Here is a 56,898-nt window from a genome sequence, read left to right on the forward strand (position 1 = left end):
GCCGGCGACGCTCGGCGGGCGCGCGGTGCTCACCGCCGGCGATCAGTGACAGGTCGTCCACCCTGACCGAGAGCTGGGTGGTGGCGTGCAGACCGTAGCGCCGGGCCTGGTCGTCGAGGAGGTCGAGGAGGGTGCGGCCGGCGCGCCTGGCGGTGGCGGCGATGCCGGCGACCGTGAGGGCGGCGCCGATGCCGTCCTTGTCGTGGACCGGCAGACCGGAGTCGGAGCCGACGCTGTAGCCGATCGCCTCCTCGTAGCCGAAGACCAGCCCGGGGCCCGCCTTGATGATCCACTTGAAGCCGGTGAGCGTCTCGCCGTAGCGAACGCCGTGCGCGCGGGCGATCTTGCCGAGCAGGGTGGACGACACGATCGTGGTGGCCACCATGCGGTCGCCGGACGTGTGCGTGATCACGTGCTCGGCGAGCAGGCCGCCCACCTCGTCGCCGGTCAGCATGCGCCAGGAGCCGTCGCCCAGCGGTACGGCCACCGCGCACCGGTCGGCGTCGGGGTCGTTGGCGATGACGAGGTCGGCCCCGGACTTGGTGGCGAGGGCGATGGCGAGGTCCATCGCGCCCGGCTCCTCCGGGTTCGGGAAGGGCACCGTGGGGAAGTCGGGGTCGGGCTCGCGCTGCTCCTCGACCGACATCGGGCTCTCGAACCCGGCCGCGAGGAACGCGCCGGTCAGGGTCGCCCCGCCCACGCCGTGCAGCGGCGTGTAGGCCACCCGCAGCGCGCGGGCGTCGCCGAGCGGCAGCGCGGTGACCGCGTCGAGGTAGTCGTCGATGATGCCGTCGCTCAGCTCGGTCAGCGTGCCGGGGCCGTTGAGCGGCAGTTCGTCGACGCGCCCGACGGCGTCGATGGCGGCCGAGATCTCGCGGTCGACCGGCGGCACGATCTGGGAGCCGTCGCCCCAGTAGACCTTGTAGCCGTTGTCGCGGGGCGGGTTGTGGCTGGCCGTCACCGTGACCCCCGCGTCGGCGCCGAGGTGGCGGACGGCGAAGGCCAGCACGGGCGTCGGCAGCGGGCCCGGCAGCAGCGAGGCGTGCAACCCCGCCCCGGTCAGCACCGCGGCGGTGTCGCGGGCGAACACGTCGGACTTGTGCCTGGCGTCGTAGCCGATGACGACGTGCTTGCCCGGGCCGAGGACGGCGGCCAGCCCGGCGGCGGCCCGCATGACGGTGACCCGGTTCATCCGGTTCGGCCCGGCTCCCAGCTCGCCGCGCAGACCCGCCGTGCCGAACTCGAGCCTGCTGCCGAAGCGCTCGCCCAGCGCCTCCAGGTCACCTCGGTCCAGCAGGTCGGAGAGCTCGGCCCGGGTCTCGGGGTCGGGGTCCTGGACGAGCCACTGCCTGGCCCGCCGGACGAGGTCGCCGCTCACAGCCGATCGACGATCTTGGCCAGCAGGACGCCCATCCGGGCGGCCGTGGCCCGGCCGACCTCCAGGACCTCCTCGTGGTTGAGCGGCTCGCTCGCCAGGCCCGCCCCCGGGTTGGTGACCAGCGAGATGCCGAGCACGTCCAGGCCGGCCTCGCGGGCCGCGATCGCCTCCAGCACGGTGGACATGCCGATCAGGTCGGCGCCCAGCGTGCGCAGCATGCGGATCTCGGCGGGAGTCTCGTAGGTGGGGCCGCGGAAGGCGGCGTAGACACCCTCGGCGATCTCCGGGTCGACCTCGCGCACGAGCGCGCGCAGCCGCCGCGAGTAGACCTCCGTGAGGTCGAGGAACGTGGTGCCGGTGATCGGGTTGGCGCCCGTCATGTTGATGTGGTCGCTGATCAGCACCGGGTCGCCGACGTTCTGCGTCTCGGGACGCAGCCCGCCCGCCGCGTTGGTCAGCACGACCGTGCCGACCCCCGCCGCCGCGGCCGTGCGCACCCCGTGGACGACCGACTCGACGTCGCGGCCCTCGTAGAGGTGGCTGCGGCCGAGGAAGGCGAGGGCCGACCGCCCGGCTTCGGTGCGGACGACCCTGATCTTGCCGCCGTGCCCCGCGACGGCGGGGGCCGCGAAGCCGGGCAGGTCGGTGAAGGGGATCTCGGCCACGGTCGCGCCGAGCGCGTCGGCCGCCGGGACCCAGCCGGACCCCATGACGAGGGCCACGTCGAAGGAGTCGAGACCCGTGGCGGCCTTCAGCGCCGCGGCGGCCGTACCGGCGAGGGAGTAGGCGTCGTTTGTCACCTTCAGTAGTTTAGGAGCAGCCTGTCGAGCACTCGCACCCCGAACTGCAGCGCCTCCACCGGCACCCGCTCGTCCACGCCGTGGAACATCGACGCGAAGTCCATGTCGGCGGGCAGCCGCAGCGGCACGAACCCGAACCCGCGCACGCCCAGGTCGGCGAAGAACGTCTTGTTGTCCGTGCCGCCCGACATGCAGTACGGCACCGCCCGCGCGGTCGGGTCCTCGGCCTTCAGCGCCGCGATCATCGACTCGACCAGGGCGCCGTCGAACGTGGTCTCCAGCGCGATGTCGTGGTGCACGAACTCGCGGCGCACGTTCGGGCCGAGCAGCGAGTCGATGGTCTTGAAGAAATCGTCCTCGAAGCCGGGCAGGAAGCGCCCGTCGACCACGGCGGTGGCCTGGCCGGGGATGACGTTCGCCTTGTATCCGGCGCCGAGCTGGGTCGGGTTGGCGGTGTGGCTCAGCGTCGCGCCGACGAAGCGGACGAGCGGCCCGATCTTGTCGAGGATCGGCGTGGGGTCCGTCTCGTCGAAGGGCACGCCGAAGGCGTCGGCGACCTCGGTGAGGAAGCGGCGCACCGTCGGGGTGAGCGTGATGGGCCACTCGTGCGCACCGATCCTGGCCACGGCCTTGGCCACCTCGGTGATTGCGTTGTCGGAGTTGAGCATCGAGCCGTGCCCCGCCGTGCCGTCGGCGATCAGCTTCATCCAGCCGAGGCCCTTCTGCGCGGTCTCGATCAGGTAGAGCCGCAGCGACGGGTCCACCTCCAGCGAGTAGCCGCCCACCTCGCTGATCGCCTCGGTGACGCCCTCGAACAGCTCGGGGTGGTGCTCGGTGAGGTACTTGGCGCCGTACACGCCGCCCGCCTCCTCATCGGCCACCCAGGCGAAGACCAGGTCCCGGCGCGGCTTGCGGCCTTCCTGCTTGAGCTGGCGCAGGACGGCCAGCATCATCGCGTCCATGTCCTTCATGTCCACCGCGCCGCGGCCCCAGATGTAGCCGTCGCGCACCTCGCCCGCGAACGGGTCGACCGACCAGTCGGCGGCGTTGGCGGGGACCACGTCCAGGTGGCCGTGGACGAGCAGTGCGGGCAGCGACGGGTCGGCACCCTCGACGCGGGTGACCACGTTGCCGCGTCCGGGGGCGCTCTCCACGTAGGTGGACTCGACGCCGACCTCGGCGAGCCTGGCCATGACCACCTCGGCGGCGGCGCGCTCGCCGGGGCCGGAGCCGTCCCCGTAGTTGCTGCTGTCGGCGCGGATCAGCTCCGCGCAGAGCTCGGCGACTTCCTTCTCTGCTGGTGTCATGGGGTCTTCTCCAAGGTGAGCAGGCCGGACTTGTGGAGGTGGCCGCGCTTGTAGGCGCGGGTGATGAGGGTGACGTCCATGTCGGTGACCTCGTCGAGGGGGCCGACGACGCCGGTCAGGAAGCGGTAGAGGGCGGCCTCGTGGGCGACCGCCACCTGGACGATCACCGAGTGGGTGCCGGTGGTGGCTGCGCAGTACCGGACGTTCGGGTGCGCTGCCAGCGTCTGGCCGACCATGTCGAGGCCGTGCGGGCGCACCTTGAGCCAGAGCTTGGCCTCCACCTCCAGGCCGAGCAGCGCGGGCTCGACCTCCGCCCGCAGCAGCAGGAGCCGCCGGTCGAGCAGCGAGGCGACCCGCTTGCGCGCGGTCGGGACGGAGACGTCCAGCCGTTCGGCGATCGTGGTGAAGGCGATGCGCCCGTCGGCGGCCAGCAGTTCGGCGATCTCCCGCTCCAGCGGTGACAGGCCGTCCTCGTCGGGGAGGCAGTTACGGACGGGAGCCGGGCGCAGCCCGGCCACCTCCTGGTCGGTGAGGTAGGGGGCGTGCCACTCGGCGACGGTCATGAACGTGTGCAGGACGACCTGGGTGCGCGTCTGCAACACCCCGTCGATCTCGGTGATCTGCGTGGTCAGGATGTCGTGCAGGCGGTCCCTGGACGGGGAGACCAGCTCGCAGCCGAGGTCGGCGGCGCCGGTCAGCGAGTAGACCGAGCGCGTGTCGGGCCGGTCGGACAGCGCCTCGGCGACCTGCCGGGACGTGCCGGGCCGGACCTGGACGTGCAGGTGGACGGGCCGCCCGTGACCGGAGCGCAGGTCGTCGTAGATCGCGGTGACGCGGAGCACGCCCTCGGCGATCAGTCGTTGCAACCGGCGTGCCACCGTGCGTTCATGCTCGCCGACGGCCCTGCCGATCTCGCCCCACGCCGCCCGGGGGTTGACCTGAAGGGCAGCGACGAGGCGCCGGTCAAGAACATCCACGTGAGGCCGTTTCTGTGTCGGGTTTGTAAATATATATCCAGACATTTGACTGTTTCGGACGTCCGCATGCACAGTAGGCCATCACAGCACTCGCCAGCAAAGGAGCCACGCGTGGCGACCCCTCCCCTTGCTCAATCGCCGATCGGCATCCCCAGAAGTCGCGTCCGTCAGCTCATGGCGGCCAGCATCGGCAACGTCGTCGAGTGGTTCGACTGGTATACCTACTCGTTCCTCACCGTTTACTTCTCCCCGCAGGTCTTCCCCAAGACCGACAACCCGCTCGTCCCGGTGCTCAGCGCGTTCGCGATCTTCGCCGTGGGCTTCTTCATGCGCCCGTTGGGCGGCCTGCTGGTCGGCGCGTTCGCCGACAGGTACGGCCGCAAGGCCGCGATGACGTTCACCATCGTCCTGATGGGCGGCGGCTCACTGCTGCTCGCGGTCACCCCGACCTACACGGCCGCCGGCGTCCTCGCGCCGATCGTCCTCACCCTGGCCAGGCTGATCCAGGGCCTGTCGGTCGGCGGCGAGTTCGCCGCCGCCACCACGTTCCTGGTCGAGTCCGCGCCTCCCGGCCGGCGCGGCCTGTTCTCGAGCTTCCAGTACGTGAGCACCACGATCGGCCAGCTCCTCGCCTCCGGCCTGGCCGCGCTGCTGGCCTCGTCGCTGGCCGAAGGGGACATGGACAGCTACGGCTGGCGCATCCCGTTCGTGGTCGGCGCGGTGATCAGCCTGGTCGGCCTGTGGATCCGCAAGGGTGCCGAGGAGACCAGCACCGTCGCCGAAGAGATCAAGAAGGGCGAGGTCGAGCGCCCCCGCATGTTCGAGTTCCTGGTCCGCTACCCGACCAAGGCCGCGCTCATCGTCGGCATCACGGTGGCGGGCACGGTCGCGTACTACACGTGGACCACGTTCCTGCCGACCTATGCGCAGCAGAACGTCAACTTCGACAAGGCCGACTCGCTCACCGTGAGCACGATCGCGCTGGTGTTCTTCATGATCCTGCAGCCGCTGCTCGGCATGCTGTCGGACAAGATCGGCCGCAGGCCGATGCTGATCACCTTCGGCCTGGCCTTCACCCTCCTGCCGGTGCCGCTGCTCGGCATGCTGACGAACTCGTTCGCGAGCCTGCTGCTCATCCAGTGCGTGGGCATGGTCTTCCTCGGCTGCTTCACGGCGATCTCGGCCGCGGTCAACTCCGAGCTCTTCCCGACCAGGGTGCGGGCCTCCGGAGCCGGGTTCCCGTACTCGCTGACCGTCGCGATCTTCGGTGGCACCGCGCCGCTGATCGGCACGGCGCTGAAGGACGCCGGCAACTCCGGGCTCTTCCCGTGGTACATGTCGGCGCTCGCGCTGATCTCCACGCTGGTCTACGTCTTCGCCCTGAAGGAGACCAAGGACCAGCCGCTCAGCTAGTCGCCGAGCGACTTGCAGGGGCGCCCCCGCAACTCCTTGACGTAGTCGTCGGGGGCGCCCGCCCGCTCCGCGGCGTCGGCCAGGATGCCCAGGTAACGGGCGGACGGCAGGCCGCCCTCGTAGCCGTCGAGCACGTAGAACCAGGCCACGACCTCGCCCTCGAGCGTCTGCACCCGCAGCCGCACCTTGTGGTGCATGCCGCGTGCCGCGCCCTCCCACTGGTCGAGGGAGTTCTCGTCCCACTCGGGGACGTCGTAGAGGACGACGAAGACGTGCTCGTCGGGATCTTCGACGATGGTGGAGAGAGCGCCCTCCCACCCGATGTCCTCGCCCCCGAACGTCAGGCGCCAGCCCTGCAGCCAGCCCACCCCGCGCATCGGAGAGTGAGGGGCGCGCATCGCCATCTGCTCAGGGTCCATGTTGCTGCCGTAGGCGGCGTAGACAGGCACAGCAGACAAGACTAGCGCGAGGGGGGGCGCCCCGTTCGTAGGCGACTCGGCCGATGCGGGAGAATAGGACACGTGACTAGGATCGTGATCATCGGTGGCGGGCCAGGCGGGTACGAAGCAGCACTCGTGGCCGCGCAACTAGGCGCAGAGGTCACGCTGGTGGAGCAGGACGGCCCGGGTGGCGCGTGCGTGCTCACCGACTGCGTGCCGTCCAAGACTCTGATCGCGACCTCCGTCCGCAAGCAGGCCCTGCTCGACGCGCCCTCGCTCGGCGTCGCCTTCTCCGGCGGCCCCGACGGCGACATCGGCGTGGCCAGCGTCGACCTGCCGCTGGTCAACAAGCGCGTCAAGGAGCTGGCGCAGGCCCAGTCGGCCGACATCGCCACCAGGGTCGCCGCAGAGGGCGTCGAGATCGTCAAGGCGCGCGGGCGGCTCGTCGACCCGCAGGTGGTCAGGGCCGGCGACCGCACCATCAGGGCCGATGTGGTGCTCGTCGCCACCGGGGCCACCCCGCGCGTGCTGCCGGGCGCGGAGCCCGACGGCGAGCGCATCCTGAACTGGCGCCAGCTCTACGACCTCGACGAGCTGCCCGAACACCTGATCGTGGTCGGCTCGGGCGTGACGGGCGCGGAGTTCGCGGGCGCCTACCGCTCCCTGGGAGCCGAGGTCACCCTCGTCTCCAGCCGCGACCGGATGATGCCCAACGAGGACGCAGACGGCGCCGAAGTGCTGGAAGAGGTCTACCGGCGGCGCGGCATGAACGTCATGGGCCGCTCGCGCGCCGCCTCCGTCAAGCGCACCGCCGACGGCGTGGTGGTCACCCTCGAGGACGGCCGCACCGCCGAAGGCTCCCACGCGCTGATGACGGTCGGCATGGTGCCCAACACCGGCGGCATCGGCCTGGAGGAGGCCGGGGTTCAGCTCGACAGGAACGGCTTCATCAAGGTCGACAAGGTCTCGCGCACGTCCGCGCCCGGCGTCTACGCCGCCGGCGACTGCACCGGCGTGCTCATGCTCGCCTCCGTCGCCGCCATGCAGGGCCGCATCGCCGTCTGGCACGCGCTCGGCGAGGCGGTCCAGCCGCTGCGGCTGGCGACGGTCGCCTCCAACATCTTCACCGACCCCGAGATCGCCGCCGTCGGCGTGGCGCAGCGCTCGATCGAGGCCGGCGAGATCGAGGCCAACGTGGTCAAGCTGCCGCTGGCCACCAACGCCCGCGCCAAGATGCAGGGCTTCAACGACGGCTTCGTCAAGCTGTTCTGCCGCCCGCACACCGGCATCGTGCTGGGCGGGGTCGTGGTGGCGCCGCGGGCCTCCGAGCTGATCCTGGCCGTCTCCGTGGCGGTGCAGCAGCGGCTCACTGTAGACCAGCTCGCCCACACGTTCGCGGTGTACCCGTCGCTCTCCGGCTCCATCACCGAGGCCGCCCGCCGCCTCATGCAGCCCGAGGCGTCCATCGGCATCTGAGAGGCTTCCTGCCTGGGGCCTTACGTCAGGTTCTGTCCGCAGGCAGTGAGCAGGGACGCCAGGTGTTGCACCTCCTCGAGGCGCCGCCTGCCGAGATGGCAGGCTCGTCGATCACCAATCGACCGATGTGCCGTCCTCGGCCCACGCCTCGCGCGAGACGATCTTTCCACGGTCGTAAATCAACTCTTCCCCAAGCTGGCCGTTCTCGTGCCAGGTGCGCCACGGACCGTGCCGGCGGCCGTACTCGTGCTCGCGCTCCGACTCGGCCTGGCCGCCGTGATAAAAAGCACGCGAAACTCCGTGCGGAATCCCCTTGAAGAAGTTCTGCTCCGTCATCACGTCGCCATCGGCGTAGAACTCCCACGCCGTTCCCGTATACGGCGCTCCATGATAAAGAACTCGCTGGTTCTCGTCGTATTCGAGTTCATCCATCGTGATGCGCATGAATCCCTCGGCATCAAATGTACGGAGGCGTGAAGTTCGGCACCGTCACGCCGTCGTGCGGATAGCGGGAATAGTATTCGACCGGATTAGGGACATCGTACAAGAAGTGCGTGCAGTTCGCGCAGCACGGGGCCCGTTCGAGATCGTCGACCACCCTGATCCAGCGGTTGTCGAAGTAGAACTCCTGCAGTGTGGCAGGGGTGACGGTCTCACCCCGGGCGGTGCGGTCGAAAAGTGCTTTGTTCACCGCGGTGACCTCGGCATGGGTTCCCGGCTCGGAAAAGTGCGGGAACGCGCCGGGCGGGTAATCCGGCCCGTGGTCGAACGGGCCGACCTCTCTGGACCAGTTCGTCAGTCCGTCGAAGCGCTCGCGGAGCAGGGGATGCAGGTCGTCGGGAACCGCGATCATGTCGTTGACGCCCTCGTACAGCTTTCCGGTCCTCCGGTCCATGAGAACGGAGAGAACCGGACCGGCTTTCTGGTCCGAGAAGGCGAGGTCGGTCTGTTCCTGCCGACGCGTACGGTACTCCAGCCCGCGGCTGCGGGTCAGATCGCCGACGAAGTCGTGCACCGACCTGCCGTTGACCCGCACGATGAGTCCGTCGGCCCCGCGCTCCAGACGTAACTCCTCCGGTCTGGGCAGGGGCATGTGCCGCTCGAGTGGCGCTGCGGGCAGGCGGTCCCGTGTCGGCTTCCCGGAGGTGCCGGCGCCGGACTTGGCGCCTGCCCTCTCGGCGTTCTTCGGCGGCCGTGCGCCGAAGAGGCGACGCAGGCGTGCCTGGACGCCTCTGACCAGTGATTTGCCGAAGAACCGTTCGAGCTCGCGGCGGAAGACGGCCACCGCGCGCTGGGCGATCAGGCGCAGGCCGATGACGAACGTCCGTGCCCGCACGACAGCCATACCGCTGGTGACGACGGCCGCCATGGCGGCCCACAGAAGTGCGGCGGCCACATAGGTGGCCACGATGACGAGCAGTATCTTGAGCGCCTGGACGAGCACCGCGGCGAGAGAGTGACTCGCGGCGAGGACGGACAGGATTATGGCGAGACTGGGCAGGTGCGCGAGATCCGTCTCGTCGTCAAGGTAGTCGGCAAGGAAGGCGAGGAGCGCCTCGACGCCGTCTCCGGCGTTGTCCAGACCGATGGACCCGACGGTGCCGACCAGGGCCGGAACGACGTCGGTGATGAGCTCGCCGGCACAGCGCCAGCACGCGGCGGCGTACTCCTTGAGCCCGTCCTCGTTCTCGGTGGGCCATGGCACGCCCAGCAGGACGAAGGCCTCTTCCAGCTTCGCGGGGAGCATCATCGCCACGAGGGCACCCCCGTCCGTGGCTCACGGAACCCGATCGTCACGCCTTCCCGTGTCACGTTGAAGGTGGACTTCTTAGGACCTGCCGGCGTCCAGCGCCTGGATGGTGGCCGTGCTGGCCTGCTCTGCGGCGTCCGTCCGATCGGTCATCACCCGCAGGCTCGTGCCGGCCTTGTCGAGGTTGTCGTGAAGATGGCGGCACGCCCCGCCGACCGTCTCGTTGATCTGGTCCATCGCCATGCCGATGACACCGATTCCCCACGCCGACCGTCCGCTGCCCGCGATGGTGTTCATCAGCGCATCCGTGTACTGCCCGAACAGGTCGACGGATTCCTGGACGCGCCGCGCGGCACCGGTCATCGACGTCCGGTCGGCCTTCAGCACGTCCGCCACGATTTACCACCCATTCAGCGCAACTTCATGATCGGCGGCTCCACGCTATCACCCGGTATGACGCCAATAGCGGCGTTCTTGAATTCGGTGCCATGACGTCCCAGCACGACGCTCCAGGACACGGGTGGCGGGCTCCTGCGGACGCGCGATCGGGGGCGGCCCTGACGACGAAGGGCGCGCCCCCCCGGGAAGGGGAGCGCGCCCGATCGGCCTGGCTGCTGGTTACCAGTCGCCGCCGCCGAAGTCGCCACCACCGAAGTCCCCGCCGCCGAAGTCGCCCCCGCCGCCGAAGCCGCCGAAGTCGCCTCCACCGCCGAAGTCGCCGCCGCCGCCGGCGTCGGCGTAACCCTCGGCGTAGCCGGCGCCGTAGCCGCCGAAGCCGAAGCCGCCGCCACCGAGCATGCTGCCCATCAGGGTGCCGATGAACATGCCGGTCATGATGTCGCCGAAGCCGCCGTAGTAGCCGTAGGCGTACGGCTGGTAGGCCGGGCCTGCGTCGTAGTACGGGCGGCGCTGCCCGTCGACCATGACCTCGCGCATCTGCGGGTCGAAGCCGCGCTCCACGGCCTCGGCGTCGGCCGCGCAGGCGGGCACGTCGCGCACCGCGCCACCGGGCGGGGCCCAGCGCACGTCACGCACCGACGGGCCGTGCTGCGGGTTGAAGAAGCAGGGCGCGCGCCGCTCGGGGACCGGCTGCTTGTTGACCTTGGCCTTCACCACGGCCAGCGCGTAACGGCCGTCCTCGAGGGTCTGGGTGACGTCGCGGACCTGCTCGGCCCGCTGCACCGCGGCGAGCTGCGTCTTGGCCTTCTCGTAGGAGTCGAGAGCCTGCTGCCACTCGTTGATGTGCTGGCCGCCCTGGCCGGCGAGCTGGACGTCGGTGTCGAGCGCGGTGATCTCCTCGCCGAGCTTGGTGACGTCCTCCTCGACGGTCTGCTTGACCGCCGCGAGGTCCTTGGCGTCCTGGATGGCCTGCTTCTTCTTCTTGTTCTTGGTGTACAGGAACAGGCCGCCACCGCCGACCAGCACGACCGCGCCGATGCCGGCCAGCACGCCGAGGCCGGTGCTGCCGCCCCCGCCCACAGGGCCGGAGTCGAGCGCGGCGCGGGTCTTGCCGGACGAGGCCAGGTTGACCCGCTCGATGAAGTCCTCCATGCCGGCGACGATGTCGTCGTTGGCGCTCACGGCCCGCTTGGCGAGCTGGTCGGTCAGACCGGACTGGCCGAAGTTGGACGCGGCGAACAGCGTCTTGCCGTTGAGCACCGCCACGGTGACCCGGCCGCCGCCCTTGGCCTGGACGGTTGCTCTGCCAAGGGAGTCGACATAGGGCTTGGCGGTGGAGGCGCTCAGCGTGCCGTCGGGCAGCGCCGCCACGTAGATGTCACTCTTGGAGTCCTTCAAGGCGTCACGGATCTTGGACGCTTGGTCCGAGCTCAGCGACGAGCCCGAGTCCAGATAGAGCGGGTCCTTCTTGTCCTTCCAGAAGGACACCACCGACTGTGCGTCAGGGGGGGCCGCCGCGTTGGCGGCCGGGGAAAGCGCGAACACGACGATGAGACCGGCGATCAGGGCCGCGATCGCGGCCCCTGCCCGGCGCAGCGAATGGGTCATTGGCAGCAAGCCTCCTTCGCCCATGAGGACGAACGGGCGATTGGCAAAGTTCCTCAGTCTGCACGTTACCCGTACGGAGTCGGCCGGGTGCGCTGGGCGGCCGGACATCCTGGGGCCTCCGGTCAGGCGTTCTTGATCTCGCAGATGGTCGCCCCGGAGGTGACGGTCTGCCCGACCGCGGCCGTCAGGCCGGTGATCGTGCCGGCCTTGTGCGCGGCCAGCGGCTGCTCCATCTTCATCGCCTCCAGCACCACGACCGTGTCGCCCTCGGCCACGGTGTCGCCGTCGCCTGCGACGACCTTGACGATGGTGCCCTGCATCGGGCTGACGAGCGCGTCGCCGCCTGCCGCCGCCTTCTTGGCGCCGCCCGCCCGCCGCTTGGCCGCCCTGCCCGTGGACGGCGCGCCCGCGGACCGGCCGGCCGTGCCCAGGCCGGCCGGCAGGACCACCTCCAGGCGCTTGCCGCCGACCTCGACCGTCACGCTCTCGCGCGGCTCGGGCTCCTCGGCGGAGACGTCGCCCACGTAGGGCTCGATGGTGTTGTCGAACTCGGTCTCGATCCACCGGGTGTGGACAGTGAACGGCTCGGAGACGAAGGCCGGCTCGGACACGACCGCGCGGTGGAACGGCAGCACGGTCGGCATGCCGTCGATCTCGAACTCGGCCAGCGCCCTGCGCGAGCGCTCCAGCGCCTCCTGGCGGGTGCGTCCGGTCACGATCAGCTTGGCCACCAGTGAGTCGAACGTGCCCGGCACGGTCATGCCCGTCTCGTAGCCGGAGTCGAGCCGCACTCCCGGGCCGGACGGCGGGCGCATGACGCTCAGCGTCCCCGGCGCGGGCAGGAAGCCGCGGCCCGCGTCCTCGGCGTTGATCCGGAACTCGATCGCGTGGCCGCGCAGCTCGGGGTCGCCGTAGCCGAGCGGTTCGCCGTCGGCGATGCGGAACATCTCGCGGACCAGGTCGACGCCCGCGACCTCCTCCGTGACGGGGTGCTCGACCTGCAGCCGGGTGTTGACCTCCAGGAAGGAGATCGTGCCGTCCTGGCCGACGAGGAACTCGCAGGTGCCGGCCCCGACGTAGCCCGCCTCGCGCAGGATCGCCTTGGAGCTGGAGTAGAGCGTCTCGAGCTGGGCCTGCGACAGGAACGGCGCGGGCGCCTCCTCGACCAGCTTCTGGTGGCGGCGCTGGAGCGAGCAGTCGCGGGTGCTGACCACGACCACGTTGCCGTCATGGTCGGCCAGGCACTGCGTCTCGACGTGGCGGGGACGGTCGAGGTAGCGCTCGACGAAGCACTCGCCGCGGCCGAAGGCGGCGACCGCCTCGCGCACCGCCGACTCGTACAGCTCGGGGACCTCTTCCAGGGTGCGGGCCACCTTGATGCCGCGCCCGCCGCCGCCGTACGCGGCCTTGATCGCGATGGGCAGCCCGTGCTCCTCGGCGAACGCGACCACCTCGTCGACGCCCGAGACGGGGTCGGTGGTGCCGGCGACCAGCGGCGCGCCGACCTTCTGCGCGATGTGCCTGGCCCGCACCTTGTCGCCGAGCGCGGCGATGGCGGCGGGCGGCGGGCCGATCCAGGTCAGGCCCGCGTCGAGGACGGCCTGCGCGAAGTCGGCGTTCTCGGCCAGGAAGCCGTAGCCGGGGTGTACGGCGTCGGCCCCCGACTGCTGGGCGATCTTCAGCAGCTTGGCGATGTCGAGGTAGGTCTCGGCGGGGGACTGCCCGCCCAGCGCGTACGCCTCGTCGGCGACTCTGGCGTGCAGCGAGTCGAGGTCTTGGTCGGCATAGACGGCCACGCTGCCGATTCCGGCGTCCTTGCACGCGCGGGCGACCCGCACGGCGATCTCGCCTCGGTTGGCGATCAGAACCTTCTGCACCGACGTTCGTCCTTCCTCGACGGGCACCCAACGGAGTTTAGGCGCCGGTTGCCGGCTTGTCGTCAGCGGCCCAGATAGGCGCCGCCGTTGACGTGCACCACCTGCCCTGTCAGGTGCCTCGCCCCCGGTGAGGCGAGGAAGAGCACGCTGTCGGCCACGTCCGACGGGGTGCCGGGCCGCCCGTTGCGGGTGTTCTGGACGCGGGCCATGATGCCCTCGTCGGTCAGCCTGCCACGGAAGAACTCGGTGTCGACCACCAGCCCCGGCGCGACCACGTTCGCGGTGATGCCCTTGGGGCCGAGCTCGGCCGCCAGGTCGGCGGTCCACGACTCGACGGCCGCCTTGGACGCGCCGTACGAGCCTGAGCCTGTGCCGCGCGCGGCGATGGAGCCGATGGAGATGATCCTGCCGCCCTTGTTCATCCGCGGCAGCAGCGCGGTGGTGACGAGCACCGCCGACATCAGGTTCGCGTTGAGGTTGGCCCACCACGCCTCGGCCACGCCCGCCAGGTCGGCAGTGCCGGACGGCTTCTGCCTGCGGTCCAGGTTGGTGTTGGCGCCCGCGTTGTTGACCAGCACGTCCACCCGCTCCGGCAGCTTCCGCGCGGCCTCCTCGACGGCGTGCGGGCTGGAGGCGTCGAACGGCAGGTGCGCGGCGCCGAGCCGCTCCGCGGCCTCCTTAAGCACGTGCTCGCGGCGGCCGGTGATCGTGACGTGGTCGCCGAGTGAGACGAACGCCGCGGCCACCGCGTACCCGATGCCGGTTCCGCCGCCGGTGACCACTACCTCGCGCATGGACGGGACACTCCTTCGGCCGAACATTCCTCTGGTAGACCATAGCCGCTCGGCATAACGGCGGCGAGGAGCGGGCGGCCCATCTATGGTGAGTGCGCTTTCCCATCAATCCTGGAGGTATGCATGAGCCAGAGCATGCTCGGTGGCGACCCGCAGGAAATGCAGCAAATGGCCGCCCAGTTCAGGCAGCAGTCGGAGGCGGTGCGCACCACGATGGCCGCGCTCGACCGTGAGGCGGGCAAGGTCGGCACGGCCTGGACAGGTCCGGGCGCGGAGAAGTTCCGCGACGCCTGGCAGAGCTACCGCGCGGCGTTCCAGCGCATGACGGAAGAGTTGAACGAGGCTGGTCGGGTCATCACCACGTACCAGACCAACATCGAGTCCGCGACGCGCTGATCCATCGGGAGAGCCCCGGCGTTCGCCGGGGCTTTTTCGCGAGCCTGCCATGCCCGCCAGACCGGGACAATATATGCTTTCCGGTCATGATCCAGCGGACCCTTCTGGCCTGCGCGCTCGCCACCGCGGGGGTCGCCGCCGCGCCGGCCGCCGCCTACGCCGAGCCCGTGCGGTGCAACCCCGAGAAGGGCTCGATGCAGGTCGGGGAGTCGTGGGCGCAGAAGCGGCTGAACGCGCGGAGCGTGTGGAAGCTGACGAGCGGCGAGGGGGTCACGGTCGCCGTCATCGACAGCGGCGTCGATCTCAGGCACCCGTCGCTGGCCGGAGCGGTCGTCAGGCAGGTCGATCTCACCCGCACCGGGCATCGTGACTGCGTGGGCCACGGCACCGCCACCGCCGGCATCATCGCCGGACGCTACCTCCAGGGCGTTCCCTTCTACGGGGTCGCGCCGAGGGCCCGGCTTATCTCGTACAAGCAGACCAACGAGCAGGAAGGCGAGGTCGGGAAGCTCGCCGACGCGATCGTCAAGGCGGCCGAGGCCGGCGTCGATGTGATCAACATCTCCGTCCAGGCCGGCAACCAGCCCGACCTGAAGCAGGCGGTCGACTACGCGCTCTCGCGCGACGTGGTGATCGTGGCGGCGGCGGGGAACGTCGAGAAGGGCGGCGTCACCACGCCCGCCTACCCGGCCGCCTACGAGGGCGTGCTCTCGGTGGGCGCCGTCACCGAGGACGGCCGGCGCTCCGACTTCTCCAACACCGGATCCAGGGTCGGCGTGGTGGCGCCGGGCGAGAAGATCACCAGCTCGTGGACCGGCCGCTCCTTCCGCAGCGACCTTCAGGGGACGAGCTTCGCCGCGCCGTACGTGGCGGGCGTCGCCGCGCTGGTGCGCTCCCGGTATCCGCGCCTGAACGAGGAGCAGGTGCGGCGGCGGATCGAGAACACCGCCGACGGCGCGCTCGGCGACGGCACGGGGGCCGGGATGGTGAACCCGCTGCTCGCGATCACCGCGGTCCTCCCGTCGGAGGAGGTGGCGGTGGCCGGGCCGCCGCCCGCCCCGCTGTCGGCGGGGCTCGTGACCAAGGCGTCGCCGGTCGACCAGCGCGCGATCAACGTCGGCATGGCCGTGGGAGCGGGCGCGCTCGCAGGCATGGGAGCGCTCGTCGTCGGCCGCATGGTGGTGCCGATGGGCAGGCGGAGGGGCTGGCGGGCGGGCCGCCACAACTGATGGCATCGATCGGATGAACAACGATCATTAGGGTCCGAAACCCCTGATGCTGCTGTGACAAATTTGGTTCAATGTACCGCGAATCATGATTTGTCATTGGAAGGGCTGTCATGGACTCCTTACTTCCGGGTGATCCCGACCAGGTAGGCGCCTACGCCATCATCGGACGGCTGGGCGAAGGTCCCCGTGGGGTCGTCTACCTGGGGCGTGACAGCGACGACGGGACGCCGAGGGCGATCAAACTGCTGCCCGGCACGCCGGACGAGGCGGAGGCCGTCCAGCGGCTCAAGGCCGCCCAGCGGGTGTCGAGCTCCTACATCGCGCGGGTCCTCGACACTGGCGTGTGGGAGGGGCGGCCGTACGTCGTCCGGGAGCACGTCGAGGGGCGCAGCCTCGCCGAACTCGTCGAGGCCGAGGGCCCGCTGTCCGCGGACGCGCTGGAGCGCGTCGCGGTGGGCGTGCTGACCGCGCTGACCCCCATTCACCTGGCGGGCCTGGTTCACGGCGGGCTCAGCCCCAACAACGTGATCATGGGTGCGGACGGCCCCCGGGTCACGGACGTCGCCGTCGGCGAGCCGATGGGCGAGGTCGGATACCGCTCGCCCGAGCAGTTGAACGGCGAGGCCTTCGGGGCCTACTCGGACGTCTTCTCGTGGGCCTCGGTCGTGGCGTTCGCCGCCACCGGCCGGCCGCCCTTCGGCCAGGACGCGGAGGCCGTCATGAAGACGGCGCCGGACCTGGGAGAGCTGGCGGAGCCGCTGCGCCGGGTCGTGCTCTCCTGCCTGGCCAAGCTGGTCGCGCAGCGGCCGACGACGTACACCGCGCTGCTGCAGCTGATGGGTGACAAGAGCTCCGGCCTGCCGGTCGCCGGTCCCGTCCCGGACCCGGGGCAGCTCGCCGTGCCTGTGCAGGCTCCGCCCAGCGACGAGACGATGCTGCTCGCGCCGCGTGACGAGGCGCCCCTGCAGGGGCAGGTGCACCTGCAGGGTCTGGCCGTGCCGCCCGCGCCCGTGGTGGTACCCGAGCCGGTCGCCACCGCGCCGACCTGGGGGCCGCCGCCCGTTCCTGGGCCGCAGGAGGCGCAGCAGTCCTGGTCGCCGCCCGGGCCCATGCAGGCCGCCACGAGCATCCCGTCGCGCAGGTCGTTCCCCATCGGGCTGGTCGCGGCCTCCGCGGCGGTCGTCCTGGTCTCGGCTCTCGGCCTGTGGGGAGCGAGCCGGTACGCCTCGACGCAGACCACCCTGCAGCCGGCGGCGGCAGCGGCGGACAAGACGCTGTCCCCGTCCACAGCGGCGAGCGCGCAGGACGCTCCCACCTCCGTCGACGTCCAGCAGCAACAGCAGCAGCCGGCGCCCACGGACCAGGCGGAGGTGACGGTGCCCTGGGCTGACACGCCCGCGCCGCAGGCCACCGGCGTGCTGCCGTTCGAGCTGCCCAGGGACGAGCCGACCACGGTGCCGGTTCCCGAGCTGAGCACGGTTCCGACGCAGGTGCCCACCCAGGTGGCCACGCAGCCTCAGCCCCTGGCGACGCAGCCGATCGCGCAGCCGACGGTGACGATCACGGCGCAGCCGACGCAGAAGCCGACCGAGTCGGCCAAGGAGGCGGAGCCCACCCCGACGAAGACGCGGCACAGGCCCACGCCGAAGCCGACTCCGACGGAGGAGCAGAAGCCGACCGAGGAGCCGACCCCGACGCCCACTCCGACGCCGACCCCGACGCGGACGCCGACCCGGACGGAGGAGCCGACGCCGACCGAGAGGCCGACGACGCAGGCGCCGAAGCCGACTCCCACCCAGAAGCCGACGACGCAGGCGCCGAAGCCGACTCCCACCCAGAAGCCGACGACCGAGGCGCCGAAGCCGTCCCCCACCCAGAAGCCGACGACCGAGGCGCCGAAGCCGTCCCCGACGCAGACGAGGAACCCGTACACGGCCACCCAGGTCTGCGGCGGCGGCTTCAGCGTGCAGCGGTCCAGCTCGTTCTCCGGAGGCGTCACCTACCAGCTGTACAACGGCGGCACGGGCCAGAACTGCGTGGTGACGATCAAGACCACGGACATCGGCAGGTCCACCCCGGTCAGCGCCACCCTGGACGTGCAGGGCGGCGGTAGCCAGACCGACAGCGGCAACTTCGAGTACTACGCCGGGCCGGTGAAGCTCCCGGCCAAGGGCAAGTGCGTGAAGTACTCGGGCAGCGCCGGCTCGGGCAGCACCAGCGCCGACTGGGGGAACTGCGGGTGACAGGCCGTCCGGGAGGCCCGGACGGATAGGGAGAGGACGTGCTCCGCTCGGTTGGGGCACGTCCTCTCGTCATGTCAGTAGGGGCGGTAGGGCCCGCCGCTCTCCAGCGACGCGATACCCGGGTGGTGGGCGAGGTCGCCGTAGCGGCTGTAGGTGTAGAGCACGCCCGCGATGATGTTGTCGACCGGCTCCAGGATCTGCTTGTGGCCGGGCAGGCTGTGCGCGTTGAACGTGGGCGGGATCGTCTGCATGAGGCCCTGCGACGGGACCCCGTTCTGCGCGTTGATGTCCCAGTTGTTGATCGCGCTAGGGTTGCCGCCCGACTCGTGGTAGATGATGGTCCAGATCCGCTCGATGTCCTTGGGGTCGTTCGGATCCAGGTCGCTCACGTCGAGGCCGCGCTTGCGCATGATCGCGGCCATCTCCGGCGACTTGATGACGTCGATCGCCTCTTTGATCCACTTGACGACCTCGGACTTCGGCTGTGGCGTGGTGCCGCCCGAGGACGTGCCCGTGTAGCCGTAACTGCCGGTGCCGTTCGACGCGCCCGTGCCGCCCCCGCCCCCGCTGCCGCCTCCGGCGAGCTGGGTGCGCTCGAGCTCGGACGGGGAGACCGCGACCCACTCCACCTTGTGCCCGGGGCCGGGGACGAACTCCTGGTCACCGGCGAGCGGGATGTCGGAGAAGAGCAGCTTCTCCTCGCCGAAGCGCTTGTTGATGCCCGACAGCAACGTGGACATCACGCTCTCGGCCTTGTCCACGGCGGGCTGCGCGTCGCCCGCGGCCGCGCTGATCTTGCCGGAGATGGCCTTGTCGAGATCGTCCTGGGTCGCGTCGGGGTCGTTCTTGTGCGCCGTGCGCTCGGCCGCGACCTGCTGCAGCAGCAGGTTGCCGATCCTGTCGACGTCCGTCTTGGCCGTGACCAGGGCGTCCGCGACGTCGTTCAGCTTGCCGGCGCAGTCCACCAGCGCGTCGTTCATCCCTTGGCCGGCCTTGCCGTACTTGCCCATGTAGGTGACGAAAGCGTCGGCGGAGGCGCCCTTCCAGTGGTCGTCCACCCTCTTGACCGCGCCCGCCAGGACGTTCATGTTGCCCACGGCGTCGTATCCGGCGAGGTTCCAGCGGGAGGCGATGCGCCTGATCTCCTCCGGGTCGCCGTCGACCTTGTCCATGACCGCCGTGAACTTGTTGTGTCCACCGGTGAGGGCGGCGATCTGCTCACGCAGGCTCACTTCGCATCCTTCCCGGTGGAGGCCTTGTCGGCCGTGCGGATGTTCCGCCGGACCTGGTCGAGGGCGCGCTCCACGCCGTCGAGGCGGCGCTTGGCCGCGTCCAGCTCATCGGACACCTTCTGCTCCACGGCGTCGACGGCGGAGGCCAGCCCATCGGAGGGGGCGAGGTCGCCGAAGACCTTGGAGAGGGGTTTCTTCCCGGGGAACGCGGCGCCGAACTCGCCCGGCGTCTTGTCCATGGGCTTGCCGTCCTTGAGCTTGACGATGTCGGTGGCTCGACCGTTCACCGAGTCCTGGAGCTGCTCGAGTGCCTTCTGGCTCAGATCGACGCCTGCCACCGAGTCGTCCTTTCTGGCGGTCCGTGCGCATTGTCGGGAAAGACGGTAATGATGTTACTTGTGACACCTGGTGGGATTGAAGATTCTGAGAGCAGAGTGACCCATTCGAGCCTCGAACGCGCGGCGTCCGAGCACTCCGAGGTGGCCCGCGCCGTGGCCGGGGAAGCGGCCTTCCTCCGGGAGGACCTCGCCGGGTTCGGCGACCGGTGGGGCGGCGGCGAGCTGGGCGCCACGATCGGCGCGCTCGACGCGATCGTGCTGCGCATGCTGTACGACAGGTGCGCCGACCTCGCCGAGTGGCACCAGGATGACGCGGACCGCGTCAGGGCCATGTCGGCGACCCATCGCGAGGCCGAGCTCGACACCGTGGCGACCATCGAACAGACCGCGGCGGACGCCTGAGGCGCTCCTCAGGAGTCCCCACCCGGCTCGCTCCCCGGCTCACCGCCCTGCTTGCCGGGCTGGTTATCGGGCTGCTTAGCGGGCTGGCTGCGCCGCTTCGCGGTCGCTTGCTCCCAGGCCTTGACCGCTCTCGCCTGTTCCGCGTCCGTTGCCGGCTTGCCGAGGTGCGGCTGCGCCGCCCTGGACGGCGCGGCCGTCCCCTTCGGCAGGGGCGGCCTGGCGAGTCGGGCCGCCCGCCGCCTGGCCAGGAGCGCCCCGGCCCGCTCGAACAGCCAGCGGCAGATGGCGGACAGCAACCGGTACGTCGTACGCAGCAGGACACGGATCAGCGCCCCGATGCCCTTGATGGCCGCCTCTGCCAAGACCCTCCCGGCCGCGCCGAAGAACCCCGCCGCCTTCAGCCTTCGGAACAGGATGACGGCGGCCACGGCGAGAGAGACCTTGAGAGCGGCCATCAGGAAGCTCCCTGAAGCCTGACCGGTCGCGGTCGCCAGTGCGGCCCTGACGATCTCCCTGGTCTGCGCCGGCGCCCCGTCCTCGCCCGCCGTGCTCGTGCGCATCGCGGTGATGGCGCCGCCGGAGTTGCCGGCCCTCACCTGCTCGCCCGCCGCGGTCGCCTTGGTGCTCTGCCAGTGCACCGCGTCGGTGAAGCCGATCAGTCGCCGGCACGCGCCCAGCAGCGACTCGGGAGTGCAGTCGGGCGCGGGGATGCCCGTCAGCGCCAGGGCCATCCTGACCCCGCCGGGTAGCTCAAGACTCACGATGGAACTCCGAGGTCGGGTTACGTGATCTTACGGATCATCTGCACGGCTACCTCACGCCGGATCGGCGGGCGTCTCCGCGGGCGTCTCCGCGGGCGGATCGGCCGGCGGATCAGCGGGCGGCTCGGCAGGCGGGAGGAAGGCGGTCTGGGTCAGGCGAGAGCCGAACCGCCTCTCGACGTAGTAGCCACGGCCGGTCGGCAGCGGATGCGGACGGACGTTGCCGAAGAGGTAACCCTCGTCCTTGCTGCCGGAGAGGATCACCGCCGGGCTGGCCAGGTCCTTCATCTTGGTGATGATCGGATCGAACATGGCTCGCCCGATGCCGCCCATCTGGCGGGCCACGACCAGGTGCAGGCCAATGTCACGTGCCTGGGGCATCAGGTCGGCCAGGGGCATCAGCGGGTTCGTCGCGCCGGCGACCAGGTCGTAGTCGTCGACGATGATGTACAGGTCGGAGCCCTGCCACCAGCTGCGCGTCCTGAGCTGGTCCGGCGTGAGGTCGGCGGGGGGCAGCCGCTTGAGCAGCGCTCCGCGGGCGTTGTTGATCAGCTCGGTGGCGGCCGCGCTGGAGGCGGCGTAGCCGATCCGGTGCTCGGTGACCGCGGTGTCCAGCAGCGCGCGCCGGTAGTCGATGACGATGAGCATGGCCTCGCGCGGCGTCTGCCTGGCCACCACCCCTTCGGCGATCACCCTGAGCAGGTTGGACTTGCCGCTCTCCGTGTCGCCCACGACGATGAAGTGCGGGTCGGCCTCGAAGTCGAGCAGCACGGGCGAGAGCGTGGCCTCGTCGATGCCGATCGGGATCCGCTTCGGGCCCGTCGCGTCCGGTCCTGGCAGCATCGCGGCGGGCAGCACCCCGGGCAGCAGTCGCACGCCCGGCGCGGCCTGGCCCTTCCAGGCCTCCCGCACCGCCTGCACCAGGGCGCGCACTCCCACCGCCAGGTCCTCGGCGTTCTGCACCCCGTCGATCCTCGGCAGCGCCGACAGGAAGTGCATGCCGTCCTTGGTGAGGCCGCGACCCGGCACGCCCTCCGGCACGGCCATCGCCGCCTTGCGGTTGATCTCCGACTCGTAGGAGTCGCCCAGCTTGAGCTCGATGCGCGTGCCGAACAGGTCACGGATGCCGGGCCGGAACTCGGACCACTTGTTGGTGGCCGCCACCACGTGGATGCCGTACCCGAGGCCGCGCGCGGCGAGGTCGGTGATCACGCCCTCCAGCGCCTCGTACTCCTGCCTGATGGTCAGCCAGCCGTCGACCACCAGGAAGATGTCGCCCCAGCCGTCGCCCTCGATCTGCCCCTCCGCGACCTGGCGCCGGTAGGAGGCGAACGAGTCGATGCCGAGCTCGCCGAACATGCGCTCGCGGTCGCGCATGATGTTGGAGATCTCGGCGATGGTCCGGCGCACGCGGTCGGCGTCGAGCCGGGTCGCCACGCCGCCGACGTGGGGGAGCCCGTCCAGGGTGCCGAGCGAGCCGCCGCCGAAGTCCAGGCAGTAGAACTGCACCTCACGCGGCGTGTGAGTGAGGGCCATGCTGGTGATCAGCGAGCGGAGCATCGTGCTCTTGCCGCTCTGCGTGCCGCCCGCCAGGCCGACATGCCCGGCGGCGCCCGACAGGTCCAGCCAGAACGGGTCGCGTCGCTGCTCGAAGGGCCGGTCGATGATGCCGACCACCGCGTGCAGCTTGCCCCGACCCGCCCAGCCGGGCGTCGTCAGGCCCAGATCCGGCGTGACCGACAGCGGCGGCAGCAGGTGGGTGAGGGTGGGCGACTCGGCCAGCGGCGGCAGCCAGATCCGGTGCGCGGCGGGGCCCGCACCCTCCAGCCTGCTCACGACGATGTCGAGCAGGCTGACCTGCGGCCCCTTCTCCTCGGCGGGCACGACCTCCGCCTTCGGCTCCTCCACGACCGGGATCGGGGCGAAGGCCGGGGTGTACTCCACCACCTCGTGGATCGACGAGCCGCCGTCGGCGTCGGTCGCCTGGCGGGGGTCGGCCTGGTACGCGCCGGAGACGTAGGCGGCTTTGAACCGCGTCATGCCGGTGGTGTCGAACTTGAGGAAGCCGTTGCCCGGCGCGGACGGCAGCTCGTACGCGTCGGCGACCCCCAGCACCACCCGCGACTCCATGGCCGAGAAGGTGCGCAGGCCGATCCGGTACGACAGGTGGGTGTCGAGGCCGCGCAGCCGTCCCTCTTCGAGACGCTGCGAGGCCAGCAGCAGGTGGACGCCGAGCGAGCGGCCCAGGCGGCCGATCATCACGAACAGCTCGATGAACTCGGGCTTGGCCGTCAGCAGCTCGCTGAACTCGTCGATGATGACGAACAGGGTGGGCATCGGCGCCAGGTTGGCGCCCTGCTCGCGGGCGCGCTCGTAGTCGCGCAGCGAGGCGTAGTTGCCCGCGGCGCGCAGCAGCTCCTGGCGGCGCACCATCTCGCCGTGCAGGGCGTCGTGCATGCGGTCGACCAGCGGCAGCTCGTCCTCGAGGTTGGTGATGACGGCGGAGACGTGCGAGAGCGTGTCCAGCCCGAGGAAGGTGGCACCACCCTTGAAGTCGACCAGGACGAAGTTGAGGATCTCCGACGAGTGGGTGATCGCCAGGCCGAGCACCAGGGTGCGCAGCAGCTCGCTCTTGCCGGACCCGGTCGCGCCGATGACCAGCCCGTGCGGGCCCATGCCGCCCTGTGCCGACTCCTTGATGTCGAGGTCGACCATCCGGCCGTCGGCGCCGAGCCCGATCGGCACCCGCAGCTTGTTACGTCCCGCCCTGGCGCGCCAGGTCTGGGCCGGATCGAGCCGGGTCGGGTCGCCGACGTTGAGCAGGTCGGTCAGCGTGGTGTTGGCGGACAGGACGTCCTGCACCTCGCCCCCGCCCGTGCCGCTCGACAGCCGCAGCGGGGCGAGTTGTCTGGCCAGCCCTTCCGCGCGAAGGTAGTCGAGCTGGTCGGCGTCGCCCAGCCGGGTCTGGCTCTGCTTGCCGGCGTGGTCGATCTTGACCATGTGGAAGCCGTCGGGCTGGATGTCGAGCCTGAGCGTGCTCTTCTCGTCGACGGGGCCCGAGGCGTCGGACAGGTCGATCACCGTGACGCCCTGGATGGCGTCGACTCCCAGCTGCGAGTCGTGCGGCACGTGCCCGCCGTCGATGATCAGGATGTGGTACGGCAGGGAGTCGGAGGGGGAGCCGGGCTTGAACCGCGCCCGCTCCTTGAGCTCGCTCCCGAGCAGCCTGTCGAGGTCGGCCAGGTTGTCGGACATGAGCCGCACGGGGCCGGCGGCGTCCATCTCGTCCGGGTGCAGGGCGTGGGGCAGCCACTTGACCCAGTCCCAGTGCGGCATCCACTCGTCGTCGGCGCACACCATGATCCGCATGTCGTCGGGGGCGTGGAAGACGGTCACCTGGGCGATCATCGCCCGGACGAGGTCGCGCATGGCCGTGGGGTCGCCGGTCAGCTTGATGCGGGCGAACGAGCCGAGGGCCACGGCCACAGGGAGCTCGGAGACGGTGGAGTGCGCGCGTACGAACCTGCGCAGCGCGCCGGCTGACAGCGCGTCGAGGTCCTCGACCGGCTTGGAGTCGGGCGGGACGAGCTGGATGGCCAGCTTCTGCACGCCGGTGCCGAGCCGCACGGTGCTGAAGTCCTCGTCGCGCGGCCGGCGCTCCCACAACCGGGGGCCCATCGCGACCCACCACAGCGACTCGGGCGAGGGCCCGCCCCATTCGAGCGCCTCGCGCTGCTGCTTGGCGGCCCTGCGCGACCTCTTCCTGGCCTGCGCGAGATACCGGAAGTAGTCACGGCGCAGGCCGTTCAGCCGGTGCTTGCGCTCACCCGACTGGCGGCCCATCTGGCCGATGGTCACGCCGACCATCGAGAAGGCGAACAGCCCGCTCGCCACGTACATGAGGGGGTTGCCGCCACCGTTGGAGGTGAACATCAGTGCCATGGCCGCGCCGCCCGCCACCATCGGCAGATACGTCAGGACCATCATGAAACCCTGCCCCTGGACCTCGGGGATCTCCGGCGGCGACTCGAGCAGGATCTCGCCGCGGGGCGGCTTGGGGCTGGGCCGGCGCTCGGGGCGCCGCACGATGACGATGCTCACCCTGGAACTGCCTCCTGTGATGTTGAAAGACTTTCTTACCAGAAGCGCATGAACCCCCGCCTGCCCGATATGTTCTTCCTGTCGTGCTGGATGTGTGACAAGGGGGACGGGTGTGAGGTCGCTGGCTCAAGGGACCCATGGGCCTATACCGCAGGGCGCCCTGCCCCAGTCAGCTGCTCCGCTGCCCCCGTTGTGCCACGTCACGATCGTGGCGCCGCGCAAGCGGATGGATCTGGCACTGCCTGTCGACATCCCGCTGCCGCACGTCCTGCCGAGTGTGCTGCGGGCCGTGGGCGAGGTCGGCGGCGAGTCCGCCTCGGGGCCGGGCTGGGTGCTCCAGAGGCTCGGTGGCGCGCCGTTCGACCTCGGACAGAGCCTGGCGGCGCTGGGCGTGCTCGACGGCGAGGTGCTCTACCTCAGGCCGCGCGAGGCCGCGCTGCCGCCCGCGCTCTACGACGACGTCGCGGACGTGGTCGCCACCGGCATCAAGGAGCGCGCCGGCACCTGGAGCGAGCGCAACACCCGCCGGCTGGGCCTGGGCGCCGCCTGCGCGCTGCTCTGCGCGGGCCCGCTGGCGCTGCTGCTGGCGGGGCCGCCCTGGATGGTGACCGCCATCGTCGCGGGCGCTCTCGCGCTCCTGCTGATCATCACCGGGGCCGTCATGTCCAGGGCCGTGGGCGACTCCTCGGCGGGTGTCCCCGTCGGCTACGCGGCCCTGCCCTACGCCTTCCTGGCGGGCCTGCTCGCGCCCGCCGGTGACGGCGGCGTGCTCTCCCAGGGCGCGCCCAGCGTGCTGGCCGCGCTGGCCTGCACCGCGCTGGCCGCCACGTTCGCGGGCATGCTCGTCGCCGACGGCGTGGTGGGCTTTCTCGGCACGGCCATCGCCTCCGTGGCGGGGGTGGCGGGTGCGGCCGTCGTCATGGTCTTCGCCGTGCCCGCCGCGGGGGTGGCGGCCGTCACCGCCACCATCCTGCTGGCCCTGAGCCCGCTGATCCCCACGCTCTCCTTCCGCATCGCGCGCGTGCCGATGCCCGCGATGCCCACCACCGCCGAGGAACTCCGCGGCGACAATCAGCTGGTGGACGCCCCGGCGATCAAGGAACGCACGCTCCAGGCCAGGAACTACGTGACCGGCATGATCGCGGGGGTCGCGCTGGCTGTCGCGGTCACGCAGGTCTTCCTGGTGCTCGACGGCGGCTGGATCGCCCGGGTCATGAGTGTCACCCTGGCGCTGACGATCATCATGCGCGGCCGCGTGTTCAAGGGAGTGGGACAGCGGCTGTGGCTGATCCTCTCCGGGGTGGCGGGCCTGGTCATGCTGGCGATCTCGTTGAGCGACGGGCGCGGCGGCGTGATGGCCGCCGTCCTGGTGATCGGGCTGCTGTGGGCGGGGCTGATCGCGATGGGCCTCGGCGTGTGGCTGCCGTCGGGCAAGCCGTCCCCGTTCTGGGGGCGTGCCGGGGACATCGTCGACCTGATGCTGATCGCCGCGCTGTTCCCGCTCGCGCTCGGCGTCCTCGAGGTCTACACCTGGGTGCGCGGGCTGTCCGGCTGAGCCGCTACCGGTCCGAGCGGCGGGTCAGCCGGTCGATGGACGCCAGGCTGTTCTCGATCGACATGCTGAACGACTCCTGGATGTCGTTGACCTGCCGCTGCAGGGCGTCCATGTCGAGGGGGAAGCGCGCGGCGTCACTGCCGAGCGCGTTCGCCAGCATCTCCTCACCCTGGCGCTGGGCGTCCGCCTGAGCGGCGCGCACGGCCGCGGTGACGTGGTCGGCCAACTCCTCGCTGCCCATGCGCATGGCGCGCGGGTCGATGGTGATCCGCTGGATCCCGCCGGCGTTGTCGACCAGGGCCCTGACCTGCTGGTCGGCGCTCTCGCCCGTACCCGTGATCGCTCCCAGTTCGTCGCTCATCTCGGTGAGGCGGAGGATCGACTGCTCGCTCTCCCTGGCCATGCGCTCGAGGTTCTCCGGGAGGAGGTCGTCGGGTCGGAAGTCGGTCATCGCAGGGCGTGTCCCTTCGGGGTCGAGGCGGCTCTTGCAGCCGCTGGTTGTCCACCGTGCAGCCAAGGAGATCTTGGTTAACGGAGGACGAACACCCCTGGACGATCTTGTGAAACAACCCGTAATACCCCCGATTACGGTCATTTCGTGTTTTACGTTGTGACGCGGCGTGGTGGCTGTTTGAGGGGGGACTGTGAGCCGCGACAACCTCGCGTATTCGGCGGGCATCGAGCATTCGGCCGAGCGGATCAAGAACGACCTGCGGCCCATCTTCACCGGCCTGTGCGACGCGATGCCCGACACCGACATCCCCGACCCGGGATTCGGTCCGGTGGGCAACCGCGTGCTCGCGAACACCTACCACGAGACCCAGCAGATGGCACTGGACCTGCTGAACGAGGCCATCGAGGTCATCGACAGCTGGGAGGACCTGCTCAAGCTGGCCGCCAAGAACTGGCGGGTCGCCGAGGACAAAGGCATCGTTCGGTACGAGGGACAGGGATAGGCGGAAATGTCGGAGGCGAGCTACACATTCACGCGGCTCGACACGGGGACGTCCGCGCCGGGAAGGGTGCTGCTGCCCAAGGCGCTACCGCCTGGGCCGGGTGGGCCGCCTGCCGGGTTGCGGATGATTCGCCTCCTGGGGCGCTATTCGATGTACCTCATCCCCGCGGGCCTGCTGGCCGCGACGGCCTGGGCGAACGAGAGAGGAATCGCCCAGGCCGCGACCAACTGGGGCGCGATGAACATGGTCCTCGACGACGGTCTGAAGGCCGTCATGCCCAACATCCAGAACCAGCTGCGGAAGAACTGGAAGGGGTTGGACCAGGAGGCCGCCGAGGCGGCGGTGGGACGGTTCTCCGCGGAGGCGGCGAAGCTACGCCACGTCTTCGCCGACATCGGCGGCGTGCTGGACGAGATCGGCGGCACCATCCGCAGATTCTGGACGGAGATCATGTACCTCGCGGGAGCGCTCCTCGGAACGCTCATCGCCACCCTGATCGCCAAGAGGTTCCCGCATCTGCGCCTCGTCGCCACCCTGCAGGAGGCGAAGATCGGCAAGCTGGCCCTCAGCGGGACCGCGCTGATGGTGGGGCAGCTGAGCCTCATGATCGCGTCCGCGGCCAAGACCATCTTCATGGAGATCAGGAAGATGCGTCAGCTCAAGGTCGTGGCCCCCAGCGGCAAGCTGGCGGTCGACTTCGACAAGGCCAGGTTCAAGACCAACGACCTGCCCCCGTTCCACAAGCCCGACCACCCGGGCCAGCTCCCCGACGGCGGCGAGGAGTTCTTCAGGGACGCCTCGCCGGTCGATACGGGGAAGAGCGGCTCTCAGCAGAATGGCGGGTCTCAGGGGAGCGGGAAGCCTGACCAGAACGGGCCGACACGGGAGAACGGAGGGCTCCGGCGCGTCCGTGGCGGCTCCAGCCTGTGGGAGATCGCGCAGGAGGCCTACGGCGACGGCAACCGCTGGCAGGACATCTACAAGGCCAACCGCGACGTCATCGGCCCCAACCCCGCCGTCCTCAGAGAGGGACTGGACCTCAAGATCCCGGAGTGATCGCTCCTGTGGCTCATGAGGTTGGTGCGCTGATTGCGGTAAAACGTCCGGAGCGCTACTTTGCTGGACGTTTATTCCTCCAGGATGGAGCGTCAGATGCAGGAGTTCGGGGACTTCGCGAACATCGATATTGACAAGCTTCTCAAGACCGCCGATGGGCAGTTCGCCCAGATGGAGGAGTTGCAGAAGACCATGGCCGACCTCGTCGGCCGGGCCCAGGACGAAGACGGGCTGGTCGTGGTGGAGTACTCCGCTGAGGGGCTGCACGAGCTTGAGCTGCACCCCAAGGCGATGCGCCTGAGCTCCGGCGAGCTGGCCGAGATGATCAAAGAGGTCGTCCGGGAGGCCGCCGCTGACCTGCAGAAGCAGGTCAGCGAGGCGATGGGCGAGGTGTTCGGGGAAGAGGACAACCCGATGAAGTTCATCAACGACCCGGAAGCCGCGCTCGACCAGGTCAGGAGCGCCGAGGCGTCCTACAACCGGACCTTCGAGGACGTCATGGGCGAACTCGACCGTATCCGCCGCCGCCTCGACCTCTGAAACCGGCTACTTCTTCTCATCGGCCCAGGCCAGCTTCACCTGCTGGAAATCCGGCTTGCCGCCCGATGGATGCTGGACCTGGTTCTTGAGGAAGTGCCGCTGCAACTCGTGCCAGCCGGCGCCAAGGACCAGGATCCCGCCCGCCACGATGCCCAGTACGCGCTGCTTCTTCAGCACCTCGCCCAGCGAAGCGAGCACCCTCTTCGCGACAACCTGCGCTGCCGCCTGACCCGCTGCGGCTCCTAACGGTCCGGTGGCGATGGCCGCGGCGGCCATGCGGGACGCGACGACCATGGTTACGGCCGCCGCCAGGCAGAGGCTGGCACATGCGACCGACACGGTCGAGGAGCGATGCATCGTGTGGCTGGCGTGCTGCATGATCTCCATGGCCTTGTCGACCCGTTCGATGACGTCCTTCATCGTCTTGTCGAAGTTGTCTCTGTCGCCGGCGTCCCATTCCTTGGGCTTGCCGGACTTTTCGGTGCTGGCCAGCGCCTTGCTGAGGTCTCTGAGGTGCTGTGCGGAGGTGTCGTAGTGGTCGCCGAGCCTCGACTGCCCCTCGGGGCTGTTCCACAGCACGCCTATCGTGACGGGGATGGCCTTTGACGCCCAGCCGGGGATCATAACGGAGGCACAGATGGCGGTGCCGATCGCCGCGGGGTAGACCCCTACCACGGTGAGATCCATCAATGCCCCGTTCCCGTGCTCTTGCTATCGGCCTCTTCCCAGACGGCAGAGGTCTCCTTCAACGCGGAATCCATCCGGTTGAACAGGTTGACGCCCTCGCCCATGTAGTCAGCCGCTGCGCTCCTGATCCTGTCATGGCCCAAGCCGAAGGGGAGACCGGCGAGGCCGAAGACGAGTGGGCTGGCGCGGTTCTCGCTGGTGACCTCGAGCGCCTTGCTCATGTGAGGTGAGGCCTTGTTGATGATGATATAGGCGACGTTGTCTATGTCTTCTTTGTCTGATTTCTTGTCTTTTTTGTCCGAGCCGCCGTCGCCACCGGTACCGTCGCGGCCGTCCTTCCCCGTGTCGTCCTTGCCCTTGCCGTCTTTGTCCTTGTCGTCTTTGCCTGTGCCGTCCTGGCCCCCGCCGCCGGGTACGCCGCCACCACCGCCGCCGCTGGGGATGTCCGTCGATGGCGAGTCGGACCCATCGGGCTTCTTCTCATCGTCCGGCTTTTTGTCATCGTTGGGCTTTTCGGTTCCGGTGGGCGGTTTGTCGGTGCCGTCGCCCGGGGGAGTCGTCCCTGGATCCCCGGTCCCGGGCGTGCCCGTGCCATCGCCCGTGCTGGGGTCGGAGGGGTCCTTCCCCGGGTCGTCGGTGCCCCCGGAGCCGCCGTGATCTCCGGGAGTGCCCTGATCGTCCCCGGGCGTCTCAGGCGTGGTCTCCCCGCCGTCGCCCGTGTTGCCGTCGTTTCCGTCCGGGTTCTGGGGGTCGTCGCCGGTGTTGCCGTCGGGGTTCTGCGGGTCGCTCGGGTCTGTCTGGCCGCCGTCGTCGTTGCCGTCGCCGGGCTGGTCGGGCGACTGGTCCTGTGGGTCGTTGGGTTGCCCGTCCGAGGGGTTCTCGTCCTGGTCCTGCGGGTCCGTGTCCAGGCGGTCGGACGCCTCCCACTGCGGATCGCCCGGTGCGGCCTGCGGGTCGACGAAGCCGGGCTCGCCGTCGTCCGTTCCGGCCCCGTCTGTTGGGGCGTTTGCCGAGGCGTCCGGTGCGGTGTCGTCCTTGTCGGGGGCGGAGTCCTTCTCGCCGGCGGGCTGGGAGACCTGCGCGTCGAGTTTCTGGCCGTCCGCCGTCACGACCTCTGAGAGCTGGGTGGGCTCGTCCGGCTTCGAGTCGTCCTGGACGGCCTGGCGGTGTGTCTCGTGGGACTCGCGGGGTGCGGGGTTCTGCTGCCCTGAGGAGGCCGGCACGACGGTGAACTCGGTGGACGTCGCACTGGGCGCGCCCGAAGGGGACGCGCTGACCGCCCCCCAGTTGAGCAAGCTCTCGACGTCCGGCTGCTGGTTCATCGGGATCCCCTCCGCCCCTCGGTGATCAGAGACGCTAGACCAACCATGGGTGAACATGCCTGTAGAGGGCAAACCGCCACTTCTTGTTGACAGAGAATTCACAAGCGCCGTAAGACGGCGATAGCCCATCTACCTGCACATTTATCCGAAAGTGATCTGGCTGTTCCCGATCTGTAACCGACGGTGTCGCGACTCGTGTTGCGGGTGATAGCTAGCGTGTCCTTTGATGGTATTTGTGAGGATCATGCCCTCCGTCTGCTCTGAGCATGACGAGGGTTAGCACAGAGTCAGATCTCGGGAGGAACCTCAGTGGGACTCTTTGGCGCCAGCCCGCAGCAGCTCAACGTCGCGGCCGGCCATGTGGAGGCCGCCGTCACATACATCGAAGGCCTGCGCAAGGGGGTCGGGAACACCGTCAACGAGCTCGTCAACTCCGGGCAGGCCTCCCACTGGGAAGGTGGGGCTGCCATCAAGTATCGGCTGCACATGGAGAAGTGGGACAAGGCGTGCCAGGACATCATCCTGGACCTGCGCCTGATCTACGACAACCTGCGCGACAGCTCCAGCACCTACGCGAAGGCGGAGGAGGAGGTCCGGCAGCACAACGCCAACCTCATCGAGAGCGACGTCAACGTCGCCGGGGTGGGAGCAAACGAGAACCGGGTTGACTCGCTCATCAATGTGAAGGCCTAAGTCAACCTTTAGCTGCGCTGAATGGAGATCGCTTTGTCCGACGGCTTGATGCACGACTTCACGAAAGTAAACTTCGCTCAGATGCAGGCCGCTCAGGAGGGCCTGCTCAAGGTGGTGACCGAGCTCGACCGGACCACCGACGAGCTCTACCGGAAGCTGCAGACCGACCTGGGGGCCGCCTGGGTCGACGGTGGCGACGGCAAGGGCGCGAGGTCCTTCTTCGACGAGCGCCGCGCCTACTGGGACGCCAAGGAGCAGGAGATGGGCAACCAGCTCCATGAGGCCGCCAAGGTTATCGGCATGGCCAACGAGAACTACCAGCGGGCGGAGAACTACAACCGCCGGCTGTGGGAAGACCCCAACCGCTAGGCCTTGCTCGCCGACTCGGCCATCGCCAGTCGGCGATGGCCGAACGCACGTCTGTCACGGGGCGAAATGACGCAAAAAGATGCCATGTACGGTCCGGATCCTCTGCCCATCATCACTGACTGGCCCGGGCTCGACGGCGACGTGACCGTGGAGTACTCGGTCAAGATGATGAGGTCGATCGCGGACGAGCTGAAGTCCTATACCTCCGGTTTTCATGGCCCTGGGTCGTGGGACGGATACACGACCGGGTCGACGAAGAGCCTCGCGGACCACTGTCAGCTGACCGAGGCGCAGATAGGCACGTGGAACGACGCGAAGGCGTACTGCGACACCGTCGGTGCGAACAGTGCTGGGACGAAGTTTCTCCAGGTGTACACCGAGTGGGTCGAGATGTACGACCGGATTGTTCGGGCGATCGAGGCCAACGCCGACGAGTACGCCAGGAAGACCGCGGACAACGAGGGTGGCCGTGAGGCCTGAGGAAGGTCATCGTGGGTGACAAGCGCAAGGTCGTCGTCATCTACTCCTTCGAGGCGCTGCCCCAGGGCGCGGAGGTCAAGGCCTCGAAGAAGGAAATCGAGCAGATGCTCAGCGACACCAAGCCGATGCAGATCGACGACGCCGGCTTCGCCTATCTGAACGTGGCGGGCACGATCGACCTGGCAGTCAGCGCCTTGGAGAAGCACGCCAGCAGGCTTGCCAAGGACTGGAAGGGCCCCACGGCCGCCAAAGTACAGAAGGCCATGCAGATGATGCATGCCAGCGGCACCGAACTGTCCTCGAAGATGAAGCTGATGGACGGCGCCCTCAGGCTCTACAGCGAGGAACTGCGCAACGCGCTCGAGGAGGTCAAGGGGATCTCCGTCGATTTTGGCGACGACATCGAGAACAGCCCCGAAACCAAGGCGGCCGCGAAGAAGGCGAAGGCCTCCGCGGAGGACGCCCAGGCGCAGAAGGTGATGAAGAAGCTCAACGAGCGCATCGCCGAGCTGTTCCAGAACAACGTTCCGGGCGACGTGTCCTACGAGCTGCCCCCCGTCGGCATCCCGGGAGAGGGCAGCCCCTCGGGCAAGAAGGTGCACTACGAGACCATCTCGTCGGGCAAGGACTCCTCCAGCAGCCACTCGAACAACCCGGCGCCCTACGAGAGCAGCACGCGCGACGGCGGTTCGTCGGGCGGGCACGGCACCACAGTGCATGGCTCGGGCTCCGACCGCGACAGCACGCCCTCCGGAGGGGACAAGAACCCGGACGGGCGCGGCTCCGACAGCACCGGATCGGACGGGCGCGGTTCGGACGGCACCGGCACCGACCGGCCGGGCGCGGACGGCCAGGACGGCAAGGGCCAGGACGGAACCGGCTCGGACCACACGCCCGCGGACGGCACGAACCAGAACCCGGGCAACACCCAGGATCAGCAGAACGGGTCCGACAGAGGCCGCGACACGGGCAGCACCGTGTCTCCTGTGATCGGCAAGGACGATCCGCGGCAGACCGAGGTCGCGAACTTCACGCCTCACACGCCGACGACCGCGCCGTTCACCACCACCTCCATCCCCACCACCACCATTCCGACCACGGCCATCCCGGCGACGACCGGCCTCACGCCGGGCGTTCCGGCAGTGCTCGGCGCTCCTGGAGGGTTCGCGGCGGGCCCCATGGGCGGCGCGTCGGTCTCGGGGATGCCCGCGACCGCGGGCACGGGGATGCTTCCGCTCGGTGCGATGGGCGGAGCCGGAGCCGGTGGCTCGGAGGAGGGCGTGGAACATGGGACGGACCTTTCGGAAGACCGAGACGTCTGGGCGTCACCGCACCGGGTGACCGACCCTCGTATCGGCTGATCGGGCTTCGCCGGCAGTAAAGAGGTTTGGACACATGGGAGATCAGGATTCGACGTTCTCGCTGGGCGACCTGCCCGGGGCGACGTCCGGTGTGAAGTTCAAGCAGGGCAAGCTCGAATCCAACGGCAAGAAGCTCACGGGTGACTCCGAGAACGTCGGCGGGCTCGCGAACAGAACGAAAGGCATCAACCTGGCCTGGCCGGGTTACGGCTTGACGGGCCGCGACGCCGCCGCCGCCCATGCCCAGGCACGGGCGCAGCACATCGAAACGCTGAAAGTGGCGCGCAAGGTGCTGGAGTCCTGGCGCGACGCGCTGAAGGTCGCCGACGACAAGTACACCAAGGCGGACGAGGACAGCGGCTCCGGCATCGACAAGCTCGGTCTCGGCAATAAGACGCCGACGATTCCCGCGAGCCTCGGCAATCTCGGTAATCCCAACTTCGGCAACCCGAACGTCAACACCCCGGATCTCAAGGATCCCAACCTCAACACCCCGGATCTCAAGGATCCCAACCTCAACACCCCGGATCTCAAGGATCCCAACCTCAAGAACCCGAACCTCAACACCCCGGATCTCAAGGATCCGAACCTCAACAACCCGAACCTCAACGACCCCAGGCTCAACGATCCCAACCTCAAGACTCCCGACCTGAACAACCCGGATCTCAACAACCCCAAGATCAACGACCCAAACCTCAAGACTCCCGACCTGAAGCAGCCGGACCTGTCGGGGCTGGATCCGAGCAAGACCAACCTGCCGGATCCCACGAAGACGGACCTCTCCTCCCTCAACCCGTCCGACCTGCAGACTCCCCAGATCCGCACTCCCGAGGGCGTCACGACGACGGACCCCGGCCGTATGACGGCCGGAGGGCCGGGTGCCGGCTACGGCGGCGGCTCGGCCGCCGGCGGCACGCCGCCCAACATGAAGCTGCCGAGCGGCCTGAGCGGCGGGAACGGGATGGGCGGCATGCCCTTCATGCCGATGACGCCCATGTCCGGGGCCGGCGACAAGGAGAAGGAAGGCACCGGCTCCGACAAGCTGCACGGGGACGAGGACGACTGGGGCGCCGGCGAGGACGCGGCACCGGCCGTCCTCCGGCACGAAGGCATCTGACATGGAACTCGGTTTCGCAGGGAACACCTTCATCATCGCGGGAACGATTTGCCTCGCCTGCGCAACCATCATCAAGAGGCCGATAGCCGTCACCATCGCTATGTCCATCTTCGCGATAGCCGCCGATTCGGACACGATGCGCAAATGCGGCGATGAATGGAAGACCAAGAAAAACGGCGGCCAGACCACGGAACTGGACGAGCTGGCGAAGTCGATGCTCGCCCTGCTCACGAGCCTGGAAGGGGACGCCCACTGGGACGACGGCGTCTTCAAGACCGTCTTCAAGCCGCAGGCGGACCAGTTCGTCGAGGAGGCGGGGAAGTGCGGCACCTACCGTGACGGGGTCGGGGATACGCTCCACTCCAGCGCTGATCTATACGACAACCTCCGCAAGCTGGTCGTCCTCGTGACCGTGGCGATGGTGGGGTGGGCGATCGCCGTCGGGGCCGGTAAGGCGACTCCTGGCACCTGGTTTGGCGTCCAGCTCGTGGTCAACGAAGGGTTGAAGAAACTGTGGGCCGAGACGATTCGACCGGTGTTGGGGAAGTTGATGATCCACGCCTTTGCGGTTGGCGGGATCTATCAGGGTGTCAGCATGCTGAGCATGCAGCAGCAGATAAAATTCCAGGAGATGCAGGCACGGCTTCCCATGTTCGACGGCCTCGCGCTCGGCAACGACAAGACGACCGGGGCACTCACCCCCAAGAGCATCGGCCTGGACACGAACAGCATGCCCGCCGGCACGCAGGCGCCCGGCAGCACGGCCGAGACCTGACAGCGCCCGCTTTCAGGGCCCGCTTTCAGGGCGACCCCGTCTTCCTGGTCTATGCGTACGGCAACGGCGGGCCGGCCCCTTGCGCGCGAGGGCCGGCCGGGACGACGGTCGTCAGGGTTTCGGGATCTTGAGCTGCTGGCCCACTCTGATCACGCTGGGGTCCGGGCCGATGACGTCGCGGTTGGCGTCGTAGATCTCCCGCCAGCGGGAGCCGTCGCCGTACACCTTCGCCGCGACGTCCCAGAGAGACCCCTCGTTCACCGACCACCGCGCCGGTGGCGGCGGCTGCTGGTACGTCGGCGAGCTGGGCGGAACCGGCCTGTCCCACGCGGGCAGTTCGTACGACTCGGGGGTGTTCAGCGAGCGCCACACCCGGAACGCGGCGGTCGGCGGGAGGCCCAGCAGCTGCTTCTGCATGTTGGGGCTGAACCTCGCGAGCCACGCCGGCGTGCCGACCTTGGCGATGGCCCAGTTGCGGAGGGCGACGAAGCCGCCGAACGACATGCCGGACTCGCCGACCGCGACGCCCGTCTTCGTCAGCGTCGCCGTGAACGAGGCCGCGGTGCCGCCCTGGAACAGGCCCTTGGTGCCCAGGCCGGCGATCGGCGCGAACGTGCCGACCAGGTTGGCGCCAGTGGTGATCCGGGCCGCCTGCGTGAAGGTCATCGGGCTGAGGTTGAAGATGCTCTCGCCCTTCATGCCCTGCCCGAGCATCTGGGTCGCGATGACGCCGCCGTAGACGTACGCCGAGCTCTTGGCGTAGTCGGCGAACTTGGCGGAGGCGAGCTTGGAGATCGCCTCGTAGTTGAAGGGCCGCAGCGCCGCCTGCTTGAACACCGCGCCGATGGAGCTGAGCTTCCCGCCGAACCTCAGCCTGCCCACGAGCGGAACGGTCTTGAGCAGCGCGCCGAGCGAGCGGAAGAGGGCCCCGAGCCGCTGCAGCAGGCTGACCGCCGCAATGACGATCTTGGTGGTCCGCAGGTAGACGAGGTAGGCGGCCCAGTAGTTGGCGGCCAGCCGCAGGAGGTGAAAGAGCCCGAACCAGATCAGCGCGGTTCTGACGAACTCGATGATGGCGGTCTTCGTGAGGTTGGTCGAGTCCAGCACCGCTTCCAGCACCTTCGCGACGCCCTCGCAGCTCTGCTGCAGCTTCTCACGGGTGCCGGGGGCGACCACCTTCTGCCAGGCGTGGCGGAACTCGTCTCCCGCGGAGCCGCGCCAGTCCTTCAGCACTGTGGAGACGTGCGGGTCGATGGCGTCGTGCAGCTTGCCCAGGGCCGTGCCGAGGTCGCGGTGGGCGTTGGCCGCAGCTCTGAGGCGTAGTTCGATGTTGCCGTCGAACATGTGCGGGATCGCGCGAGCCATCGCCATGATCGTGTCGATCAGCGGCTGGGGATTGAGGACCTGCGACGGATTGAAGTCCCAGCCCCAGCCGAGGGGGTTCCAGTTCCAGTCGAGCGGGTTGAGGCTGCCCTGGCTGCCCTGGCTCACCGGCTCTCCTTGATGGTGCTTCCCTGGTCCGCCGTCTGATAGGTGCGCTCGTTGTCGCCGAGGGCCGCGCTGATGTACGTGAAAGCGTCGCTGAGATCGCGAAGGTAGGCCATGAGCGACGGGTAACGGCCGTTGGGCAGGTCGTCCACGTAGGCGTCCGCCACCGCGTCGGCTCCTGGGGCGAGACCGAAGTCGCGCTTGCTGAGCTCGGCGGGGGCGAAAATACGCTGCATGTTGTTGATCTCGTCGAGCTGGTCCGCGCAGATCCCCATCGCCTTGCGCAGGTCATCTGACCACCAGGCGGCCTCTCCCCGAGCGCCATCCCCCATGTGCGCCTGCCCCCTCACCATTCATTTGATGAAAGTTGCAATGTATAACTGCGCTCTAAGAGGCGTCTAGCCCGTTTTGTGGCTGATGTGAGGTATGGGGTCATTGGTTGATCTTGACCGGTGTGCGAGCGGCGGCCGGATCGAATCGGGGCCCCGAGGGGATCATGTGCAGCAGGTGGGCCGGGAGCGGCGCCACGGCCGAGGCGTCGTATCCGAACGTCTCCAGCTGGGCCGCCGACTGGAGGGGGAACATGCGGCTCTGGTCGGTGATCAGGTAGTAGGTGTTGATGGCCGACACCTGGCCGTCGTTGGGCAGCAGCCCCGCGACCGCGGCCCCGCCCGGCGGCAGCAGGACCTGGTCGAAGTTACTCGGGTTGCCGATCGTCCGCGGCACCGGGATGCCGATCCCGCCGCTGGTGATCTTGGCCCTCGTCGAGCCCGACTGGGTGTCGGAGTAGACCGCGCACAGCGGGGCGCCGGCCGACGGCGTGGTCACCGCAGGCATCGTCTGCGGCAGGCCGCCGCCCATGATCTGCAGCTGCTTGGACGGTTTCGCGTTGGCCGTCGCGGCGTCGATAGTGATCGGCTCGACCGGCTTCGAACCGTACGCCCTCTTGCTGGCGGGATCGTTACGCAGGAGCGTCGCCTGCGTCACCGAGATCTGTGCCAGGCCGTCCTCGGCGAGCACGTACCACCGGTCGGCGCTGCCGGCCATGCCGGGCACCCTGAAGATCTGGCCGACACGCGCGGCGCGGCCGGTCGGCCCGCGTACCGCTTTGCCGCGGTTCGGTATGGTCTTGACGCGGAAGTCCGGTCCGACAGGGATGGCGTTGATCCAGGGGGCCGGAACCTTTCTGAGCGCGGTGGCGCCGAGCGCGTTGATGCCCTCGGGGCCGACCTTCATCCGCTGGTCGGCCCAGATCACCCAGCCCTGCTGCTGGTCGTCGACGACGACCATCGCGCCGTTCCCGACCGGCGTGCCGCCGACGTCGGTGCCGCCCACCAGGGAGACGAACGGCTTGCGGGTCCCGGACGCGTCGGCCGTCTCGCTCACGCAGGCCGACCACGGGCCCTTGACCAGCTTGTCCTTGGGCGGCAGGGAGTCGGGGGCGCCGGGGATGCCCACCAACGGCCCTCGGGCGTACTTGGCCAGCGAGGCCGCCGACACGTTCCGCACCTTGACGTCAGAGGTGTCGAGCAGCAGGCGCGCGGAGGCGTAGTTGGCCACCGGCATCATCTTGTTCTCCTGCTGGCTGAAGACGTACTTGGCCCCGCTCTCCTCCTCGACCAGCAACTGACCGGGGTCGGTCAGCTTGGTCGCGTTGCCGGGTTTGAGCAGCCCCCAGATGCCGAAGCCCGCGGCCACCAGGACGGCCACGATCAGCCCGCAGAACACCGCCACGTTCTGGCGGCGCATGGGCGACTCGGGAACGTCAGGTTCCGCCTGGAGCAGAGCCATGCCAAGACGCTGCGTCATCAGGCGGTGCGCCTGGTAGAGGTCCTTCCGGGTCTGCATCCCACTCCATTTCGATCAGGCTCTCGGGAGTATGGTACGCATGAGCCTGTTGAGGGATATGTCAACTTCTGTACTGCATCGTGGTAAGCCGAGTAGGCTTGCGATCAAGCACGTGGGGAGGCGCCATGGCCACCAAGGACCACCAGCATTGCGAGCAGAAGTGGCGGGGGCTGGATCCGTCCAGGGACGATGTCAAGTACCCGGACAATCCCAAGGATCGGTTCGACCAGCTCGCCAAGCGACTCGAGGAAGAGCTGGCCGACCTCACCGGGCAGAAGAAGGGCTCCGTGACGGACCTGCGGCTCCACGGGGATCTCAGCAGCTTCGAGTACTTCTTCCGGGACGTGGAGCGCTGGGGCGGCGGAAAAGTCTTCACTGACACCCTGCAGCGGGGCTTCGAGGAGCTCACGACGATCTACGAGCAGGCCAACGAGAAGCTCCGCATCGCCGCCGGGCTGGTACGCAGCGGCGGAGGCGCCCTTGACGTTGCCGACATCGCCAACCTCGGCAAGGACGTGTAAACCTCACTATGGGCGATACGAAGAAGACGCATTGGATCAAGCCGCAGTCTGAGAGGTTCGACGTCGACGACGGCGGCAGGAGCGTCGCCGAGATCAAGAACTTCATCACGTCGCTCGAGCCCAAGAGCGCGGAGACTGCCGCCACCGCCTACCAGGACGCCGCCACCAGGCTGGCCACGACCCTCGACGCCCTCGACGAGGTCAGCGGCGAGCTGGCCAAGATCTGGGAGGGCGACTCCTCGGTCAAGGCGCAGAAGGCTCTCAAGCTCCTCCACGAGACCATCCGCAACCTGTCGGACGGGCTCCACCGCATGGGCAAACCCCTGAACCAACTGGCCGACAAGCTCCGCGAGCACAAGGACTTCGTGGAGAACAAGTCCTACGCCTGGAGCGACAACCAGTTCACCTTCAACGACGACTGGAAGGACTTCTGGTACACGATCGACAAGGGAGTCGAGTGGGGGTCGCAGAACGAGCTGGCAGGCAAGCACCTGGCGGTCCTGAGCAAGGACCTCCTTGAGATCTACAGGCAGTTCCCCGACTACGTCCAGAAGGACCTGCCCGACATCAAGGACCCGTCCGGCTCCGACTCGCGGGACACGAAGGACACGAAGGTCAACTTCGACCCCCGCGATCTGCTGAAGCAGCATCCGTACAACCCTGGCGGCAACGGCGACCTCGACCTGAACGGTCCAGACTCCCCGGACGGCGGCGGCACCGACCGGTCCGATTTCCCGGGCGGCGACACCACTGGAGACGGCACCGGCCGCGACGGCACAGGTGCGGACGGAACCGGCCAGAACGGCACGGGCGCGAGCACGGGCGGCGTCGGAAACGGCACCGGCATCGACGGTTCGCGCGCTGGCGATCGAACGGGTGCCGACACCTCCACCGCGAGCGCACCCAACATCCCCGACCCGTCCCAGATGAACGGCGTGGGCGACTCGCCGAACGGCAACGACTCTCGCTCGACCAACCTGTCCGACTTCCGCACGCCGACGCACGACGGCTCGCCGACCCTCACCGCGTCGCCGACGTCCTCGCCCACCTCGTACTCGAACACCAACGGGACGTCGTCAGGCGGCACCACCGGCGTGAGCGGCTCCGTCGCCGCGCCGGCGCCTGGCGCCTCGGCCGTCCGGGCAGGCAACGGCGCAGGGGGCATGGGTGTCCCCGTCGTGCCGCACGGCGGCGGCCACGGGGGTGGCGAGGAGCGCGCCAGCGAGATGTTCTCCTGGCTGAAGGAGGAGGACGACGTCTGGACCGGCCCGGTGGACGGCGTGGTCAACGGCCACATCGGCTGACCGCCACCGCCTACCCACCGACACGTCGCCCCGTACCACCAACCCCGACCCGTGCGGACTCGTCCCACCCGCGTCCGCCTGAGCCGGGCGGTCGGGACAACCGGGTCAGGCGGGCGGGTTCGGGAGGGCGGTCTGCACCGGGGTCATGGTGCCTGTTGTGATGAGCAGGCCGCGCCCCGGCGGGCCGCCGACGGAGCCGCGCGGCAGCCGTACGGTGAAGAGGTCGCCGTCGGCGGGGCTCTGCACGGACAGGAGCAACCCCGTGCGCGACTTGCGCGCCTCAGCCACGAACCCCCGGTAGGCCGTCGCCAGATCACCGGTGGCCCCCGCGATGATCAGCCCGTGCTCACCGTCCCTTCCTGACCGGAGCACCTCCTCCAACGCCTGCCCGAGCGGTGTGTCAGGGTTGATGAGCTCGGCGTCGTCGACAAGCACCACGTAACGGTCCTGCCCGGCGACGAGCTCCGACAGCCCGGTGTCGTTACCGTCGAGCACGGCGAGCGCGCCCTCCAGATGCCGCAACGGGCTGCGTCTGGGGGCCACGGCGACGACCGGTGTTCCCTGGGAGATCAGTGACATCGCGGCGGTGAGCAGCGCCGACGACCGCCCCGATCTGGCCGGACCGGCGATCACCGCGCCAGGCCCCTGCGCGAGCAGGTCGAACCCCATCGGTGTCAGCGCGTCACCGCCCGCGCCGACGAGCGCCCAGAGCGGCGAGGGCGGTCTGAAGCCGGGATCGAGGTCGAACGCCTGGCTCGCGGTTATCCGCATCGGCAGGGCGTCCACCCGCAGGGGCGGTTCTCCCTCCCACCGCCAGCCGGCCGGGGCCGAGGCGGCGGGCCGGACGCCCGCGGGCGCGGCGCTGGCGGCCCGGGCCAGGGACTGGAGTGCGGCCACCTGAGCCGGCCCGGAGGGGTCGTCGGCGAGAAGGGCGATCTGGCTCTCGACGATGCCGTGCTCGCCCATCGACAGGGCGCGCCCGGGCGGCATGAACGACGGCAGCTCCTTGATCGGGAAGTTGGCCAGGCCGTAGTCGGACGAGTCGGCCAGGCGGAGGATCAGGCGGTCGTCGAAGACGGTCGACACCTGGCCCAGCAGGCAGGACCGGTCGCCGGTGACCACCGCGCGCAGCCCCACCGCCGGGCCCTCGCGCAGCAGTTGCAGGAGGGCCTCGGTGAGGCGGCCGTAGTCGTAGCCTTCGAAGGCCGCCACGTAGCCCTCCCAGCGGTCGAGCATCAGCACCAGCCAGGGGAGGCGGTTGCCGGCCTGCCGGTACTCGGTCAGCGAGGCGTGCCCGGCCTCCGCGAGAAGCTGCTGCCTGCGGCCCACCTCAGCGCGCAGGCGGGCCAGCAGGCGCTCGACGCGGTCGAGCTGGTCGCGGGTGACGACCGCGCCGCAATGGGGCAGCGCCATCAGCGGAAGCAGCGCGCCGGAGCCGCAGTCGATCGCGTGGACGTGCACGTCGGCGGGGGAGGCATGCGCCGCGATGGCGCCCGCGATCGTGCGCAGCGCGGTGGACCTGCCGCTGCGGGCCGCCCCGGCGATGAGCAGGTGGCCGCCGTGGGGCAGGTCGAGCACGAGCGGCGCGCGATCCTGCGCCCACGGCCGATCCATCACCCCGAACGGCAACGGCGCCGGGTTGATGGCGTAGGAGCCGGACGCGCCGGCGCGGGCGAGGGCTGGGTGGGATGGAGGGAGGGGGAGGACGAGCTGGGTGGGCAGGGGGTCGAGCCAGGGGCTCGGCTGCTTGGGGACTCCGGCCAGGTCGGCGGCCTCGATGAGGGCGTCAGCGAGGATGGTGAGGTCGGTGACGGTCGACTCTTCCGAGGGTTCCGGAGGCGCGGGGAGCGCCCGGCCGAGTGACCGCCAGTCGACGTCGACCACCCGCACGCGCCCGGCCGCCCCCGCGGCGCCGACCGCTGAGAGCGCCCCGGCCGCGGACGGGCCGCCGCCGAGCGGGGCGGACGCCGGGGCGCGGCCCCCAACCCGGGCCGTCTGGACGGCGGTGGCCGCGCCCACGCCGGACCTGACGTAGCACCGCCCGGGTGTGGACTTGGCGATGTGCGCCGCGTCCGGCAGGTCGATGACGTCCGTCGACTCGTTGGTCTCGGTGACCCTGAGCGCGATGCGGAGCGAGGTGTTGGCCTGGATGTCGGCCGTCACCACTCCGGCGGGACGCTGGGTGGCCAGGATGAGGTGGATGCCCAGCGAACGGCCCCTGCGGGCGATGTCGACCAGGCCGGTGACGAAGTCGGGGAGTTCGGCCACCAGCGCCGCGAACTCGTCGATGATCAACACCAGGCGCGGTAACGGGCCGCCGGTGTAGTCGTCGATGTCCTTGGCTCCGGCGGCGAGCAGCAGCCGCTCCCGCCGCCGGATCTCGGCCGCCAGCGAGTCGAGGGCCCGCTGGGTGAGGTGGCCGTCGAGGTCGGTGACCATGCCGACCGTGTGCGGCAGCCGGACGCACTCCTTGAACGCGGCGCCGCCCTTGTAGTCGATCAGCACGAAGGTGAGCTGGTCGGGACGGTTGGCGACGGCCAGCGTGGAGATCAGCGTCTGCAGCAGCTCGGACTTGCCCGCGCCCGTCGTGCCCGCGATCAGCCCGTGGGGGCCGTCGAGCCGGAGATCGACCGAGAACGGGCCGTCGGGGCCGACCCCGATCACCGCTTCGGTGGACCCGCGGGCGCGCCACCGGGAGGCCAGCTCGCGGCCGGACGCGGCGCGCAGCCCGAGCAGGTCGAGCAGCCGCACCGCGTCGGGCAGGTTGCCGGACGGGTCATCCCTGCTCACGTCGCGGATCGGGGCGAGCGCCCTGGCCAGCCGGTCGCACCAGGACGGTGCCACCAGGTCGGCCAGGACCGGCCCGATGGCGTCGAGGCCGCCGCCGCGCAGCCGTACCTGGCCGTCGTCGCCGCAGTCGGCGACCGTGGCGCACTCTTCGGGCAGCAGCCGCTGGTCGTCGTCGAGCGCCAGCGTGAAGACGCCCGCGTGCGGCCCCTTGCGCAGCACCTGCGGCATGCCGGGCAGGCCGCGCAGGGCCTGCGCGCCGTCGATGACGACGAGCACGTCGTAGGGCCGGACGTCGTAGCGGGAGAAGGCGGGAGGCTCGGCTCCGCCCAGATCGTGCCAGCCCTTGGGGATCTTGCCGAGTTCCGGGATGGCGGTCTTCTGCCGCTCGTCGATCAGCGCGGCCAGCTCGCTCACCCTGCGGGCGGCGGTCTCCGGGCCGGTGCCGACCAGTGCCACGCAGTCTTCCCCGGCCCGCGGCGCGCAGTGCGGCAGCCAGCGCACCCAGCCCCAGCGGCGCTCGGCGTCGGCGCGGGTGGACAGCACCACGATCGCCAGGTCGCGCGGGCTGTGCAGGGTCGCCGCCTGGCCGATCAGCCAGCCCGCCAGCCCCGTGGCGATGTCGCGAGGGCCGGTGACGCCCGCGACGCCGAGCCTGCGCATGGCCAGCGCCACCGGCACGGCACGGCAGGCCGGAGGGGGGAGCGGGCCGCCGCGCTCCTCGGTCAGCTCCAGGTTGGCGGGCAGGTCGGCCAGCCCCACCCGGAGCCTGAGCGAGTCGGGGTCGTGGATCCGGCGCTCCCACAGCCGCCTGCGCGGCCCGGTGGCGGTGAGCAGCACCTGGGCCGGGTCGGGGGCGTCGGACCGGCGAAGCAGCTCGTCTTCGGCCCTGGCCCGCTCGACGGCCTCCTCGTACGCCGCCAGCCGCCGCCTGTACTCCTTGAGCGCCTGCCGGTGCTTCTTCTTGCCGTGGCGGCGGTCGCTCAGCCACTGGCCGATCATGATGACCGGGGTCATCAGGGCCATGAGCAGGAAGTACCACTGGTGCAGGACGTAGGCCAGCGTCAGGCCGAGCAGCGCGGGCAGGAACGCGGCCAGCAGTTGCAGCCGCATCCCCTCGCCCCGCTGCGGCTCCTGCGGCTTCTCGAACGCGCGCTCAGGCTCGGGACGGCGCAGCCTGGGCGGCCGGTTGTAGGAGACCCCGCCGTCCTGCCCGGGCGCGAGGTGCGCGTCGCGCGGCTCGATCGCGGTGAGCGTGAACACGGACGATCCGCAGGTCAGCAGCGCGTGCTCGGGCCAGTCGCGGGGCTCGGTGAGGGGCTGCCCCGCCAGCTCGGGCCCCTCGTAGGACGCGCCCGCGCGCGCGGCCGCCTCCCGCTCGGCGACCTGGGCCGTCAGCTCGGCGACCTCGTCGGCCCACCGCCCCTTGAGCTTGAGCCTCGGGGCCTGGCCCGGCGCCGCCCGGCGGGCGGGTTCGACGGTGATCGAGTCGGGGGTCACGCGCAGGGTCGCGGACTCGGGGGCCAGCAGCGGGTCGGCCACGGAGATCGCGCACATCGGGTCGGACCCGACGACGTGCACGCCCAGCCCGAGCCTGTGCACCGTGCCCGCGGCCGGGCCGCCGACGACCCGCACCTCGGCCACCCCGCCGGGCTCCTCGATCACGGTGGCCCTGGCGAGGCGGGGGTCGAGGGTGACCTTGTCGCCGTCGCGCAGCACCGCCCCGGCCGGGGCGCGCGGGTCGAGGGCGCGGCCGTTGCGCCAGAGCCCGGGAGCCTCGGCCCCGCGCTGCCGAGGCACGCGCGACTCGGCCGCCTCCCGCACGCGCGGCTCGGCCGCCTCCTGCACGCGCCCGAGGTGCGCGGACGGCGACGCCGGATCCGGTGGCGACATGCCGTAGGGAGCCCTGGCTCTGGGCAGCCGGACCACCTCGGCGAGCCGTTCCTGGTGGCCGAGCGCGGAGGTGACCGCGGCGACCGTGGCGCCCTCGTCGCCGTCGACCACGACGTCGCGATCGCCTTGCTCGCCGAGCACGGTGAGCATGATTCGCATGTGCCGCTCCTCGGTGGGGCCTCGCGCGACCAAAGTAATGCCAGAAGCGAGACTAGGCGCGCCGCTTGACGGCAATGGCACGAGAAAGCCACGCCTGTGGATAACGCTGCCACCACACCCGTGCCGAAGGTTGGGATTCCGGCGGATTCATGGCGATTGATGCGACGCGCCTTCGGAAGGAGCGGGCGGTTCACAGGGGTGCACGGGTAATAAGGACGTGCTTTGTGGGGGATTATGGCGGACGTCGGGCACACCCATTGACCGGGTTTCAGACAGCCGAATCCGCCAATCTGAGTGCAAGGTGTGTCACATGTTAGCCCAGTGGCACATATCCCGAAAAATCCGTGGCCGTCAACTTGATAGAAACAATAGGCATTGATTATTTCGAGTTGACATCCGCCCACCTGCGAAACGAGCATGGGTCCTCGCATTCGACCCCCAACCAGGCAGCCGGATGCACATAATGGCGTGAATTCCACAATTCACAATGGGAGCCCCCCACCCATGAGGACCAGCGAAAAGCCCGTCGCCAACGGGTTGTCCGGCCCGGCCTCCCGCAAGCTTCCCGTCCCGCCCCGCGAGCGGAAGCCTGCCCTGGCCGCTCTCGCCGTACTCCTCATCCTCGGCGGCGCACTCGCCACGACGCTGCTTGTGCTGCGCAGCGGCGACCGGATCTCCGCGATCAGGGTCACCCAGCAGGTCGGCGCCGGCCAGCCGTTCACGGCCCAGTCCATCGAGGAGGTGCAGATCGCCGACACCGGGATCAACTACGTGAGCTGGTCACAGCGGGCGAACGTCCTCAGGAGCTTCGCCGCGGTCACCGTGTTGCCGGGCACGCTGCTCACCAACGAGATGGGCGTCAGGGCCAGCCAGGAGCTCGGCCCCGGCAAGGCCAAGATCGGGCTGGCGCTCAAACCGGGGCAGGCTCCAGCGGGGCTGAAGGAGGGCGACCGGGTCCAGGTCATCCACGTCCCGGGGCGGAGCAGCCAGGAGAAGAGCGAGGTGCTCGCGGAGAGCGCGCTCGTCTTCGACGTCGGCGAGCCCGGCCGGACGGGCGGCAGCGGCGTGATCACCGTGATCGTCGACTCGTCGGTGTCGCCGGAGGTCGCCGGGTTCGCCTCCAGCGGCGAGATCGCGGTGGCCGAGCTGCCGGGAGCGCGCTGACGTGGCGCTGATCGTGCTGGCGGCCGACAAGGGCGCCCCGGGGGTGACCACGGCCGCGACCGCGCTGGCGGCGGTGTGGCCGAGGCCGGTGCTGCTCGCCGAGTGCGACCCCGCGGGCGGCGACCTCGCCTACCGCCTGCCCGCCGCCGACGGCGGCGTGCTGAACCCGGGCAAGGGCCTGCTCACACTGGGCGCGACGGCCCGGCGCGGGCTGGAGCCCGCGCAGATCCACCCGCACACGCAGAAGATCGTCGGCGGCCTGGACGTGCTGGCCGGGCTGACCCACGGTGAGCAGGCGGCCGGGCTGACCTGGCTGTGGGGCCCGCTGGGCAGGTCACTGGCGGCGATCCCCGGCGCGGACGTGATCGCCGACTGCGGCAGGCTCGGCGGCCACCCCCAGCTCGGCGACCTGATGGCGGAGGCCGAGCAGGTCGTCCTGCTCACCAGGCCCACCCTCGACCACGTCGCCCACCTGCGCGAACGCCTGGCGATCACGAAGGCGCACGGAGTCGTGGTGATCGCCGACCCGCGCAACTACCGCTCCTCGATCGACGACGTCCGCAGGATCGTCGGCGGCACCGTCGACTGGGTGCACGGCCTCGCGCACGATCCGAAGGGCGCCGAGCTGCTGCGCGGCCAGTGGGGCGGGCGTCTCGACCGTTCTCTCCTGATCCGTACGGCACGCGACCTCGCGGGACGGCTGGTGACCAACCGATGATCGACCACACCCTCGTCAAGCGCTTCCGCCAGGAGGTCGGCGACCGCCTGGCCCACCAGCGCAGGCTGGACCAGGCCAACGGCGTCCCCGCGATGACCGGCGAGGACGAGCGCCAGTTCGCCAGGGCGCTGATCTCGCAAGTGCTGGAGGAGCACGCGCGCAGCGAGATCGGCCTCGGCCGCACCCCTCCCACGGTGGAAGAGGAGGAGGGGCTGGCGGCGGGCATCCACGCCGCGCTGTTCGGCGTCGGACGCCTCCAGCCGCTGCTCGACGACGCCGAGGTCGAGAACATCGACATCAACGGCTGCGACCGGGTCTTCGTGAGCTACGCCGACGGCCAGGAGGTGCCGCACGAACCGGTGGCGGAGTCCGACGACGAGCTGATCGAGCTGATCCAGATCCTGGCGGCGTACTCGGGCCTGTCGAGCAGGCCGTTCGACACCGCCAACCCCCAGCTGGACCTGCGCCTGCCCGACGGCTCGCGGCTCAGCGCGGTCATGGACGTCACGGTCAGGCCGGCCGTGTCGATCCGCCGCGCCCGCCTCGGCAAGGTCCTCATGTCGGATCTGGTCGGTAACAACACGATAAGTCCGGAAATTGGCAGGTTTCTGAGCGCGGCGGTCGGCGCCCGCAAGAACATCATGATCGCCGGATCCACCAACGCGGGCAAGACGACCCTGCTCAGAGCCCTCGCCAACGAGATCCCGGCCGGCGAGCGCCTGATCACCGTCGAACGCGCCCTCGAACTCGGCCTCGACCAGTTCCCCGAGCTGCACCCCAACGTCGTCGCCTTCGAGCAGCGGCTGCCGAACTCCGAGGGCCAGGGCGAGATCAGCATGGCCGAGCTGGTCAGGAGGTCCCTCCGGATGAACCCGAGCCGGGTCATCGTCGGCGAGGTCCTCGGCGACGAGATCGTCACCATGCTCAACGCGATGACCCAGGGCAACGACGGCTCGCTGTCGACCATCCACGCGAACTCCAGCATGGAGGTCTTCAACCGCATCGCCACCTACGCCCTGCAGGCCGCCGAGCGCCTCCCGATCGACGCCACCCACATGCTCATCGCGGGCGCGATCGACTTCGTCGTCTTCATCGAGAAGCGCAACGACTACGGGCGCGGCGGCACCCTGCGCCGGTACGTCTCCAGCATCCGCGAGGTCAACGGCTGCGATGGCCGGGTCCTGTCGAGCGAGGTGTTCGTGCCGGGCCCCGACGGCGCCGCCGTCCCGCACGCGCCGGTCTCCTGCATGGACGAGCTCGCCGCGCACGGCTACCTGCCGGGAGGCTGGTGAGGCATGATCGACTTCGAGCCGCTGGCCATCCTGCCCGGCGCCGCCGCGGGTGGCGGCCTGTTCCTGCTCTTCCTGTCGCTGTACGGCATGCGCCCCAGGCCGTCCCAGCCCAAGCGGCACCTGGTCAAGATGCTCACGACCCGCACCGCGATCGCCGCGGTGGCCGCCATCCTCGTGCTGGTGGTCACCGGCTGGCCGGTCGTGGCCGTCGGCACGGTGCTGCTGGTCTTCGCCTGGCGCGGCCTGTCGGGCGGAGCGGCCGAGGAACGCGCCGCGATGCGCAGGCTCGAAGGGCTGGCGGCCTGGACCGAGTCGCTGCGCGACACGATCGCCGGCGCGGCCGGGCTCGAACAGGCCATCCCGTCCTCGATCAGGGCCGCCGCGCCCATGCTCAGGCCGCACCTGCGCGCCCTGGTCGACCGGCTGCACACCCGGATGGCGCTGCCCGACGCGCTCTCGCTGTTCGCCGACGAGCTCGACGACCCGTCCGCCGACCTGGTGGTGGCGGCGCTGATACTCAACTCCCGGCTGCGCGGCCCCGGCCTGCGCGACGTGCTCGGGGCGCTGGCCGTCTCGGCCCGTGAGGAGCTGGACATGCGCCGCCGCGTCGAGGCCGAGCGGCGCTCCACCCGGCGCAGCGTGCAGATCGTGGTGATCACCGCGCTGGTCTTCGCCGGGCTGCTCGTGGTGTTCAACCCGTCCTACGTCAGCGAGTACGGCAGCGTGCTCGGACAGGCGGTGCTCGTCGTCGTGGCCGGCCTGTTCGGCGCCGGATTCGCCTGGATGCGCAGGCTGGCCAGGTTCGACAAGCCCACACGACTGCTCGTCGGAGGCGGCGATGGTTGAGGCGGTACTCGCGGGCGTCACGCTCGGGCTCGGGCTGTTCCTGCTGCTGCGGGCGCTCTTCCCGGCCAGGCCGGGGCTGGTGGCGCGGCTGCTCGCGATCGAGTCCGTCCGGGGCGACACCGACGCTCCCCGCATCCAACTCGTGCTGCCCGACGAGGAGGTCAGCGCCTTTCGCCGGGGCCTGGGCGCCAGGCTGGCCCGCTTCTACGCCGCACGCGGCTGGGAGGTCAGGTCGGTCAGGGCCGACCTGGCGCTGGTCGGGCGGTCGTTCGAGGGCTTCCTGGCCACGAAGGCGCTGCTGGCGGCGGCCGGGCTGCTCGCCTTCCCCGTCCTGATCGGCTGGCTGGCCCTGATGGAGTGGGGCACCTCGTACGCGATCCCGTTCTGGGCGGCCGTGGCCGCGTCGATCGCCTTCTTCTTCCTCCCCGACCTCCAGGTACGCCGCGACGCCGCGGCCAGGCGGCGCGACTTCAGGCACGTCGTCGGCGCCTTCCTCGACCTGGTCTCGATGAACCTGGCGGGCGGCAGGGGCGTCCCTGAAGCGCTGATGATGGCCGTCTCGGTCAGCGGCGACCAGCCCAACTGGGCGATGTCGCGCATCCGCGAGGCGCTGAGCGGGGCCAGGATCGTCGGCATCACCCCCTGGCAGGCGCTCGGCCAGCTCGGCGACGAGATCAACGTGGACGAGCTGCGCGACCTGTCGGCCGCCCTGGGCCTGGTCGCCGACGACGGTGCGAAGGTGCGCGCCTCGCTCACCGCCAGGGCCGCCACGCTGCGCCGCCGGGAGCTGGCCGAGATCGAGGGGAAGGCGGGCGAGCGCTCGCAGTCGATGCTCGTCGCCCAGCTCCTGCTCTGCGCCGGTTTCGTGATCTTTCTCAGTTTTCCCGCCGCTATGAAGATGTTGGGGTCCTCATGAACCATCCCTGGATCGTCTACCTGCAGGCACTCCTGAGCGTGCGCATCCACCGGGCACGCACCGCACCCACCCGGGGCGCGTCGGCCGTCGAGTGGGTCATCATCACCGCCATCATCGCCGGGGTCGCGCTGGGCCTGGCCACGCTGATCAAAACCCTTGTGGAGCAGAAGCAGGGCGACATCCAGAACAGCTTCGGCGGCGGCAGCGGGAACACGTGAACCTTTCCCGCCCCTGTGGCCGTACCAGGGGTCGTAGTGAACGTGGCGTGACGGTCGTCGAGCTGGCGCTGCTGATGCCGGTCATCCTCGCCGTCGTGCTGCTCATCGTGCAGGTCGCGCTCTGGTTCCACGGCCGCCAGGTGGCGGAGGCCGCCGCCCGGGAGGCCGCCAGGGTGGCCAGATCTGCACCTTTCGACTCGACGGCCTGGGAGGACTCAGCCAGGACGAAGGCCAAGGACGTCATCCAGGCCATCGGCCCCCGGCTCCTGTCCGATGCGGAGGCGACGGTGACCACGAAGGACCCCGACGAGCGCTGGGTCACGGTGACGGGCAGCGCGGTGCAGGTCATCCCCCTGCTGCCGGAGCTCGCCTTCACCATCACCGCCACCTCGGGCGGTCCGGTGGAGTGCTTCCGGCCCGACAACGGAGGGGACGACTGCCGGTGAAGCGTCCGGACCGGGGCTCGATGGCGGTGGAGACCGTGCTGCTGGCGCCCGTGTTCCTGCTCTTCCTGATGTTCCTGGCGGGCGCCGGGCGGCTGGTGGAGGCGCAGGGCGAGGTGAACGGCGCGGCGCGCGACGCCGCGCGGGCGGCCTCGGTGCAGCGGACCTTCGACGCCGCGGGCCAGGCCGCCGAGAACAGCGTCAAGGAGAGCCTGCAGGGGAACTGCACGTCGCCGCAGGTCTCCCTGGACGGGTCGAAGTGGCAGGAGGGCGGCCAGGTGCAGGCCGAGGTGACCTGCGAGCTGGACCTCGGCTTCCTCGGCTTCGGCGGCACCAAGCAGCTGCGCGGCACCTCGGTGGTCCCGCTGGAGCAGTTCAGGAGGGTCGAATGAGCGGCGCCCGCGCCGAGCGGGGGTCCATGTCGGTCTTCACCGTCCTGTTCTCGGTGGTCGTGTTCCTGCTGGCCGGCCTGCTCGTCGACGGCGGCGCGGCCATCAACGCCCGGCTGCGCGCCGCCGACATCGCCGAGCAGGCGGCGCGGGCCGGAGCCGACAGGATCGACGAGGCCCAGCTGCGCAGAACCGGGCAGGTCCGGCTGCTGGACGAGGGCCAGGTCTGCGCCAGGGCCGACGAGATCGTCACCGCCCTGGCCGGCACGGACGTGACCAGAGGCGACTGCACGGTGGCCGGCGGCGGGGCCGAGGTGACCGTCGCCGTGAAGGTGCGGTGGAACGCCCTGTTCCTGGGAGCCCTCGGCTTCCCCGGCTCGGAGATGGAGGGGCGGGCCACGGCCGGGCCCGAGGCGAGATGAGCCATACCTGATCAGGTCACCCGCTGGATGCGGGTGCCGGCCGCACAGCACGCTGGATCCGAGGAAGGAGAGCCGATGCCGACGCGAGAGCCCGTGCCTCCGGGCGGGCGGTCGCGTGCGCCGAGACGGGCGCACGCGCGCATCCCGGCCAGGCGCACCGCCGGTGACGTGGGCGCCGGGCTCGCCGCGCTCGTCGTGCTGGTCGCGCTCGTGGGCGGCGTGCCGTACGCGCTGCTGACGTTCGTCGGGCCGCCGCTCTCTCCCGAACTGCTCGACCTGAACCTGCTGACCAGCCACGTCGGGCCGAGCACGATCATGGCCGTGCTGGTGCTGCTCGTCTGGCTGGCCTGGTTCCAGCTCTTCGCGTGCGTGATGGTCGAGGTGTACGCGGGGGTGCGCCGGGTCGGCATGCCGGCCAGGGTGCCGTTCTCCGGCGGGACGCAGGCGCTGGCGAACAAGCTCGTCTCGGCCGTGCTGCTGCTGTTCACGGCGGGGGCGGTGGTCGTCCCGGTGGCCAGGCTGGCCGCGCCGCCGCCCGCCGCGCCGCCCATGACGGCGGTCGCGTTCTCCGCGCCGATCGTGGAGCAGGTCGCCGACGCGAACCGGACGAAGAAGGTGTACGTGGTGCAGCCGCCGCACGGGCGGCACCACGAGAGCCTGTGGGAGATCGCCGAGAAGTGCCTCGGCGACGGGCGGCGATATCCCGAGATCTACCGGCTCAACCAGTACAAGGAGCAGCCCGACGGCTCCCGCCTGCGGATGGCCGACCTGATCAGGCCGGGCTGGGTGCTCGACATGCCCGACGACGCGCGCAACGCGCACATCGTCCCGGTGACGCAGGCGCGGGCGCAGACGCTGAAGGAGCACCCCGCCAGGCCGTCCCAGCACAAGGAGGCCGTCGACGAGGTCCGCAGGCACGCCGAGCAGGAGCAGGGCGTTCGGCAGCAGGGCGAGCAGAGGCACGAGCCGCGGGCCGAGACGACGGCGGCGCGGGAGCAGCCCGCGCAGAGCGAGGGGCTGGACCTCGTCGACTACCTGGCGGCGGCGTCGCTGGCCGCGGCCGGGCTGCTGGCCGCGCTGTCCGGGCGGCGGCGCAGGCAGCTCTGGCGGCGCGCGTTCGGCCGCCGGCTGGCCCGTCCGCGTGACGACGCGGCCATGGCCGAGGTCGCGCTCAGGCTGGGCGCCGACGCTCCCGGCGCCCGCATCCTGGACGTGGGCCTGCGGCTGCTCGGCGCCGGGCTGGCCGAGCAGGGCCGCACCCCGCCGACGGTCTACGCCGCCCATCTGTCGCCGCGCACGCTGGACCTCTGGGTCCACCCGCCGGAGGAGGACCCGCCCGCCCCCTGGATCGCCCAGGACGGCGGCCAGGTGTGGCGGCTGCCCGCGCACGAGGGCCGCCTGCTGGAGGAGCAGCCGGGTGGCGCGCCGTACCCGGGGCTGGTGTCGATCGGCACGGACGCGGGCGGACGGGTGCTGATCGACCTGGAGGCCGCGCAGGGTCTGATCAACGTCCGCGGCCCGCAGACCACGGCCGCGCTGGCGGCGCTCGCCGTCGAGCTGGCCACCAACCGCTGGTCCGACGGGATGCGGATCACCCTCGTCGGCTTCGGTGAGGAGCTGACCGCGATCGCCCCCGACCGGATCAGGGCCGTGGGCGGGCTGGCCGAGGTGCTGCCGGAGCTGGAGGCCGCCGCGGCGCCTCGCCAGGAGGTCATGACGGGACGCGTCCACGGGAGCCCGCGTGACGCCCACTACCTGCTGTCGGCGGTGGCGCCGACCCACGAGGAGGCCCGCCGCCTGGCCCTGCTCGCCCGCAAGGACACCGCCGGATATGTCGTGACCGGTGAGGTCCCGCAGGCCACCTGGACCCTGGAGATCACTGACGACGGCAAGGCCAAGATCGCCGAGCTGGGCTTCGAGGTGACCGCTCAGTTGCTCCCGCGCCGCCACTACAAGGCGCTGGTGGACCTCTTCCACACGGCTGACCAGTTCGACGGCGAGGTGATCCTCGACCCGGAGCCGCTGGACGAGCTGCACCCGCCCGCGGTCGAGATCAGGATGCTCGGCCGGATCGAGGTCGTCGGCCTCGCCCCGCTGGAGGAGGGCCGCATGGCGCTCGCCAAGGAGATGCTGGTCTACCTGGCCACCCATCCCGGCGGCGTGCACCCGGTCGTGCTCGGCGGCGTGCTCTGGCCGCGCGGCGTCCAGGACATGGTCAGGGACGCCACGATCGCCAGGGTCGCCGACTGGCTGGGCAGGGAGCATCTGCGCACCGACGAGGCGGGCAGGCTCAGGCTCGGCCCGCGGGTGCGTACCGACTGGGCGCTCTTCCGTGAGCTGGTGCGCCGCTCGCACGGCGACCCCACGGCGCGTGCCGTTCTGCTGGAGAAGGCGCTCGGCCTGGTCAGGGGGCCGCTGCTGGCCGGGCGTACGCCCGGCAGGTACGCCTGGCTGGCGGCCGACGACCTGGAGTACGACGTCGCGGCCGGGGTCGCCGACGCCGCGCACCGCCTGTGTGAGATCCGGCTGGCGCAGGGCGAGCCGGACGCCGCGGTGGCCGCCATCAGGGCCGCGCTGCTGCTGGCCACCGACGACGAGGGGCTCTGGCGCGACCTGCTGCGGGCCACGCACGCCACCCGCGACCTGGCGCGGCTGCGCGCGGTCATCGAGGCGCTGACCCGCAGGGCCGCCTCCCATCCGTACGGAGGCGGGCCGGCCCCGGAGACCGAGGCGCTGATCGACGAGCTCCTCCCGTCGTGGCGCATCCACGTAGTCAGGGAGTCAACGGCATGAAACGGACACCAGTGCTCGTTGCGGGGCTGGGGGCGCTCGTCCTGCTGGCCGGTTGCGGCGGGGGAGCGCCCGAGCGGGTGTACACGCCGGCCGCCGCCGCGCCCAGCCAGGAGAAGACCGCGGCGCGCAGCACGCCCACCGAGACCCCCGGCGACGGGACGATCAGCGTCGGCCGGCAGCTGCGGATCCAGGTCGACTGGCCCGAACGTCGCGACCCGCTGCTGAGGCTCTTCGTCGACTACTACGTGGAGTCGTGGAAGGCGGTCGTCCTCGGCGACGGCGACTTCGGGGACAACCTGGAGCTGTCGGCGATGCCCGAGGCCGACAGGTGGGTGCGGCTCTTCACCGACAAGGGCTGGTCCATGAAGGGCGTCACCCGCCTGTACGACATCCGCGTCAAGGCGACCTACGGCAAGGGCGCGCAGGTCAACACCTGCGTGGACGAGACCGGCCTGAGCCTGCTCTCTGCCGAGGGCCAGGTCGTCAAGAAGCCGTCGACCTGGCCTCGCAAGCCCTTCCTGCAGGCCGTGATAGCGCACCGCGACGACCAGGGCACCTGGCGCATCAGGACGTTCCTCAACGACAAGGAAGGGTGCCCCCGATGAAGAGCCTGCTCCACGTGCTGGCGGCGGGGCTGCTGCTGCTCGACCCGCCCCCCAGCGACGGGGTGGTCCACGGCAAGGGCTTCGAGAACGGCAACACCAAGGGCGTTGAGCTGGCCTTCTCGAAGATCGTGATCACCGGCGACGGGGCCAAGGGCGGTAGGAGCGACGGCTACCAGCTCAAGCGTCCCTGCTGGTACGAGCCGGGCGCCGACGCCGCCGAGATGCTCAAGACGCAGGAGGGGCTGCGCGACTTCTGGTTCAAGTTCACCAAGAACGCCACCGAGGAGGGCTTCCAGAAGTTCATCCAGCAGTTCAAGGACAAGATCGGCAAGCCGGGGCGCTGGTGGGGGCCGGCCTACAACGCGTCCGACCCCAAGGGCGAGGCGTGCTTCGGCAGCCTGGACCCGTTCGTCTTCGTGCCGCCCGGCACCACCCCGCCGTCCGGCATCACGATCCAGGAGCTGGCCGAGATCGCCAGGGCGGCGCTGACCGTGCCCGAGCCGCAGCTGAAGCTGAGCCCCGACGCCAAGAGCTACGTGAACCTGCCGACCTGGGTCTGGCTCGACGACGCCGGCCAGACCCGGCGCACGGTCACCGCCACGATTCCCGGCGTGATGAGCGCGACCGTGGTGGCCACGCGGCAGGACATCAAGATCGATGCGGGCACCGCCGCCGACCGGGCCGAGGTGCGCCAGGACGGGTGCGGCGCGTCCGGCAAGCCGTACGTCACGGGTGGCGCGTTCGCCTGCGGCGTGCGCTACCTGCGCGCCTCGATCGACCAGCCGCGCGAGGTGTACCAGCTCACCGTGACCACGGTCTGGCCGGTCCAGGTGGCCGGCAACGCGGTGCCGGTCCAGTTCGCTCCCGCGCAGGCGAGCACCACCCGGGACGTTCCGGTCGGCGAGGTGCAGAGCAACGTCAAGACGCCCTAGGCGATGACCGCGGCGAGCGGGGCGAGTTCCGGCTGTCCTGCCGCCTCCGCCAGCACCTCCTTGAGCACCGTGTCGTGCGTGGGGCCCGCCTGGGCCAACAGCTCGCGGCCCGCCGGGGTGACCTCGGTGTAGATCCCCCTGCGGTCGTCCTCGCACAGGTATCTCGACAGCAGCTCGCGGTTCTCCAGCCGGGTGACGAGCCGGGTGGTGGCGCTCTGGCTGAGCACGACCGCGCGGGCGAGCTGCTGCATGCGCATGTGCCAGCCGTCCTGCCTGTTGAGGACGTCGAGCACGGTGTACTCGCTCACGCTCAGCCCGTGCGCCTTCT

At 70.2% G+C, this 56,898-nt stretch carries 53 protein-coding genes (1 of these 53 only partly in view); 30 read left to right on the forward strand and 23 right to left on the reverse strand.

Annotation, left to right across the window (positions count from 1 at the left end; all coding sequences use genetic code 11):
• The 4 genes from ABZ297_RS08850 to ABZ297_RS08865 all read right to left on the reverse strand — a co-directional run.
• A partial coding sequence (locus ABZ297_RS08850) for a phospho-sugar mutase (protein WP_355341676.1) occupies positions 1-1,378 on the reverse strand: 1,378 nt, incomplete at its 3' end.
• Entirely contained in the window at positions 1,375-2,178 is an 804-nt protein-coding gene (locus ABZ297_RS08855) for a purine-nucleoside phosphorylase (RefSeq protein WP_355341679.1), read from the reverse strand. The genes ABZ297_RS08855 and ABZ297_RS08850, both read right to left, overlap by 4 nt.
• Before the next feature lie 2 nt (positions 2,179-2,180).
• Complete coding sequence (locus tag ABZ297_RS08860) at positions 2,181-3,485, reverse strand: M20/M25/M40 family metallo-hydrolase (RefSeq protein ID WP_355341682.1); 1,305 nt, start codon at positions 3,483-3,485, stop codon at positions 2,181-2,183.
• Positions 3,482-4,462: an Lrp/AsnC family transcriptional regulator gene (locus ABZ297_RS08865; protein ID WP_355341685.1), complete on the reverse strand. Its 981-nt coding sequence runs from the start codon at positions 4,460-4,462 to the stop codon at positions 3,482-3,484. The genes ABZ297_RS08860 and ABZ297_RS08865 overlap by 4 nt, the downstream gene beginning before the upstream one ends.
• Positions 4,463-4,573: 111 nt before the next feature.
• Here ABZ297_RS08865 and ABZ297_RS08870 point away from each other — a divergent pair, with 111 nt between their 5' ends.
• Positions 4,574-5,875, forward strand: a complete 1,302-nt coding sequence (locus ABZ297_RS08870; RefSeq protein ID WP_355341688.1) for an MFS transporter — start codon at positions 4,574-4,576, stop codon at positions 5,873-5,875.
• On the opposite strand, the gene ABZ297_RS08875 is transcribed toward ABZ297_RS08870, so the two are convergent.
• Entirely contained in the window at positions 5,872-6,324 is a 453-nt protein-coding gene (locus ABZ297_RS08875; protein WP_350803703.1) for a gamma-glutamylcyclotransferase, read from the reverse strand. The two genes, ABZ297_RS08870 and ABZ297_RS08875, sit on opposite strands and share 4 nt — an antisense overlap.
• 72 nt (positions 6,325-6,396) lie before the next feature.
• On the opposite strand from ABZ297_RS08875, the gene ABZ297_RS08880 reads away from it, so the two are divergent.
• Positions 6,397-7,791, forward strand: a complete 1,395-nt coding sequence (locus ABZ297_RS08880; protein ID WP_350803702.1) for an NAD(P)H-quinone dehydrogenase — start codon at positions 6,397-6,399, stop codon at positions 7,789-7,791.
• Positions 7,792-7,902: 111 nt separating this feature from the next.
• On the opposite strand, the gene ABZ297_RS08885 is transcribed toward ABZ297_RS08880, so the two are convergent.
• The 6 genes from ABZ297_RS08885 to ABZ297_RS08910 form a co-directional block, all read right to left on the reverse strand.
• Positions 7,903-8,235, reverse strand: coding sequence for a hypothetical protein (locus ABZ297_RS08885; protein ID WP_355341692.1), 333 nt, complete (start codon positions 8,233-8,235; stop codon positions 7,903-7,905).
• 13 nt (positions 8,236-8,248) lie between these two features.
• A complete protein-coding gene (locus ABZ297_RS08890) occupies positions 8,249-9,547 on the reverse strand; it encodes a hypothetical protein (RefSeq protein ID WP_355341695.1) in 1,299 nt (432 codons plus the stop codon).
• A 72-nt stretch (positions 9,548-9,619) separates the two neighbouring features.
• Complete coding sequence (locus ABZ297_RS08895; RefSeq protein WP_355341697.1) at positions 9,620-9,937, reverse strand: hypothetical protein; 318 nt, start codon at positions 9,935-9,937, stop codon at positions 9,620-9,622.
• Between the two features lie 222 nt (positions 9,938-10,159).
• Positions 10,160-11,548 carry a hypothetical protein gene (locus ABZ297_RS08900; protein WP_355341700.1) on the reverse strand — a complete coding sequence of 463 codons (1,389 nt, stop codon included), beginning with the start codon at positions 11,546-11,548 and terminating at the stop codon, positions 10,160-10,162.
• Positions 11,549-11,670: 122 nt separating this feature from the next.
• The gene (locus tag ABZ297_RS08905) at positions 11,671-13,425 is read right to left on the reverse strand and encodes a biotin carboxylase N-terminal domain-containing protein (protein WP_355341703.1); all 1,755 of its coding nucleotides are present in this window, start codon (positions 13,423-13,425) and stop codon (positions 11,671-11,673) included.
• Positions 13,426-13,487: 62 nt separating this feature from the next.
• Positions 13,488-14,219 (reverse strand): SDR family oxidoreductase, encoded by a 732-nt coding sequence (locus ABZ297_RS08910; RefSeq protein WP_355341706.1) that lies wholly within the window; start codon positions 14,217-14,219, stop codon positions 13,488-13,490.
• Between the two features lie 123 nt (positions 14,220-14,342).
• On the opposite strand from ABZ297_RS08910, the gene ABZ297_RS08915 reads away from it, so the two are divergent.
• From ABZ297_RS08915 to ABZ297_RS08925, 3 genes are all read left to right on the forward strand, one after another.
• Entirely contained in the window at positions 14,343-14,615 is a 273-nt protein-coding gene (locus tag ABZ297_RS08915; RefSeq protein WP_355341709.1) for a WXG100 family type VII secretion target, read from the forward strand.
• A gap of 86 nt (positions 14,616-14,701) precedes the next feature.
• On the forward strand, positions 14,702-15,844 hold the full coding sequence (gene mycP, locus ABZ297_RS08920) for a type VII secretion-associated serine protease mycosin (RefSeq protein WP_355341712.1): 1,143 nt from the start codon (positions 14,702-14,704) through the stop codon (positions 15,842-15,844).
• Positions 15,845-15,954: 110 nt separating this feature from the next.
• Positions 15,955-18,087 (forward strand): protein kinase, encoded by a 2,133-nt coding sequence (locus ABZ297_RS08925; protein WP_355341715.1) that lies wholly within the window; start codon positions 15,955-15,957, stop codon positions 18,085-18,087.
• 74 nt (positions 18,088-18,161) lie between these two features.
• Here the strand turns inward: ABZ297_RS08925 and ABZ297_RS08930 are convergent, their stop codons facing one another.
• Positions 18,162-19,319, reverse strand: a complete 1,158-nt coding sequence (locus ABZ297_RS08930; protein WP_355341718.1) for a transglycosylase SLT domain-containing protein — start codon at positions 19,317-19,319, stop codon at positions 18,162-18,164.
• Positions 19,316-19,657: a hypothetical protein gene (locus ABZ297_RS08935; protein ID WP_355341721.1), complete on the reverse strand. Its 342-nt coding sequence runs from the start codon at positions 19,655-19,657 to the stop codon at positions 19,316-19,318. The genes ABZ297_RS08930 and ABZ297_RS08935 overlap by 4 nt, the downstream gene beginning before the upstream one ends.
• 96 nt (positions 19,658-19,753) lie before the next feature.
• Between ABZ297_RS08935 and ABZ297_RS08940 the strand changes: the two genes are divergently transcribed.
• Entirely contained in the window at positions 19,754-20,059 is a 306-nt protein-coding gene (locus ABZ297_RS08940; protein WP_355341724.1) for a hypothetical protein, read from the forward strand.
• Between the two features lie 8 nt (positions 20,060-20,067).
• On the opposite strand, the gene ABZ297_RS08945 is transcribed toward ABZ297_RS08940, so the two are convergent.
• The gene (locus tag ABZ297_RS08945) at positions 20,068-20,820 is read right to left on the reverse strand and encodes a hypothetical protein (RefSeq protein WP_355341727.1); all 753 of its coding nucleotides are present in this window, start codon (positions 20,818-20,820) and stop codon (positions 20,068-20,070) included.
• Positions 20,821-20,874: 54 nt separating this feature from the next.
• Complete coding sequence (gene eccCa, locus ABZ297_RS08950) at positions 20,875-24,921, reverse strand: type VII secretion protein EccCa (protein WP_355341730.1); 4,047 nt, start codon at positions 24,919-24,921, stop codon at positions 20,875-20,877.
• A gap of 190 nt (positions 24,922-25,111) precedes the next feature.
• Here eccCa and eccD point away from each other — a divergent pair, with 190 nt between their 5' ends.
• Positions 25,112-26,476 carry a type VII secretion integral membrane protein EccD gene (gene eccD / locus ABZ297_RS08955; RefSeq protein WP_355341733.1) on the forward strand — a complete coding sequence of 455 codons (1,365 nt, stop codon included), beginning with the start codon at positions 25,112-25,114 and terminating at the stop codon, positions 26,474-26,476.
• Positions 26,477-26,480: 4 nt separating this feature from the next.
• Here eccD and ABZ297_RS08960 read toward each other — a convergent pair whose 3' ends face one another.
• Complete coding sequence (locus ABZ297_RS08960; RefSeq protein WP_355341736.1) at positions 26,481-26,927, reverse strand: YbaB/EbfC family nucleoid-associated protein; 447 nt, start codon at positions 26,925-26,927, stop codon at positions 26,481-26,483.
• Positions 26,928-27,120: 193 nt separating this feature from the next.
• Here ABZ297_RS08960 and ABZ297_RS08965 point away from each other — a divergent pair, with 193 nt between their 5' ends.
• The 3 genes from ABZ297_RS08965 (at position 27,121) to ABZ297_RS08975 (ending at position 29,028) form a co-directional block, all read left to right on the forward strand.
• Positions 27,121-27,432 carry a hypothetical protein gene (locus ABZ297_RS08965; RefSeq protein ID WP_355341739.1) on the forward strand — a complete coding sequence of 104 codons (312 nt, stop codon included), beginning with the start codon at positions 27,121-27,123 and terminating at the stop codon, positions 27,430-27,432.
• A 6-nt stretch (positions 27,433-27,438) separates the two neighbouring features.
• Entirely contained in the window at positions 27,439-28,488 is a 1,050-nt protein-coding gene (locus tag ABZ297_RS08970) for a hypothetical protein (protein WP_355341742.1), read from the forward strand.
• Positions 28,489-28,584: 96 nt separating this feature from the next.
• Complete coding sequence (locus tag ABZ297_RS08975; protein ID WP_355341745.1) at positions 28,585-29,028, forward strand: YbaB/EbfC family nucleoid-associated protein; 444 nt, start codon at positions 28,585-28,587, stop codon at positions 29,026-29,028.
• A 6-nt stretch (positions 29,029-29,034) separates the two neighbouring features.
• Here ABZ297_RS08975 and ABZ297_RS08980 read toward each other — a convergent pair whose 3' ends face one another.
• Positions 29,035-29,715: a hypothetical protein gene (locus ABZ297_RS08980; RefSeq protein WP_355341748.1), complete on the reverse strand. Its 681-nt coding sequence runs from the start codon at positions 29,713-29,715 to the stop codon at positions 29,035-29,037.
• Positions 29,715-31,037, reverse strand: a complete 1,323-nt coding sequence (locus tag ABZ297_RS08985) for a hypothetical protein (protein ID WP_355341751.1) — start codon at positions 31,035-31,037, stop codon at positions 29,715-29,717. The genes ABZ297_RS08980 and ABZ297_RS08985 overlap by 1 nt, the downstream gene beginning before the upstream one ends.
• Positions 31,038-31,346: 309 nt before the next feature.
• Between ABZ297_RS08985 and ABZ297_RS08990 the strand changes: the two genes are divergently transcribed.
• From ABZ297_RS08990 to ABZ297_RS09015, 6 genes are all read left to right on the forward strand, one after another.
• The gene (locus ABZ297_RS08990) at positions 31,347-31,730 is read left to right on the forward strand and encodes a WXG100 family type VII secretion target (RefSeq protein WP_355341754.1); all 384 of its coding nucleotides are present in this window, start codon (positions 31,347-31,349) and stop codon (positions 31,728-31,730) included.
• An 81-nt stretch (positions 31,731-31,811) separates the two neighbouring features.
• Positions 31,812-32,099 (forward strand): hypothetical protein, encoded by a 288-nt coding sequence (locus ABZ297_RS08995; RefSeq protein ID WP_355341757.1) that lies wholly within the window; start codon positions 31,812-31,814, stop codon positions 32,097-32,099.
• Positions 32,100-32,183: 84 nt separating this feature from the next.
• On the forward strand, positions 32,184-32,579 hold the full coding sequence (locus tag ABZ297_RS09000; protein ID WP_355341760.1) for a hypothetical protein: 396 nt from the start codon (positions 32,184-32,186) through the stop codon (positions 32,577-32,579).
• Between the two features lie 11 nt (positions 32,580-32,590).
• Positions 32,591-33,940 carry a hypothetical protein gene (locus ABZ297_RS09005; RefSeq protein WP_355341762.1) on the forward strand — a complete coding sequence of 450 codons (1,350 nt, stop codon included), beginning with the start codon at positions 32,591-32,593 and terminating at the stop codon, positions 33,938-33,940.
• Positions 33,941-34,031: 91 nt separating this feature from the next.
• A complete protein-coding gene (locus tag ABZ297_RS09010) occupies positions 34,032-35,057 on the forward strand; it encodes a hypothetical protein (RefSeq protein ID WP_355341765.1) in 1,026 nt (341 codons plus the stop codon).
• 1 nt (position 35,058) lies between these two features.
• Positions 35,059-35,832: a hypothetical protein gene (locus ABZ297_RS09015; protein WP_355341768.1), complete on the forward strand. Its 774-nt coding sequence runs from the start codon at positions 35,059-35,061 to the stop codon at positions 35,830-35,832.
• A 111-nt stretch (positions 35,833-35,943) separates the two neighbouring features.
• Here ABZ297_RS09015 and ABZ297_RS09020 read toward each other — a convergent pair whose 3' ends face one another.
• From ABZ297_RS09020 to eccB, 3 genes are all read right to left on the reverse strand, one after another.
• Positions 35,944-37,323, reverse strand: a complete 1,380-nt coding sequence (locus tag ABZ297_RS09020; protein WP_355341771.1) for a hypothetical protein — start codon at positions 37,321-37,323, stop codon at positions 35,944-35,946.
• On the reverse strand, positions 37,320-37,652 hold the full coding sequence (locus tag ABZ297_RS09025; protein WP_355341774.1) for a hypothetical protein: 333 nt from the start codon (positions 37,650-37,652) through the stop codon (positions 37,320-37,322). The genes ABZ297_RS09020 and ABZ297_RS09025 overlap by 4 nt, the downstream gene beginning before the upstream one ends.
• A gap of 100 nt (positions 37,653-37,752) precedes the next feature.
• Positions 37,753-39,168: a type VII secretion protein EccB gene (eccB, locus tag ABZ297_RS09030; RefSeq protein WP_355341777.1), complete on the reverse strand. Its 1,416-nt coding sequence runs from the start codon at positions 39,166-39,168 to the stop codon at positions 37,753-37,755.
• A 125-nt stretch (positions 39,169-39,293) separates the two neighbouring features.
• Between eccB and ABZ297_RS09035 the strand changes: the two genes are divergently transcribed.
• Positions 39,294-39,689: a hypothetical protein gene (locus ABZ297_RS09035; RefSeq protein ID WP_355341780.1), complete on the forward strand. Its 396-nt coding sequence runs from the start codon at positions 39,294-39,296 to the stop codon at positions 39,687-39,689.
• 8 nt (positions 39,690-39,697) lie between these two features.
• Positions 39,698-40,993 carry a WXG100 family type VII secretion target gene (locus ABZ297_RS09040; protein WP_355341783.1) on the forward strand — a complete coding sequence of 432 codons (1,296 nt, stop codon included), beginning with the start codon at positions 39,698-39,700 and terminating at the stop codon, positions 40,991-40,993.
• A gap of 105 nt (positions 40,994-41,098) precedes the next feature.
• Here ABZ297_RS09040 and ABZ297_RS09045 read toward each other — a convergent pair whose 3' ends face one another.
• Positions 41,099-45,832: an FtsK/SpoIIIE domain-containing protein gene (locus tag ABZ297_RS09045; RefSeq protein ID WP_355341786.1), complete on the reverse strand. Its 4,734-nt coding sequence runs from the start codon at positions 45,830-45,832 to the stop codon at positions 41,099-41,101.
• A gap of 504 nt (positions 45,833-46,336) precedes the next feature.
• On the opposite strand from ABZ297_RS09045, the gene ABZ297_RS09050 reads away from it, so the two are divergent.
• The 12 genes from ABZ297_RS09050 (at position 46,337) to ABZ297_RS09105 (ending at position 56,570) form a co-directional block, all read left to right on the forward strand.
• Positions 46,337-46,996 carry a hypothetical protein gene (locus tag ABZ297_RS09050; protein ID WP_355341789.1) on the forward strand — a complete coding sequence of 220 codons (660 nt, stop codon included), beginning with the start codon at positions 46,337-46,339 and terminating at the stop codon, positions 46,994-46,996.
• 1 nt (position 46,997) lies between these two features.
• Positions 46,998-47,714 carry a hypothetical protein gene (locus tag ABZ297_RS09055; protein WP_355341792.1) on the forward strand — a complete coding sequence of 239 codons (717 nt, stop codon included), beginning with the start codon at positions 46,998-47,000 and terminating at the stop codon, positions 47,712-47,714.
• Positions 47,711-49,006 carry an ATPase, T2SS/T4P/T4SS family gene (locus tag ABZ297_RS09060; RefSeq protein ID WP_355341794.1) on the forward strand — a complete coding sequence of 432 codons (1,296 nt, stop codon included), beginning with the start codon at positions 47,711-47,713 and terminating at the stop codon, positions 49,004-49,006. Before ABZ297_RS09055 ends, ABZ297_RS09060 begins: the two co-directional genes overlap by 4 nt.
• Before the next feature lie 3 nt (positions 49,007-49,009).
• Positions 49,010-49,852: a type II secretion system F family protein gene (locus ABZ297_RS09065; protein ID WP_355341797.1), complete on the forward strand. Its 843-nt coding sequence runs from the start codon at positions 49,010-49,012 to the stop codon at positions 49,850-49,852.
• Positions 49,845-50,768, forward strand: coding sequence for a type II secretion system F family protein (locus ABZ297_RS09070; RefSeq protein WP_355341799.1), 924 nt, complete (start codon positions 49,845-49,847; stop codon positions 50,766-50,768). Before ABZ297_RS09065 ends, ABZ297_RS09070 begins: the two co-directional genes overlap by 8 nt.
• Positions 50,765-50,986, forward strand: coding sequence for a hypothetical protein (locus ABZ297_RS09075; RefSeq protein WP_355341802.1), 222 nt, complete (start codon positions 50,765-50,767; stop codon positions 50,984-50,986). Before ABZ297_RS09070 ends, ABZ297_RS09075 begins: the two co-directional genes overlap by 4 nt.
• Before the next feature lie 47 nt (positions 50,987-51,033).
• Positions 51,034-51,432 carry a TadE family protein gene (locus ABZ297_RS09080; protein ID WP_355341805.1) on the forward strand — a complete coding sequence of 133 codons (399 nt, stop codon included), beginning with the start codon at positions 51,034-51,036 and terminating at the stop codon, positions 51,430-51,432.
• Positions 51,429-51,821: a TadE family protein gene (locus ABZ297_RS09085; protein WP_355341808.1), complete on the forward strand. Its 393-nt coding sequence runs from the start codon at positions 51,429-51,431 to the stop codon at positions 51,819-51,821. Before ABZ297_RS09080 ends, ABZ297_RS09085 begins: the two co-directional genes overlap by 4 nt.
• Positions 51,818-52,240 (forward strand): flp pilus-assembly TadE/G-like family protein, encoded by a 423-nt coding sequence (locus tag ABZ297_RS09090; RefSeq protein WP_355341811.1) that lies wholly within the window; start codon positions 51,818-51,820, stop codon positions 52,238-52,240. Before ABZ297_RS09085 ends, ABZ297_RS09090 begins: the two co-directional genes overlap by 4 nt.
• 75 nt (positions 52,241-52,315) lie before the next feature.
• Entirely contained in the window at positions 52,316-55,033 is a 2,718-nt protein-coding gene (locus ABZ297_RS09095; protein WP_355341814.1) for a BTAD domain-containing putative transcriptional regulator, read from the forward strand.
• Positions 55,030-55,638 carry a hypothetical protein gene (locus tag ABZ297_RS09100; RefSeq protein WP_355341817.1) on the forward strand — a complete coding sequence of 203 codons (609 nt, stop codon included), beginning with the start codon at positions 55,030-55,032 and terminating at the stop codon, positions 55,636-55,638. Before ABZ297_RS09095 ends, ABZ297_RS09100 begins: the two co-directional genes overlap by 4 nt.
• Positions 55,635-56,570, forward strand: a complete 936-nt coding sequence (locus ABZ297_RS09105; RefSeq protein WP_355341819.1) for a hypothetical protein — start codon at positions 55,635-55,637, stop codon at positions 56,568-56,570. The genes ABZ297_RS09100 and ABZ297_RS09105 overlap by 4 nt, the downstream gene beginning before the upstream one ends.
• Here the strand turns inward: ABZ297_RS09105 and ABZ297_RS09110 are convergent.
• A protein-coding gene (locus ABZ297_RS09110) for a MarR family transcriptional regulator (RefSeq protein ID WP_355341822.1) crosses the window boundary here: on the reverse strand, positions 56,567-56,898 show its 3' portion. Its footprint extends 100 nt past the window's final position; the window shows 332 of its 432 coding nt (coding positions 101-432); its start codon lies beyond the right edge, outside the window — the gene reads right to left on this strand; its stop codon occupies positions 56,567-56,569. The two genes, ABZ297_RS09105 and ABZ297_RS09110, sit on opposite strands and share 4 nt — an antisense overlap.

Source organism: Nonomuraea sp. NPDC005983 (genome assembly GCF_040614375.1).
Lineage (GTDB): Bacteria > Actinomycetota > Actinomycetes > Streptosporangiales > Streptosporangiaceae > Nonomuraea.

Coding starts and splice junctions, on each gene's coding strand:
- ABZ297_RS08860 (WP_355341682.1), bottom strand. CDS start 3,485: ATGACACCAGCAGAGAAGGAAGTCGCCGAGCTCTGCGCGGAGCTGATC.
- ABZ297_RS08885 (WP_355341692.1), bottom strand. CDS start 8,235: ATGCGCATCACGATGGATGAACTCGAATACGACGAGAACCAGCGAGTT.
- ABZ297_RS08900 (WP_355341700.1), bottom strand. CDS start 11,548: ATGACCCATTCGCTGCGCCGGGCAGGGGCCGCGATCGCGGCCCTGATC.
- ABZ297_RS08910 (WP_355341706.1), bottom strand. CDS start 14,219: ATGCGCGAGGTAGTGGTCACCGGCGGCGGAACCGGCATCGGGTACGCG.
- ABZ297_RS08915 (WP_355341709.1), top strand. CDS start 14,343: ATGAGCCAGAGCATGCTCGGTGGCGACCCGCAGGAAATGCAGCAAATG.
- mycP (WP_355341712.1), top strand. CDS start 14,702: ATGATCCAGCGGACCCTTCTGGCCTGCGCGCTCGCCACCGCGGGGGTC.
- ABZ297_RS08925 (WP_355341715.1), top strand. CDS start 15,955: ATGGACTCCTTACTTCCGGGTGATCCCGACCAGGTAGGCGCCTACGCC.
- ABZ297_RS08960 (WP_355341736.1), bottom strand. CDS start 26,927: ATGACCGACTTCCGACCCGACGACCTCCTCCCGGAGAACCTCGAGCGC.
- ABZ297_RS08970 (WP_355341742.1), top strand. CDS start 27,439: ATGTCGGAGGCGAGCTACACATTCACGCGGCTCGACACGGGGACGTCC.
- ABZ297_RS08975 (WP_355341745.1), top strand. CDS start 28,585: ATGCAGGAGTTCGGGGACTTCGCGAACATCGATATTGACAAGCTTCTC.
- ABZ297_RS08980 (WP_355341748.1), bottom strand. CDS start 29,715: ATGGATCTCACCGTGGTAGGGGTCTACCCCGCGGCGATCGGCACCGCC.
- ABZ297_RS08985 (WP_355341751.1), bottom strand. CDS start 31,037: ATGAACCAGCAGCCGGACGTCGAGAGCTTGCTCAACTGGGGGGCGGTC.
- ABZ297_RS08995 (WP_355341757.1), top strand. CDS start 31,812: ATGCAGGCCGCTCAGGAGGGCCTGCTCAAGGTGGTGACCGAGCTCGAC.
- ABZ297_RS09000 (WP_355341760.1), top strand. CDS start 32,184: ATGTACGGTCCGGATCCTCTGCCCATCATCACTGACTGGCCCGGGCTC.
- ABZ297_RS09015 (WP_355341768.1), top strand. CDS start 35,059: ATGGAACTCGGTTTCGCAGGGAACACCTTCATCATCGCGGGAACGATT.
- ABZ297_RS09025 (WP_355341774.1), bottom strand. CDS start 37,652: ATGGGGGATGGCGCTCGGGGAGAGGCCGCCTGGTGGTCAGATGACCTG.
- eccB (WP_355341777.1), bottom strand. CDS start 39,168: ATGCAGACCCGGAAGGACCTCTACCAGGCGCACCGCCTGATGACGCAG.
- ABZ297_RS09035 (WP_355341780.1), top strand. CDS start 39,294: ATGGCCACCAAGGACCACCAGCATTGCGAGCAGAAGTGGCGGGGGCTG.
- ABZ297_RS09040 (WP_355341783.1), top strand. CDS start 39,698: ATGGGCGATACGAAGAAGACGCATTGGATCAAGCCGCAGTCTGAGAGG.
- ABZ297_RS09045 (WP_355341786.1), bottom strand. CDS start 45,832: ATGCGAATCATGCTCACCGTGCTCGGCGAGCAAGGCGATCGCGACGTC.
- ABZ297_RS09050 (WP_355341789.1), top strand. CDS start 46,337: ATGAGGACCAGCGAAAAGCCCGTCGCCAACGGGTTGTCCGGCCCGGCC.
- ABZ297_RS09060 (WP_355341794.1), top strand. CDS start 47,711: ATGATCGACCACACCCTCGTCAAGCGCTTCCGCCAGGAGGTCGGCGAC.
- ABZ297_RS09065 (WP_355341797.1), top strand. CDS start 49,010: ATGATCGACTTCGAGCCGCTGGCCATCCTGCCCGGCGCCGCCGCGGGT.
- ABZ297_RS09070 (WP_355341799.1), top strand. CDS start 49,845: ATGGTTGAGGCGGTACTCGCGGGCGTCACGCTCGGGCTCGGGCTGTTC.
- ABZ297_RS09075 (WP_355341802.1), top strand. CDS start 50,765: ATGAACCATCCCTGGATCGTCTACCTGCAGGCACTCCTGAGCGTGCGC.
- ABZ297_RS09090 (WP_355341811.1), top strand. CDS start 51,818: ATGAGCGGCGCCCGCGCCGAGCGGGGGTCCATGTCGGTCTTCACCGTC.
- ABZ297_RS09095 (WP_355341814.1), top strand. CDS start 52,316: ATGCCGACGCGAGAGCCCGTGCCTCCGGGCGGGCGGTCGCGTGCGCCG.
- ABZ297_RS09100 (WP_355341817.1), top strand. CDS start 55,030: ATGAAACGGACACCAGTGCTCGTTGCGGGGCTGGGGGCGCTCGTCCTG.
- ABZ297_RS09105 (WP_355341819.1), top strand. CDS start 55,635: ATGAAGAGCCTGCTCCACGTGCTGGCGGCGGGGCTGCTGCTGCTCGAC.